This is a genomic window from uncultured Lactobacillus sp. (genome assembly GCF_947367085.1).
Taxonomy (GTDB): Bacteria; Bacillota; Bacilli; order Lactobacillales; family Lactobacillaceae; genus Lactobacillus.
In genome coordinates this window covers 1-57,671 of the sequence record NZ_CANBCP010000003.1, presented here as the reverse complement: position 1 = coordinate 57,671, position 57,671 = coordinate 1, and the positions used below count along the sequence as shown (strand labels likewise).

52 protein-coding genes, 1 rRNA gene and 1 other annotated feature (1 of these 54 running past the window's edge) are annotated in these 57,671 nt (G+C 35.2%); of the genes, 28 read left to right on the top strand and 25 right to left on the bottom strand.

The window, feature by feature from the left end; translation table 11 throughout:
• Together Q0Y70_RS01075 and Q0Y70_RS01070 are read right to left on the bottom strand one after the other, a co-directional pair.
• Nucleotides 1-437, bottom strand: partial view of a deoxynucleoside kinase gene (locus Q0Y70_RS01075; RefSeq protein ID WP_297815479.1) — the 5' portion only. The gene continues 250 nt to the left of window position 1, outside the view; the window shows 437 of its 687 coding nt (coding positions 1-437); it begins with the start codon at nt 435-437; the stop codon falls past the left edge of the window.
• 23 nt (nt 438-460) lie between these two features.
• Entirely contained in the window at nt 461-1,108 is a 648-nt protein-coding gene (locus Q0Y70_RS01070; protein WP_297815477.1) for a deoxynucleoside kinase, read from the bottom strand.
• Nucleotides 1,109-1,342: 234 nt separating this feature from the next.
• Between Q0Y70_RS01070 and Q0Y70_RS01065 the strand changes: the two genes are divergently transcribed.
• The 8 genes from Q0Y70_RS01065 to murQ are packed head-to-tail and all read left to right on the top strand — an operon-like array spanning nt 1,343 to nt 8,135.
• Nucleotides 1,343-2,212, top strand: a complete 870-nt coding sequence (locus Q0Y70_RS01065) for a PTS sugar transporter subunit IIC (protein WP_297815475.1) — start codon at nt 1,343-1,345, stop codon at nt 2,210-2,212.
• The gene (locus Q0Y70_RS01060; protein ID WP_297815473.1) at nt 2,205-3,056 is read left to right on the top strand and encodes a PTS system mannose/fructose/sorbose family transporter subunit IID; all 852 of its coding nucleotides are present in this window, start codon (nt 2,205-2,207) and stop codon (nt 3,054-3,056) included. The genes Q0Y70_RS01065 and Q0Y70_RS01060 overlap by 8 nt, the downstream gene beginning before the upstream one ends.
• An 18-nt stretch (nt 3,057-3,074) precedes the next feature.
• Nucleotides 3,075-3,554 carry a PTS sugar transporter subunit IIB gene (locus tag Q0Y70_RS01055; RefSeq protein ID WP_297815471.1) on the top strand — a complete coding sequence of 160 codons (480 nt, stop codon included), beginning with the start codon at nt 3,075-3,077 and terminating at the stop codon, nt 3,552-3,554.
• Between the two features lie 8 nt (nt 3,555-3,562).
• Complete coding sequence (locus Q0Y70_RS01050; RefSeq protein ID WP_297815469.1) at nt 3,563-4,582, top strand: serine hydrolase; 1,020 nt, start codon at nt 3,563-3,565, stop codon at nt 4,580-4,582.
• Nucleotides 4,579-5,634 (top strand): dipeptide epimerase, encoded by a 1,056-nt coding sequence (locus Q0Y70_RS01045; protein ID WP_297815467.1) that lies wholly within the window; start codon nt 4,579-4,581, stop codon nt 5,632-5,634. The genes Q0Y70_RS01050 and Q0Y70_RS01045 overlap by 4 nt, the downstream gene beginning before the upstream one ends.
• Before the next feature lie 2 nt (nt 5,635-5,636).
• The gene (locus tag Q0Y70_RS01040; protein ID WP_297815465.1) at nt 5,637-6,368 is read left to right on the top strand and encodes a serine hydrolase; all 732 of its coding nucleotides are present in this window, start codon (nt 5,637-5,639) and stop codon (nt 6,366-6,368) included.
• Nucleotides 6,369-6,381: 13 nt separating this feature from the next.
• On the top strand, nt 6,382-7,224 hold the full coding sequence (locus tag Q0Y70_RS01035) for a MurR/RpiR family transcriptional regulator (RefSeq protein ID WP_297815463.1): 843 nt from the start codon (nt 6,382-6,384) through the stop codon (nt 7,222-7,224).
• Nucleotides 7,225-7,241: 17 nt separating this feature from the next.
• Nucleotides 7,242-8,135, top strand: a complete 894-nt coding sequence (gene murQ / locus Q0Y70_RS01030; RefSeq protein ID WP_297815461.1) for an N-acetylmuramic acid 6-phosphate etherase — start codon at nt 7,242-7,244, stop codon at nt 8,133-8,135.
• A gap of 87 nt (nt 8,136-8,222) precedes the next feature.
• On the opposite strand, the gene nagB is transcribed toward murQ, so the two are convergent.
• A complete protein-coding gene (nagB, locus tag Q0Y70_RS01025) occupies nt 8,223-8,942 on the bottom strand; it encodes a glucosamine-6-phosphate deaminase (RefSeq protein WP_297815459.1) in 720 nt (239 codons plus the stop codon).
• A gap of 125 nt (nt 8,943-9,067) precedes the next feature.
• Between nagB and Q0Y70_RS01020 the strand changes: the two genes are divergently transcribed.
• Complete coding sequence (locus tag Q0Y70_RS01020) at nt 9,068-9,907, top strand: aldo/keto reductase (protein ID WP_297815457.1); 840 nt, start codon at nt 9,068-9,070, stop codon at nt 9,905-9,907.
• A 23-nt stretch (nt 9,908-9,930) separates the two neighbouring features.
• A complete protein-coding gene (locus Q0Y70_RS01015) occupies nt 9,931-10,287 on the top strand; it encodes a hypothetical protein (protein ID WP_297815455.1) in 357 nt (118 codons plus the stop codon).
• Between the two features lie 90 nt (nt 10,288-10,377).
• Here Q0Y70_RS01015 and Q0Y70_RS01010 read toward each other — a convergent pair whose 3' ends face one another.
• The 13 genes from Q0Y70_RS01010 to Q0Y70_RS00950 form a co-directional block, all read right to left on the bottom strand.
• Nucleotides 10,378-11,571: an MFS transporter gene (locus Q0Y70_RS01010; protein WP_297815454.1), complete on the bottom strand. Its 1,194-nt coding sequence runs from the start codon at nt 11,569-11,571 to the stop codon at nt 10,378-10,380.
• 22 nt (nt 11,572-11,593) lie between these two features.
• The gene (locus tag Q0Y70_RS01005) at nt 11,594-12,490 is read right to left on the bottom strand and encodes an alpha/beta hydrolase (RefSeq protein ID WP_297815452.1); all 897 of its coding nucleotides are present in this window, start codon (nt 12,488-12,490) and stop codon (nt 11,594-11,596) included.
• A gap of 113 nt (nt 12,491-12,603) precedes the next feature.
• Nucleotides 12,604-13,464, bottom strand: coding sequence for an AraC family transcriptional regulator (locus Q0Y70_RS01000; protein WP_297815450.1), 861 nt, complete (start codon nt 13,462-13,464; stop codon nt 12,604-12,606).
• Between the two features lie 2 nt (nt 13,465-13,466).
• Nucleotides 13,467-14,372, bottom strand: coding sequence for an ROK family protein (locus tag Q0Y70_RS00995; RefSeq protein ID WP_297815448.1), 906 nt, complete (start codon nt 14,370-14,372; stop codon nt 13,467-13,469).
• 136 nt (nt 14,373-14,508) lie between these two features.
• The gene (locus Q0Y70_RS00990) at nt 14,509-15,579 is read right to left on the bottom strand and encodes a BMP family protein (protein WP_297815446.1); all 1,071 of its coding nucleotides are present in this window, start codon (nt 15,577-15,579) and stop codon (nt 14,509-14,511) included.
• Between the two features lie 160 nt (nt 15,580-15,739).
• Entirely contained in the window at nt 15,740-16,684 is a 945-nt protein-coding gene (locus Q0Y70_RS00985) for a phosphate/phosphite/phosphonate ABC transporter substrate-binding protein (RefSeq protein ID WP_297815444.1), read from the bottom strand.
• A gap of 230 nt (nt 16,685-16,914) precedes the next feature.
• Complete coding sequence (locus tag Q0Y70_RS00980; RefSeq protein WP_297815442.1) at nt 16,915-17,832, bottom strand: prenyltransferase; 918 nt, start codon at nt 17,830-17,832, stop codon at nt 16,915-16,917.
• Between the two features lie 22 nt (nt 17,833-17,854).
• On the bottom strand, nt 17,855-19,600 hold the full coding sequence (gene cydC / locus Q0Y70_RS00975) for a thiol reductant ABC exporter subunit CydC (RefSeq protein ID WP_297815440.1): 1,746 nt from the start codon (nt 19,598-19,600) through the stop codon (nt 17,855-17,857).
• Complete coding sequence (gene cydD, locus Q0Y70_RS00970; protein WP_297815437.1) at nt 19,597-21,408, bottom strand: thiol reductant ABC exporter subunit CydD; 1,812 nt, start codon at nt 21,406-21,408, stop codon at nt 19,597-19,599. The genes cydC and cydD overlap by 4 nt, the downstream gene beginning before the upstream one ends.
• 20 nt (nt 21,409-21,428) lie before the next feature.
• Nucleotides 21,429-22,451: a cytochrome d ubiquinol oxidase subunit II gene (cydB, locus tag Q0Y70_RS00965; protein ID WP_297815435.1), complete on the bottom strand. Its 1,023-nt coding sequence runs from the start codon at nt 22,449-22,451 to the stop codon at nt 21,429-21,431.
• The gene (locus Q0Y70_RS00960; RefSeq protein WP_297815432.1) at nt 22,451-23,842 is read right to left on the bottom strand and encodes a cytochrome ubiquinol oxidase subunit I; all 1,392 of its coding nucleotides are present in this window, start codon (nt 23,840-23,842) and stop codon (nt 22,451-22,453) included. The genes cydB and Q0Y70_RS00960 overlap by 1 nt, the downstream gene beginning before the upstream one ends.
• Before the next feature lie 258 nt (nt 23,843-24,100).
• On the bottom strand, nt 24,101-26,437 hold the full coding sequence (locus tag Q0Y70_RS00955) for an ABC transporter ATP-binding protein/permease (RefSeq protein WP_297815429.1): 2,337 nt from the start codon (nt 26,435-26,437) through the stop codon (nt 24,101-24,103).
• A 23-nt stretch (nt 26,438-26,460) separates the two neighbouring features.
• Nucleotides 26,461-27,579, bottom strand: a complete 1,119-nt coding sequence (locus Q0Y70_RS00950) for a YdcF family protein (RefSeq protein ID WP_297815426.1) — start codon at nt 27,577-27,579, stop codon at nt 26,461-26,463.
• A gap of 97 nt (nt 27,580-27,676) precedes the next feature.
• On the opposite strand from Q0Y70_RS00950, the gene Q0Y70_RS00945 reads away from it, so the two are divergent.
• Nucleotides 27,677-28,333: a type II CAAX endopeptidase family protein gene (locus tag Q0Y70_RS00945; RefSeq protein WP_297815423.1), complete on the top strand. Its 657-nt coding sequence runs from the start codon at nt 27,677-27,679 to the stop codon at nt 28,331-28,333.
• A gap of 45 nt (nt 28,334-28,378) precedes the next feature.
• On the opposite strand, the gene Q0Y70_RS00940 is transcribed toward Q0Y70_RS00945, so the two are convergent.
• Complete coding sequence (locus Q0Y70_RS00940; RefSeq protein WP_297815420.1) at nt 28,379-28,879, bottom strand: DUF1440 domain-containing protein; 501 nt, start codon at nt 28,877-28,879, stop codon at nt 28,379-28,381.
• A 173-nt stretch (nt 28,880-29,052) separates the two neighbouring features.
• Here Q0Y70_RS00940 and Q0Y70_RS00935 point away from each other — a divergent pair, with 173 nt between their 5' ends.
• From Q0Y70_RS00935 to Q0Y70_RS00920, 4 genes are all read left to right on the top strand, one after another.
• Nucleotides 29,053-29,544: a DUF805 domain-containing protein gene (locus Q0Y70_RS00935; RefSeq protein WP_297815417.1), complete on the top strand. Its 492-nt coding sequence runs from the start codon at nt 29,053-29,055 to the stop codon at nt 29,542-29,544.
• A 113-nt stretch (nt 29,545-29,657) separates the two neighbouring features.
• Complete coding sequence (gene pcp / locus Q0Y70_RS00930; RefSeq protein WP_297815414.1) at nt 29,658-30,305, top strand: pyroglutamyl-peptidase I; 648 nt, start codon at nt 29,658-29,660, stop codon at nt 30,303-30,305.
• A 258-nt stretch (nt 30,306-30,563) separates the two neighbouring features.
• Nucleotides 30,564-31,565 carry a type II CAAX prenyl endopeptidase Rce1 family protein gene (locus Q0Y70_RS00925; RefSeq protein WP_297815411.1) on the top strand — a complete coding sequence of 334 codons (1,002 nt, stop codon included), beginning with the start codon at nt 30,564-30,566 and terminating at the stop codon, nt 31,563-31,565.
• Nucleotides 31,566-31,692: 127 nt separating this feature from the next.
• Nucleotides 31,693-32,751: a Fic family protein gene (locus Q0Y70_RS00920; RefSeq protein WP_297815408.1), complete on the top strand. Its 1,059-nt coding sequence runs from the start codon at nt 31,693-31,695 to the stop codon at nt 32,749-32,751.
• A gap of 61 nt (nt 32,752-32,812) precedes the next feature.
• Here the strand turns inward: Q0Y70_RS00920 and Q0Y70_RS00915 are convergent, their stop codons facing one another.
• Both Q0Y70_RS00915 and Q0Y70_RS00910 read right to left on the bottom strand, forming a co-directional pair.
• On the bottom strand, nt 32,813-33,205 hold the full coding sequence (locus tag Q0Y70_RS00915; protein ID WP_297815406.1) for a type II toxin-antitoxin system HicB family antitoxin: 393 nt from the start codon (nt 33,203-33,205) through the stop codon (nt 32,813-32,815).
• A 101-nt stretch (nt 33,206-33,306) separates the two neighbouring features.
• Nucleotides 33,307-34,158, bottom strand: coding sequence for an Rgg/GadR/MutR family transcriptional regulator (locus Q0Y70_RS00910; RefSeq protein WP_297815405.1), 852 nt, complete (start codon nt 34,156-34,158; stop codon nt 33,307-33,309).
• Nucleotides 34,159-34,266: 108 nt separating this feature from the next.
• Here Q0Y70_RS00910 and Q0Y70_RS00905 point away from each other — a divergent pair, with 108 nt between their 5' ends.
• The gene (locus Q0Y70_RS00905; RefSeq protein WP_297815403.1) at nt 34,267-35,832 is read left to right on the top strand and encodes an ABC transporter ATP-binding protein; all 1,566 of its coding nucleotides are present in this window, start codon (nt 34,267-34,269) and stop codon (nt 35,830-35,832) included.
• Between the two features lie 69 nt (nt 35,833-35,901).
• On the top strand, nt 35,902-36,504 hold the full coding sequence (locus Q0Y70_RS00900; protein WP_297815400.1) for a DUF4097 family beta strand repeat-containing protein: 603 nt from the start codon (nt 35,902-35,904) through the stop codon (nt 36,502-36,504).
• A gap of 48 nt (nt 36,505-36,552) precedes the next feature.
• Here the strand turns inward: Q0Y70_RS00900 and Q0Y70_RS00895 are convergent, their stop codons facing one another.
• The 3 genes from Q0Y70_RS00895 to cbpB form a co-directional block, all read right to left on the bottom strand.
• Nucleotides 36,553-37,713 carry a cation:proton antiporter gene (locus Q0Y70_RS00895; protein ID WP_297815398.1) on the bottom strand — a complete coding sequence of 387 codons (1,161 nt, stop codon included), beginning with the start codon at nt 37,711-37,713 and terminating at the stop codon, nt 36,553-36,555.
• A gap of 52 nt (nt 37,714-37,765) precedes the next feature.
• Nucleotides 37,766-37,815, bottom strand: a sequence feature (sodium ion sensor (DUF1646 type); this cis-regulatory element may regulate processes involved in with the transportation of sodium ions).
• 41 nt (nt 37,816-37,856) lie between these two features.
• Nucleotides 37,857-39,737: a heavy metal translocating P-type ATPase gene (locus tag Q0Y70_RS00890; RefSeq protein WP_297815538.1), complete on the bottom strand. Its 1,881-nt coding sequence runs from the start codon at nt 39,735-39,737 to the stop codon at nt 37,857-37,859.
• 92 nt (nt 39,738-39,829) lie between these two features.
• Complete coding sequence (gene cbpB / locus Q0Y70_RS00885) at nt 39,830-40,315, bottom strand: cyclic-di-AMP-binding protein CbpB (RefSeq protein WP_297815397.1); 486 nt, start codon at nt 40,313-40,315, stop codon at nt 39,830-39,832.
• Nucleotides 40,316-40,998: 683 nt separating this feature from the next.
• Between cbpB and Q0Y70_RS00880 the strand changes: the two genes are divergently transcribed.
• The 6 genes from Q0Y70_RS00880 (at nt 40,999) to dltD (ending at nt 48,046) form a co-directional block, all read left to right on the top strand.
• Nucleotides 40,999-42,147, top strand: a complete 1,149-nt coding sequence (locus Q0Y70_RS00880) for a YncE family protein (protein ID WP_297815395.1) — start codon at nt 40,999-41,001, stop codon at nt 42,145-42,147.
• Nucleotides 42,148-42,588: 441 nt separating this feature from the next.
• Nucleotides 42,589-42,750 carry a teichoic acid D-Ala incorporation-associated protein DltX gene (locus tag Q0Y70_RS00875; RefSeq protein ID WP_297815393.1) on the top strand — a complete coding sequence of 54 codons (162 nt, stop codon included), beginning with the start codon at nt 42,589-42,591 and terminating at the stop codon, nt 42,748-42,750.
• Nucleotides 42,751-42,772: 22 nt separating this feature from the next.
• Nucleotides 42,773-44,287, top strand: coding sequence for a D-alanine--poly(phosphoribitol) ligase subunit DltA (dltA, locus tag Q0Y70_RS00870; protein ID WP_297815391.1), 1,515 nt, complete (start codon nt 42,773-42,775; stop codon nt 44,285-44,287).
• Nucleotides 44,284-45,501, top strand: coding sequence for a D-alanyl-lipoteichoic acid biosynthesis protein DltB (gene dltB, locus Q0Y70_RS00865; protein WP_297815389.1), 1,218 nt, complete (start codon nt 44,284-44,286; stop codon nt 45,499-45,501). Before dltA ends, dltB begins: the two co-directional genes overlap by 4 nt.
• A 39-nt stretch (nt 45,502-45,540) precedes the next feature.
• Complete coding sequence (gene dltC, locus Q0Y70_RS00860) at nt 45,541-45,780, top strand: D-alanine--poly(phosphoribitol) ligase subunit DltC (protein WP_008471549.1); 240 nt, start codon at nt 45,541-45,543, stop codon at nt 45,778-45,780.
• Nucleotides 45,773-48,046 (top strand): D-alanyl-lipoteichoic acid biosynthesis protein DltD, encoded by a 2,274-nt coding sequence (dltD, locus tag Q0Y70_RS00855; protein WP_297815387.1) that lies wholly within the window; start codon nt 45,773-45,775, stop codon nt 48,044-48,046. The genes dltC and dltD overlap by 8 nt, the downstream gene beginning before the upstream one ends.
• Nucleotides 48,047-48,079: 33 nt before the next feature.
• Here dltD and Q0Y70_RS00850 read toward each other — a convergent pair whose 3' ends face one another.
• From Q0Y70_RS00850 to Q0Y70_RS00840, 3 genes are all read right to left on the bottom strand, one after another.
• A complete protein-coding gene (locus Q0Y70_RS00850; protein WP_297815385.1) occupies nt 48,080-48,730 on the bottom strand; it encodes an endonuclease III domain-containing protein in 651 nt (216 codons plus the stop codon).
• 257 nt (nt 48,731-48,987) lie between these two features.
• Complete coding sequence (locus tag Q0Y70_RS00845; protein ID WP_297815383.1) at nt 48,988-50,187, bottom strand: MFS transporter; 1,200 nt, start codon at nt 50,185-50,187, stop codon at nt 48,988-48,990.
• A 98-nt stretch (nt 50,188-50,285) separates the two neighbouring features.
• Nucleotides 50,286-50,516: a hypothetical protein gene (locus Q0Y70_RS00840; RefSeq protein ID WP_297815381.1), complete on the bottom strand. Its 231-nt coding sequence runs from the start codon at nt 50,514-50,516 to the stop codon at nt 50,286-50,288.
• 133 nt (nt 50,517-50,649) lie between these two features.
• Between Q0Y70_RS00840 and Q0Y70_RS00835 the strand changes: the two genes are divergently transcribed.
• The 5 genes from Q0Y70_RS00835 to Q0Y70_RS00815 form a co-directional block, all read left to right on the top strand.
• Nucleotides 50,650-51,978, top strand: a complete 1,329-nt coding sequence (locus tag Q0Y70_RS00835; protein ID WP_297815379.1) for a PTS transporter subunit EIIC — start codon at nt 50,650-50,652, stop codon at nt 51,976-51,978.
• The gene (locus tag Q0Y70_RS00830) at nt 51,968-52,870 is read left to right on the top strand and encodes an alpha/beta hydrolase (protein ID WP_297815377.1); all 903 of its coding nucleotides are present in this window, start codon (nt 51,968-51,970) and stop codon (nt 52,868-52,870) included. The genes Q0Y70_RS00835 and Q0Y70_RS00830 overlap by 11 nt, the downstream gene beginning before the upstream one ends.
• A 251-nt stretch (nt 52,871-53,121) precedes the next feature.
• A complete protein-coding gene (locus Q0Y70_RS00825) occupies nt 53,122-55,242 on the top strand; it encodes an ATP-dependent Clp protease ATP-binding subunit (RefSeq protein WP_297815375.1) in 2,121 nt (706 codons plus the stop codon).
• A gap of 130 nt (nt 55,243-55,372) precedes the next feature.
• Complete coding sequence (locus Q0Y70_RS00820; protein WP_297815372.1) at nt 55,373-56,776, top strand: APC family permease; 1,404 nt, start codon at nt 55,373-55,375, stop codon at nt 56,774-56,776.
• A 555-nt stretch (nt 56,777-57,331) separates the two neighbouring features.
• Nucleotides 57,332-57,671, top strand: a 16S ribosomal RNA gene (locus Q0Y70_RS00815); the annotation flags it as partial.

Here is a 57,671-nt window from a genome sequence, read left to right as displayed (position 1 = left end):
CGGCCACGTTTTTGAATACGTTTGATCATGGTGTCATATGAAACATCAATATGCACTAACAAGTCTGGACTCTTTTTTGGCATGCGCTCTAATTCTGCCATCATGTTGTGAAGTAGCTCATAATAAGTATCAACTTCTTCACTTGTAGCGCGGCCAATGTCAGCGTTCATTTGGAAAAATAGCGCATCTTCATAGATTGAACGATCTAAGACATTGTTTCCTTCACTAAGAGCAGCCTTTATGCTGTGAAAACGCGTATTTAAGAAATATACCTGAAGTAAAAATGCGTATTTTTTAGGATCCGCATAAAATAGTGGCAAAACTGGGTTGTCATCAACACTTTCATAGAAAGGATCAGTGCCTAAATATTTTGATAATATACCTGTTAAACTGGATTTACCGGCTCCAATTGGCCCGCTTAAAACAATAACTGTCATCACGTTCCTTCTAACTTTTTATTTTATAAATTTCCAATTTGATGTAGTTTACGATCAATTTCGCTTAAAACTTCTTTTTTTGCATCTTCATCAACTACGAAGTCCAGGTCATCCCCATTAATCTCCATCTTAGGGGATGCATCGTATTTTTCATACCAAGGCTCATAGTAGCTAAGAAGCCGCTTATAGTAATCCTTTAAACCTGGATCAGTACTAATTTGTTCGAAAGAACGACCACGCTTTTTAATGCGAGAAAGCATTGTATCTAATGAAACGTGAATATAAATTAGTAAATCAGGCTTTTTGCTTGGACTACCTGGAGTATCTTCCATCATGTTATCAAGTAAGTCGTCGTAAATCTTAAATTCAGTCGGATCTGCAACTTTACTATCAGCGTTCATTTTGAAAAATAGTGCATCTTCATAAATGGAACGGTCGGAAACACTGTTTTTTTCTTGAACTGCTTGGTTAATTTGTGCTAAACGATGGTTGAGCAAGTAAGTATTCAATAAAAATGTATAGCGCTTCATATCCTTGTAATATAAAGGCAATACTGGATTATTGTCTACTCCTTCATAAAATGCTTGGGTACCTAAATGTTCAGCCAAAATACTGGTTAAACTGGATTTACCGGCTCCAATTGGCCCACTCAATACAATAACTTTAATCACGTTCTTTCTACAATATGTTGTTTGCTTTATAAGTTTAAAACAATATCTTGTATGTAAGCAAGCAATTTTTGAATTATGTTCCACACGCACTTGTCAAGTAAATTTGAGGAAAAGTCCGATTTTATTTTTTGAAATATAATTACAAATGTGCGAATAATATTCTTTATTTTTGAAATAACATTTCAAATAAGTGCTAAAATATACATGTAAACGTTTACCAAAGGAGGTAAAATTATGAAAGTTTCGGCGATTGCAATTATTGTTTTAAGCTTGTATGTCGGTTTAGGACAACTAGATGCTCTATCATTAAAGACCGGTATTTACTCACCTGTATTTGGTGGAGCAGTTGCTGGTTTAGTATTAGGAGATTTAAAGACTGGCTTAATTGTTGGTGCTACCTTGCAATTAGCTACCTTGGGTGTAGCTACTTATGGTGGTGCAACAGTGCCCGACTTTTTGTCAGGAGCTGTCATGGGAACTGCTTATGCCATTATTTCAGGTAGAGGAGCTGCATACGGAATTGGATTGGCAATTCCAATTGGGTTACTTTTAACGCAAATGGATATCTTAGCGCGTTTGGCTAACACTTACTTCCAAAATCACGCAACTAGAGAAGCTGAAAAAGGTAATTACGAAGCAGTAGAAAGAAATAACCTTTACGGTATTATTCCTTGGGTATTGTCACGTGCAATTCCAGTATTTATTGGTTTGACTTTTGGTGCGGCAGTTGTAAAAGCTATTAATAATTGGATTCCTCAATGGTTAATGAACGGCTTAAAGACTGCGGGTATTATCTTACCTGCTATGGGTATTGCTATTTTAATGAGATATTTACCTTTGAAGAGATATTATCCTTACTTTATTTTAGGTTTTGCATTAATGGCTTACTTTGCAAAGCAATTCTCATTATTGGGTCTAGCTTTAATCGGTTTTGCCTTAGCTGCAATTTATGTCATGAACAGACGTAAAGATCATCAAAAAGCCAATTCAGTAGAAACTAAACAATCTACTAGTCAGCCAAAGCATATAGAAAATATTCAAAATCCAAATGATGCGATTGAGGCCAATCGTGTAGATGAAGAGGAGGTTGAGTTCGATGCCTAAGAAGAATAAAGAGCAACTAAAGATGAACAATTTAACTAAAGGTGACTTAAATAAAATCTTTTGGCGTAACACCTTAGGCTTGCAGTTAGGCTGGAACTATCCAAGAATGCAAGGCTTAGGCTATGCCTATACTGTAATGCCAGCTTTGAAGCGCTTATATAAGAATAAAAAAGATAAAATGAAACAAGCACTCAAGCTTGAGATGGAATTCTTTAATACCACTCCTCAAATGTCACACTTAATTGTTGGTGCTGATATTGCCTTACAAGATGAATTGGGCATGAATGATGACAATGAAAAAGCTATTGCTGGTTTAAAGACCGGTTTAATGGGGCCATTTGCCGGTGTTGGTGATACGGTCTTTGTAGCTATTTATAATGCTATTATTTACTCAATCACTGCTTATCTATGTATGTCAGGTCAAGCGTTAGGTTTATTAATTCCCGTAATTGGGTGTGCAGTGATTACCTGGATTAGATGGAAGTTCTTTAACATTGGATTGAGTCAAGGTAAGAAATTGGCTTTTGCATTTTCAGATAAGATGAACTTGCTAACAGAAGGGGCTTCTGTTTTAGGTTTGACTGTAGTCGGAGGGATGATCCCTGCATTAATTAACTACAAGATCGATTTAACCTATAAAGTTGGGAAAGTTACGATGTCTGTTCAAGGGATGCTTGATAAGATCATGCCAGCTCTGGTTCCATTAGCTATTGCTCTGTTTTCATACTGGATTTTAGGTAAGAAACATATGAATTCTACTAGGTTAATCTTTGTATTGATTGGCTTAGGAATGATTCTAGGTAATCTTCAACCAATTTGTAATTGGATTGGTAGCTTGTTTTAAAGTCGAGAGGTGTGAAAAATGAGTATTTGTGCAGCAAGAGTAGATGAACGAATGATTCATGGCCAAGTTGCAATGGTATGGACAAATGTTGTCGGTGCTAACCGAATTCTGGTAGCAAATGACGAAGTGGTTCGTGATGACATGCGAATTGAAGGATTAAAGCTTGCTAAACCCGCTGGAATTAAACTAAGTATTTGTTCAGTTAATCGCGCAATTGAAAATTTGAAAAATAATAAGTATGGCGAAGATCACGTTTTTGTTATTACTCGTAATATTCAAGATATGGGCAAGATTGCAGAAGCTGTAGGGATGAAAGAATTTAACGTAGGCAATATTTCTGCTCACGATAATTCGCATGCTGTTAAAAAGTCGGTTAATTTAAATGATCAAGATATTGCTACAATCAAAGATTTGATTAATAAAGGTATTAAGATTACAGCTCAAATGATACCGAATGAACCGGATGTTTCAATCATGGATTACATAAATAAAAAGTAGTGAGTCAGATGATTTATCCAAATACTAAAAAAGCTATTGAGGTTATTGAACAAGCAATTTCAAATCAAGATATCTATGGTGCATCATATAGTTTTATTGGTTTAGATGAAAACTTGTATGCTTATAACGGCTTTCAAGATGATCATAAAAACCCACTACTACCAGAAATGATGTATGATTTAGCCTCAGTAACTAAGGTAGTAGCAACTACGACACGAATTTTTCAATTGATGGCAGCTAAAAAAGTAAATTTAGATGATACTATTGGTGATTTTATTAAGGATAGTGCTAGCCCGGAAATTACGATTAAAGAGCTTTTGATGCATACGAGTGGCTTTATAGCTGATTTTGAAAATGTGCATGAGATGAGTCGTACTGAGTTGATTCAAAAAGTTAAATCTGCTAAGCCAATTGAAAAAGATAAGGCGATTTATTCAGATTTAAACTATATTTATTTGGGCTGGATTATCGAAAAAATCGATCAGGAAAATCTAGCTAATACTTTAAGAAAACACGTCTTTTTACCCTTAAAGATGCTGCATACAACCTATAATCCGCCGTCAGAGTTAAAAAAGATATGTCTTCCCACGGAATATCAGTCAGATCGCAGTGGAATAGTGCGAGGACAGGTTCATGATTATAAGGCATATTTGCTAGATGGAGTTAGCGGTCATGCCGGTTTGTTTTCGACTTTATCTGATCTAACGCAATTTTTGAGAATCTTACTTACGGGTGGAAAATTTGAAGATAAGCAAGTCTTTCCTAAAGTTTTTTATGATTATTTGAGAAATCCCGTTTTTCGTCAAAATGATCGTGCTTTAGGCTGGCAGCTTTGGGACCAGAATAAGAATATGTTCTGGCATAGCGGCTTTACAGGAACTTCAATTGCATTTGATCTGGATAAAAAGCAAGGCTTCGTTTGTTTGACCAATAGGATTTATCCTACCCGAGAAAATAAAAAATGGATTGCAGATCGACGAGCGGCTCTAGGAGAGTTTTTTGGGCAAAAAGAGCAGGTGAACAAATGAGTTTGATAATAGAAAAAATAGATTGTGATATTAAAAAAGTACCGCTAAAGCATCCCTTTATCACTGCACTTCATGAAGTTGATGAAATTGAAAGTGTCCGTGTAAAAGTGACTTTGAGCGATGGAACTTGTAGTATAGGTACTGCTACGCCGAATGAAAAAGTGACAGGTGATAGTCTCCAAACGGCACAAGATGTAATTAAAAATGTGATTACGCCGGTCTTAGTTGGAAAAGATTTTGATAATTGGAATGAATGTTTATCCCTTTTGAAAAATAGTATCGTTCACAATACTCCTGCTAAAGCAGCTGTTGAAATTGCCTTATATAATGCGCGAGCTAAAGAAAGCAAGCAATCTTTAGTTAATTTATTAGGTAGCTCAGCAGGTAGCACAAAGACTGACTATACTATCAGCATTGGCAGTCAAGATCATATGGTTAATGAAGCCAAAGATCTAGTGGGACAAGGCTTTTCAGCATTAAAAATTAAGCTTGGCGCTAATTCCTTATTGGAAGATATCGATACTGTAAAAAAGATTGGTCAAGCAGTTGGAGACAAGATTTCATTGCGAATTGACTGCAATCAAGCTTGGAATTGTAAGCAAACTCTACAGGCAAGTCGAGCTTGGCAGTCAGCAGGCACTAATGTCGCATTTATTGAACAACCTGTAAAAAAAGATGCGATAGAAGACATGGTATATTTAACAGCTCATTCGCTGATTCCGATTATGGCTGATGAAAGTGTAGCTTCTTATGAAGATGCAATTAATTTGCTGGAAAATCGTGCATGTGACTATATCAATATCAAACTCATGAAAACAGGCGGCTTGAGTGAGGCAATTAAAATCAATGATTTAGCCCAAGCCCATAATGTCAATACGATGGTGGGATGCATGATTGAACCTGTTGAAAGTATTGCAGCAGCAGTTGCTTTTGCGGTAGCAAACAAAAATGTACAGTTTATTGATTTAGACTCGATTTTTATGGCAACAGGCGATCCGGACTTAGAGAAATATTTATCTTTAAAGGGTAATGTCATTACTTTAAAGGGCTAATCATGATTGATAAAATTGAAAGAATCAAGAGCTTAATTAAGCAAGCATCTTGGAAGCAGGCTATAATTATTCGCCAAGATCAAAAAACTATATTTGAAGAAAATTCTCACGTAGAATTTAAGTCAGCGTCACTAATCAAGTTAGGAATTGCACTTTATATTAAATGCCAAAGACCCGATACATTAGATGATGTTGTTATCTTAAAGCCTAACCAAATTGTCGGTGGCGCAGGTGTCATTAATCGTTTGAGCATTAAGCGATATAAGATCCGAGACTTAATTGATCTGATGCTTTGTCTTTCTGATAATACAGCAACTAACGCTTTACTTGATTATTATGGCTTAGAAAAAATTAATGCTTTTTTGCAAGAAAATTTTGATCAGGTCCAATTAGGTCGCTATTTGATGAAGTTAGGTCCGGAAAATTTGGTTTCATGTGTAACTATTATGGACATCTTTGAGCAATTATTAGCAGGTGATGATTGTGTTACTGCTTTAGTTAAAAATGCTCTTAAGTACCAGCAAGTTCGTAATAAATTAGTTGCCTATGTGAATCCCAAATACACTAGTTTTAATAAAACTGGCGAATTAATCGATATTCAACACGATATAGCGCGTTTTGAAAATAAAGATGACTTGATAGATTGCTGCGTGATGAACAGCTATGATGATATCGCAAATTATGAACAGATTATTGAAATGATGGCCCAAATTGGTAAGATTTTGACGAATTAAAGGAAATGATTAGATGAACTTTTTTGAAGAAGCTATAAATTCAAAAAAATTGACAGTAACCTCACATAAGATTGCAGACTGTTTTTTGCAAAATCCTACTGTTTTTCTGGAAAATGATGCAAATAAGTTGGGTCAATTAACTAAAACAAGTGCTGCTGCGATTATTCGCTTTTGTCAGCAGCTGGGCTTTAAAGGATTAAATGATTTTAAGATTAAGCTAGCCCAAGTGAGAGTGAAGCCAGAAGAAAAGATCGATCCCTTAGTTAAGCAAACCGATACACCGGATATGATCTTGAAAAAGCTACTTGTTAATTCTAGACAAAATACAGAGTTGACGGCTGATTCGATTGATCTTGAATCTTTAAATCAGGCAGTAAAATATCTGCGCCAAGCAGATCATATAATTGTAGATGGAATTGCAGCATCAGGATTAGCAGCAACTGATTTTTACTACAAGTTAATTCGTGCTGGTAAGTCTGCGTTTTATAGTCAAGATGCCCATATTAGCTTGGAACGAATTTATTTTTCAACTCCTAGTGATGTCGTAGTTTTATTTTCTTATAGTGGGTTAACTAAGGAAATGATCGTTGCAGCCCAGCGCGCACGTGAAAATAAAACCAAGATTATTGCAATTACACGTAGTACTCAGTCACTGCTAGCTAAGCTTGCAGATGTTGTGATCAACTTACCTACTAAGGAAAAGCTACTACGAGTTGGAGCAATTGATTCTCTTTTTTCTGAAATATTTGTTTCAAGCTTATTGTATTTATCAACTATTAATAAGGATCTACCTCGTTTAGAAAAAGAAATGACTAAGACTGAGGAGCTAACAAATAAATTAAAAAGTATAGAGTAGTTAGGAAAGAAATTATTATGTCAATAAAAGATTTGACTACGGAGCAAAGAAACCCCGCTAGTATGCACATTGATACAATGTCGACACTCGATATTGTCAAAACGATTAATAATGAGGATAAAAAAATTGCGGATGCCGTTGGTAAGCAAAGTTCGCAAATTGCCAAGGCAATTGATTTGGCTGCTGAAAATTATCACAAAGGAGGTCGCTTAATTTATATTGGAGCAGGAACCAGCGGACGATTAGGCGTCTTAGATGCTGTTGAATTAGTTCCAACTTATGGTATAAAACCTGAGCGGGCAGTTGGTTTAATTGCAGGTGGTGAGCATGCAATATATAAGGCTGTTGAAGGAGCGGAAGATTCGCAAGAGTTAGCCCAGGAAGATTTAAAAAAGCTTAATTTAAATTCCAATGATATCGTTATTGGCTTAGCTGCTAGTGGACGCACTCCTTATGTAATAGGCGGTTTAAAATATGCACAGGAAATAGGAAGTGTGACGATTTCAGTTGCTTGTGTGGCAGAAAGTGAAATTGGCAAATTTGCACAGGCTCCAATTGAAGCTGTTGTAGGACCTGAAGTTGTCACGGGGTCTACGCGTATGAAGGCGGGGACTGCGCAAAAGATGATTTTAAACATGATTTCCACAGGTGTAATGATTAAGCAAGGTAAAGTATATGAAAATGTCATGATTGATGTTCAACCGACCAATGAAAAACTTGTGGATAGGAGCGAAAGAATAATTGTAAGTTGTACACATGTGGATAAAGCTGGAGCTAGTGAAATCCTGAAAAAAGCGCACATGAATGTACCACTGGCAATTGTCATGGCAAAAACTGGCTTTGGTGTGGATAAAGCTGCGCGTGTTTTAGATGAACATGATGGCAATGTGAGCCAGGTTTTAAGTGAGTAAAAATTAAAGGACCAAAAAAGACTGACATAACGTTTCTTACTAGAAAAAGCGTTGATGTCAGTCTTTTTATGTATGGAGTTTATTTTATTATTTTCTATATTTATCACTTAATTTTGCGGCAGCTTCTTCGTCGCAAATGATAGTTACATCTGGGTGATCTTGCAAAATGGAAGCTGGAACTTCTTCAGTTACAGGACCCTCTACTAAAGCTTTGATTGCATCTTGTTTACTTTCGCCAAAGGCAAGTAAAACGATCTTTTTACTTTGCATAATAGATTTAATACCCATACAGATTGCTTGACGAGGCACTTCATCTTCATTATCGAAAAAGCGTGAGTTGGCCTTAATTGTGCTCTCAGTTAAGTTAACTTTGTGAGTTAAGCTGCCAAAAGGAGTACCTGGTTCGTTGAAGGCAATATGACCGTTGCGTCCAATTCCTAAGATTTGAATATCAATAGGATTGTCAGCGATAATTTCATTATAGCGATCTACTTCTTCATCAATGTCTTTAGCCATTCCATTAGGTATATAAGAATTCTTGAATGGTTTTTTATCAAATAAATGCTTTTGCATGAAGTAATGATAACTTTGATCATTGTCTGGATTTAATCCGTAATATTCATCTAAGTTGATGCTAGTCATATTTGAAAAATCAAGATCGCTATCGCACATATCATCATACATTGGAATTGGGGAAGAACCAGTTGCTAAGCCTAGAACCTTAGCTCCGTTTCCCATCCCTTTTTTAATGATTTCAAAAGCTTTAGTGCCGCCTTCAATGTTGTCTTTTGTAATAATTACCTTCATGATAGTACCTCCTTATTTACTGGTCTAGTCCATTATATAATGATAAATTGGTCTAGTCAACTTAACCGCTTACATTTTTTTGAAAAAATAGTTTTTGCGTTAAAATTTAAATGAGGTGACGGACAATGAGCAATCAGTTTTTAGACTTAAATTTAGCTGGTATTGGCATGGGAACTTGGGCCATGGGAGAAGATAAAAATAAGCGTAAAGACGAAATTGCAGCTTTGCGTTATGGACTTGATAATGGCTTAAAAGTTATTGATACCGCTGAAATGTATGGTGAAGGCAAAAGTGAGTCTTTAATTGGTGAAGCTTTAAAAGGTTATGATCGCAGTAAAGTATTTTTGATTTCTAAATTTTATCCCTATCATGCGACTGCAGAATTAGAGCGGCGTAGCTTAGAAAATAGCTTGCGACGTTTAAAAACCGATTATTTAGACCTTTACCTACTTCACTGGCGTGGAAATAAGCGTTTATCAGAAACAGTTGCTGGTTTAAAGCAGCTTCAAAAAGAAGGTCTTATTCGCTATTGGGGTGTGTCGAATTTTGACGTAAGCGATATGGAGGAACTCTTCGGCGTTGAAAGCGGCAGTGAATGTTTTGCTAACGAAGATTTATATAATATTGAAAAACGTGGCGTCGAATATGACTTACTGGATTGGCAAAAACAAAAAGGAATAGGCTTTATCGGCTATTCACCGTTTAATTCAGGTAATGGTAATTCAATTAGGGTAACTAATAACTTGAAAATTGTAGCCCGTGATCATCATGCTAGCGTACATCAAATAATGCTTGCCTGGACGCTGAGAAATGGGCAGATTTTGACGATTCCTAAGGCAGGCAAGATTAGCCATGTTAAGGATAATCTGGCAGCACAAGCCATTAAATTGACTCAAGATGAGCTGGAGTTAATCAATGCTGATTTTCCTCAGCCAACAAGTAAACAGCCGCTGGCAATGATATAGAAATAGATTAGTGGTGGTAGAGGATGGCCAAGATAGATCATGACGATGTTAAACAAGCATATGCATTATTAAATAATTTAAAATATGAATTGAAAAATGAGCCATATGGAAAAAATAATCAGTTTTTAGCGTTCGATGAATTATACCAAGTGATCGATAAAACCTTATATGATTTAAAACATCAATCCTATGAGGGAATAACTTTATCTATTCGTCTTGGTAAAACTATGAGCTATATTAATGACGCTCTTGCTTTTAGAGGTTTGCGCTTATCAGAAAAACAAGCACAAGCTTGGGATTTATTTATTCATCCCACTGATAAATCATTGCAAAAAAATGAGGTCATTTTTAAGTTGATCAATCAATTTGGAGTTTGGTAATTACTTTAACTTAAATAATTTTGCAAATATGCAAAAAAGTAGAATTCTCGTTTTGAGATTCTACTTTTTTATATACTATGATTAAATTTTCTATGCTTTTTGAGTTTTAGCACTAACTTGTTTTTTATGAACACGTAGATAGTGGATGAATGCATAAGCAGTAAAGCAGGCAAAGAAGATTGACACAAGAATAAATGCCATTTTAGCGTTTGGTGCAATAGCGTTGATAAACATTGGTGAAATAGCACATCCCACGTTAACTAAAACCAAAACAATTGTCGTAGCTAAGTTAACTGAGTTTTCCGGAGCTGACCAATCAAGCCAGTTATACATGTAAGGTACGGCCAAGCCAAAGCCAATACCTAAAATTAAGTTCCCAAGTGCTAAGATTGCAAAGTTATTGGCAAAAGTAATTAGTAACATCCCAATCGTTACAATTGAAAAGCCAACCGGGAAGATCTTATCGTGTAACTTCTTAAAGAAGAAGCCAAATGATGCCCCAACGGGGATGTTGACTAAGTTCAAAATACCAGTAAGTAGTGATAATTCACTGATCGTACCTAATTTTTCTTGAACGACTAAAGCAGGTAACTTAAATGAAACAGGCATGTAGAACATAAAGATGAAGAACATCAAGACAGCAATTAAAATCACTTTACCATTTACTGTTTGCTTTGGTTTAGCGTGTTTTTGTTCATTCGATAGGCGTTTTGGTTTTGGAAGTGGAACAAAGAGTGTAAATAAAATTAATACAGGGATTACTAAAAAGTAAATTGCAAATGCAGCATGCCAAGAAATTGTTACTAACCAGCTAATTAGAAATGACGCAATCGCTGCACCAAGTCCGCCCATTACATTTTGAAAACCGACCATCGTAGCTAGTTTTTCTTCATTATCACCATAAAATTGTGGAATCAAACTAACTGCAAGTGAGTTGAATAATCCAATCCCAAAGCCAATCAAGAAGCGTGAAGCTAAAATCAAACTATAAGCTGTCGCATACATTGGAAAGGTACCTGCAAGTAAGGTGATGATTAAACCAGCTAAGATCGTGATTTTTTCTCCTAAAAATCTAATCAAAAATGGGCTGATCAATAAACCAATTACGATTCCGATATTTGGAATTGTTGCTAAAGTTTCAACGCCTGCGCGATCAACACCAGCAAAAGCGTGATACATCAATGGCAGAGCCGGTGAAATAGCCGGTGCCATCATCAAAAAGATTGAAATCGATAGTAATGAAATCTTAAAGATCAGATGATCCTGCGTTCTTTTTCCTTTCATTTTGAATTCCTCCCATCAAAACCTACTTAACCATATGCTTTTTGAAGAATTCCGCCTCTTCATCATTAGCTTGCTTAGCTAATTCGTCTTTTTGATTAATTAAGAAAACGTGTGGTTCGGGATGATCGTCATCGCCCCAAGATTTTTGGATAACTTCAATTCCTTTAGCTCTTAAAAAGCCATCCAATCTTACACTGCAATCATGAATAAAGTCTTGGTTAGCAGTTGAAATAAAGGTTGGTAAGAAGTCTGAAGTAATGTATTTTTCAACGTTTAAGAGATCGCGAACTTTTTCATCTTTTAGTAGATCTTCAGTAAAGTAAGCTTGTGTAGCTCCACTGATCATGCCTTTATCCAGCATAAAAGTAGCTGGGCTGTTCAGGGCTACTGCTCTAAAAGCTAAGTCAGGAAGTTGATAGCCAAACTTTTTACGGTAGTCTGGATTAGTTAAAATCGTCGTATATTGTTCCGCCATTTGACCACCAGCAGAATCGCCAATCAAGAAAACATTATTTTTGTCTAAATTATATTCATCAGCATGTTGTGCAACCCAGTGAATATATGCATTTACTTGATCTAATTCCTTAGGAAATTGAACTTCGGGGCCTAATTTATAGTTAGGATTTACAAAAGCAAAGCCACGTTTAGCCATTCCTAAACCATAAAATTGATAGGTTTCTTTTGTCCCATAAACCCAGCCACCACCGTGAATGTTGATAATGATAGGTATTTTACCATTTATGTTTTTGGGCAAGTACAAGTCAAGTAAGTTCCATTTCGGATCGTCACCGTATTGAATATCATCAATTCTTTTAACTTCAGGTATATCGTGTGCCAGGCCTTCGTCACGTTTGTCATCGCTAGCTTTCCAGCTAGTGCGTATTTCTTTTACTGCTTCTAAAACTTTTTCATCAGCCATTTTGAATCCCCCTCAAGATAAGTTGTTTTACTGAATTCGCTTACATTATAAGGAAAATAGGATAAGAAAAAACAGACCAATCTTAACCATTAATTGGCGCTGATTGATCTGTTTTATATATTTTCTTGCTTCAGTTCGGAAGCACTTTTGCCATATAGGCGCTTAAAAGCACGATTCATTGTCCGTACTCCTGAAAAACCGTTATTGATTGCAGTAGTAGTTAGATTAGTTTTTTTGGTAGTTAAGTCATAATGAGCATGTTGGGCACGGACATTTCCAATATAAGTATCTACCGTCATATCCATTTGTTTTTTGAAAAAGCGGGCAAGATATTCTTGTGAAATATTTGCTTTGTGAGCGATATCGGCCAAATTAATTGGTTCTTGATAATGGTTGTTAACGTATTGGGTAATAAACTGAAGGCGATTAATTACGTAGACTTTGCGCTCGTTGAGATTTTCTTTGGGCTTTTTGATGGTGAAATCACGCAACAAAATTGTTAGAGCTTGGAGGATAATGTTTTGCTCGGCCAAGTATTTAAAGTCAGAATCGGTGAAATATAGACTGACAAATTGACCAAGTAACCCTTGTAGCTTGCTATAGCTAAGTTTTTGCTGGCTGGTAAAGTAGGTGGAATCATTGATTTGGATAATTTGCTTATCAATTGATGGATAAAGATGAGACACATACTCATATGGAAAAATAATCGATAAAGCCAAATCGTCAGGATGAGAAAAATTGCGAATACTGTGAATTTCCTGGCTGTTGACTACTAAGATTTTGCCAGACTTAGATGAATAATGTGTTTTATTAATTAAAAAATCGTTGATCTTACCCTGTATTACGTAACTTAATTCAATTCCGCGATGCCAGTGAGGTGCAATGTATTGATCGCCTTGTCGATGGTGAAAAACATAATACCAGACAGGTAATGGGTCGACGGGGATGACTACCTCATGCAATTGCTTGGTCATAGTTATAGTTTTTCTCCGTTAACATGCAGTAATAAGTTATATAGAGCTCCGTATAAGTTAGCATCATTTTTGAATTTTGCTTCGAGAATTTGCGGACGGGTGAAGGTGACACGGATAATTTCATTTTCATTCAAGATTTTATCGTATGCACGATTAATACCTTTGATGACAGCGCTTTGAGCAGAAATACCGCCGCCAATTGCAATCGCATCTAAATCAACTACAGCTTGAATATCAATAATAATTGCGGCCACGCGTTTGCAAAATGTGTTAAAGATTTCAACAGCTTCTTTGTTATTATCGTTGATAGCCTTAAAAGCTGCTAGGCCATCAGTTAAATCAGCATTTGCTAGCTTAGTATTAATTTCTTTGATCATTTGAACAGCTGAAGCATAACCTCCGGCAAATCCGCCAAAACTAGGAGCATTTAAGTCTAATTGAAGAAAGCTTAATTCACCAGCTTGAAAGTGTGCACCGTTAAGCAGTTGACCATTAACGATGATTCCACCGCCAACGCCAGTACCTAAAGTAATCGCAGCACAGTTTTGCATATCTTTAAGGCTGCCTAGCCAATTTTCCGCTAAAACACTAGCTTTTCCATCATTGATAACTGCAATGGGTACATTATATTTTTGATAGCGTGTAGCAAAGTCAATTCCGTCCAAAAATGGGAGAGCTCCACCGAAATGGATTTTAGTATGGGCAATTTTGCCAGGTGCACAAAAGGCAATGCCTTTAATATCTTTTTTGACATATTTTTTTACAATTTGGTCAATATTATCCAAAAATTGATCTTTTTCGTGTGAGGTTTTGATTTTGCCTTGTTCGATAATTTGACCAGCATTATTTAGTTCAGCATATTTAACGTTTGTACCACCAATATCAATACTTAAATAATTATTTTTCATGGTTAGTATCTCCTTTATTAGCGCTTTCATTAATCATTTTATGGAAAAGAACCCTTGATAACAAGTCAAATATTGATCTTTGGTAAGCTTTAAAATGACAAAAAAGAAGATTCCGCTTTGAGAATCTTCTTCAATGCTATAATTTGATTTTTTTATCAATAATATCTTGCTTAGCTTTTTGAGAGGTGATCCAGACGTGGGTTGGAATATCGGAATTATGTACTAAATAAACACCATCATTAGCTAAGTTATATTGGAGATTTCTACCTTTCGGAAAGCTTTTTTGATAAGTTTGAGAAGCAATATCGTTAATTGCTAGATCAATGCGGCTAACTACACTAGTTAAAGTAAAGTTCGCTTCTTGGCCGCCTTTGGCTTGGTAATTGCCCAGATTAGACTGGTTGGGGTCGACGCCGATAACCCAGACTTTTTTATTTACAGCATTAGCTTGGTTAATTTGACGAGCAGCTTTGAAGACGCCGCTGCCTGCTTTCCCAGCCGCATGAAAAATGATATCAGCTTTTTTATTATACATATCTTGAGCTAGATCTTGAGTTTTATTGATATTAGAAAAGCTGTTACTATATTGAGTTAAAATTTGAATATTTCGATGGTGTTTTTTTGCAGTATCTTTGATGCCTTTTTTAAAGCCTTGTTCAAACTGAATCACGCTCTTAGTCCGCATCCCGCCAATAAAGCCAATTGTTTTAGTTTTAGTCATTTCGCAAGCTATTACACCGGCTAAATAAGCGCCTTGCTTAGTATTGAAGTTAGCAGTGGCGACATTTTTAAGGTGATGGGTGGAAGAATTGATTAAAACATAATTTTTCTTAGGATATTTTTTCGCAGCTGTTAAGATAGGAGATTGCAGATTTGATCCCACACCAAAAATCGTATTAAATGGTGAGCGGCTAACTTTGTCGACTAAGGAAGTTATTTGATTATTATTGTCCGCTGAAAAGAGTTCATAACCTTGAGGACCTTCACTTAGGCTGTGATTATGAGCATATTTTTTAATTCCTTGCCAGGCTGACTCATTAAAAGAATCATCGTCAACGCCAGAATTATCAGTAATTAAGGCAACTGTTTTTTGACTTGTTTGAGAGTTAGTACTAGGGGCAGCTGACTTAGCAGAACATGCAGTAAGGCCGCTAACAACGAGGGTAATAAGAGTAATTTTTGAAAAAAGATGCATGAATTTTACCATGCTACATCCTCCATGAAAGTAATGATTATAGATTAACCTAGCAATCTAAATTATTTTTGTCAATTAAAGTAAAGAAAAGAGGCCTAATTTGGCCTCTTTATGTTATATGTTGGATTATTTTGTAGTGGAGAATAGTAAAAAATAAAAATTGAGAATTTAATTATTTCTTGTCTTGGACCTTGTTGAGGACTTTTTGGTATTTTCTAATTGTGTTGAAATCGGAATCGGTAGCATCAGTGTAACCGTAGTGGTTGTAGATGTTTTCGATAATCTTATTACCTTCTTTTGACTTAGCAATGTTCTTAAATGCTTTTGCAACTTTCTTTCTGAAAGCTGGACTCATATCACTTCTAACGGAAATGGTATCGTTTGGAATCCATTGAGTGAAGTAGATAGGAACCACATCTTTCATAACTTTAGGTTCATCTTTGGCGGCAATTGGACGAGCATCAGCAAATACAAATGCGGCATCAACATCGCCATTATAGACAGACAATACTGCTTGGTCAGCACCCTTGATTTGAGTTATTTTACAATCTTTTAAGACGTTAAGGCCTTTTTGGTAAAGTTCGACAATTGGAAAGACATATCCAGATGAAGAAGTTGGATCCATTACGCCGATTGACTTACCTTTTAGATCTTTCCAGGATTTGATACCGGAACCTTTTTTAACGATAACCATAGCACGGTATTCGTGCATTAATTTTTTGTTTACCTTGCCGCTTGGTTCATCATAACCATAACGTTCGGCTTGAAGTAAAACATCAGCAACTTTGCGCTTGTGGGCTAGCACATATGCATCAGGCGGTAAGAAGCCGACATCAACTTTTTTTGAAGCCATTCCTTCAACTAAGCCATTGTAGTCAGTAGAAACTGTTACATGAACTGGCATGTGGAGTTGCTTTTTGAGCAACCCTTCAAGTGGCTTGGCCTTGGCTTCAATTTTGTTAGCTTGCGAACTTGGGACAAATTGAACGTTCAATTCTTTTGGTGTAAATGATTTTGAATTAGAACTACTTGACTTAGATGCTCCATTGGAACAAGCTGCCGCAAGTCCAGCTGTGAGGACTAATAAGGCACTAACGAGAACTTTTTTGATCTTCATCTTTAGTATTCAAACTCCTTGTAAAAAACTCTAATGATGTTGACTCTTTAGTTATACTAAAAAACAACTGATTAATCAATAAAAAATATGAACAATTTTTAGTTAATTAGTAAAAATTGTACGTATAAAGCATAAGAATTCAAATGATATTTGATATATAAAACAAAAAAGCACATGATTTAAGAACAATAATCATGTGCCTTTAAAAACATTATTTTAAATTTTTGTATTTAATGAAGATTAAAAATAATCCCAATTAAGAATCCGAGCGCTTCGCTAATAAATAGAGCCTGGGTATTTTGGACAACTCTAGGAAACGAAGTGCGTTTATTTTGGACTTTCCAAAGAAAGCGCATATTTTTAATGATCAGCGGGATGCAGAATAAGATCAATAAAACTGACCAAGGCAAAACCCGGATTAAAACTGCCCAGATAGTTAAGCCGTATCCCAAACAATAGTTAAAGACGAACAAGTAAACTCCACCTTTAATGCCAATATAAGAAACTAAGGTATGACGACCATTAGCGATATCTGCCTTGTAATCACATAAATTATTACCTAAGAGCAATGTATAATTGCAGATTTCGGGAATTCCGGCTGCTAGAATAATTGGACCGACAAAGCCCCAAGTAAATGGCATCGGATAGACATTGATATAAACCATAACTAACATAATTCCTAAGCCCATCGCAAATTCAGCAGCTAATTCGCCAAAGGGACCAGATGAGATTGTGTGGTCACCGGTTGAATAAAAAATTGCAATAGCATAGCAAATAATTCCAATGATCCAAATCCAGTAATTAGTTTGATAGCCAATAAGAAACGCACAGACGGCTGAAATGGTAAATAAAACGATTGAGAACCATTTAACGCTGTTAGGAGATAAATTATACTTACCGATCGGATTCTTCTTATGATCGCCAGTTTTTGCAGCTTTTTCGCGCTTATAATCCCAATAGCCATCATTTACATTCATGAAAATTTGTAAAACGATAGTCGCAATTACCATTTCAATTAAAGGTGCAACTCTAAAAGTTTGGTAATTGTACCAGGTGTACATAATTCCTAATAAAACAGGAATAATTGAATTAAAAAGAGTTCGTGGTTCAACTAGCTCATAGTAACCTTGCTTAGCTGATGTTGACATTAATTAATACTTCTTTCTGTTATTAAAGTGATCCTTGATCCATTAGATACAAGTTATGGAAATGCTGATTAGTTTTAAATAATTCATGAGGATTGCCGCTCATTTCAACAACTCCGTCTTTGAAAAACAAGACTTGATCAATATATTTCATCCCTTGTAAATGGTGGGTAATCCATATAACAGTTTTATCCTTTAAGACATTAAAAACAAGTTTTAATAATTTTTGTTCAGTTAAAGGATCTAATCCTACTGTAGGTTCATCAAGTAGCACAATTGGAGCATCTTGTAATAAGACTCTTGCTAATGCTAAGCGCTGCTTTTGTCCTCCTGAAAATCTTGCTCCTGCTTCAGCAACTTGAGTGTCTAGCTTATCTGGGAGATTTTTAACAAAATCAGCTAACTGAACCTTTTCTAAAGCAGCCATCATATCGTCAGCAGTCGCCTTCTTATTAGCCATTTTTAGGTTCTCGTAGATACTTGTGTTGAACAAAAATGGTTCTTGATTAAGCACTGAAAATAGTTTTGCCCGTTCATCTTGAAGCATGCGGACATCAATATTATTTAATTCCACGCTACCTTTTTGTGGAGCTAAATCACCTAGTACTAGTTGTAAAATAGTACTTTTGCCGGCTCCTGAAGGTCCGACTAAAGCAGCTTTTTGACCTTTTTTAAGCTTTAAAGAAAAATCTTTAATGATTGGCTGATCTTCACCAGGATAAGTAAAGCCAACATTGCTAACAGTTAGATCGTCAAAATCAGCAGGATTCAGGCTGACTTGTTTTGACAAGACTTCTTTTTTGGGATGCATTTCATTTAGTCGCTTAACTGAATCGCTATAAGTATGCCATTCCTCAGTTCCTTGTGCGACAGGAATAAAAGCATCTGATAAAGGAAATAGTGCTAATACTACAGCACCAACATAGTTAGCTGCTTCTTGGTTGTAAGTTAGTGACTTATTAGTAAAGTAAAGCAAGGCTACAGCCATCAAACCAAAGATAAATTCCAAAAAGAAATCGCGGGCCCAGTCGAATTCGCCAGATTTTTTCTGATTTTTACCTAGATCGGTAACAGTATGCCTGGTTTGATCATGAAAAGCTTGTTGTCTACCAGAAATTTGCCAATCACCTGCACCTAAAACTTGATCAGTATATTCAGCATAAAGACTTGCCTTTTCGGCTTTTTCTTTACTACGGATAGCAGCTTGTTTAAGTAAAGAAAAGAGGGGAACGAGGAATAATTCTACTAGCAGTAAGATAAATATTACGCCAGCTAAGGGCCAGCTGAATAATCCTAATAAAATTACTGCAAAAAATCCTACCAAGTAGCCTACAATAGCAGGAAAAATAGTTCTTAAGTATAAGTTTTGTAAGTGGCCAATATCTTCAGTTAACAAAGATAATAAGCTGCCTGTTTGGTAGTTAGAACCAACTGCTGAGCTATTTTCTTCAACTATGTTATATAGTCTACGGCGTAGATCACTAGTTACTCTTAAAACCCAGTTATGAGAAACTAGTCGTTCTAAGTAGCGAAAAAGTGGTCGTCCAATCCCAACGGCACGCATTAAAACAATCGGCACATAAATCATAAAAATATTTTCTGGACGAGTTGCGGCTTTATCAATCGTGTAGCCAGCATAAAACATTAAAGCGCCACCGCAGAAAAACATTATTATTCCTAAAAATATTGCTAATAGTAAGACCCACTTATACTTGGCTAAATAGGGCTTAATCCAGCGATCATTTTTCCAAGTTAATTTTTCGTCGTTCATAAAGCACCCTCCTTTAGCGGCTGTGTAAGTTTTCTAAATTGAGTTCCATTTTTAGCTAAGTCAGCTGGCGTACCTTGTTCTACGATTTTGCCATCTTCGATGACTAAGCACCAATCCATATCTTTTAACCAGTGCAATCTGTGGGTGGCAAATAAAACCAAGTGATCTTGCATCAATGGCTGCATTGTTTTTTTAAGTTCATATTCAGTTTCAATGTCAAGGTGGGCAGTTGGTTCATCAAAAAAGAGAATTTTACGCTCTTTAGCTAAAAATGCACGAGCTAATGCAATACGTTGCTTTTGTCCACCCGATATTCCGCGTCCATGTTCACCAACAGGAGTTTCAAGACCTTTTTTCAGACTAGAAATAAAGTTATCAAGGCCTGCTTCATGAACAGCTTGTCTAATTTCTTCATCACTAGCATCAGGTTTATAGAAAGTAATGTTGTTTTTGATTGTGTCAGCAAACATAAAGGGCTCTTGTGGGATATAGGTAAACTGTTTTTGCCAATTCTTTTGATCTAATTGCTCTAACTGAGTGCCGTTGATGGTGAAATTATCTGGCTTTGGATTTGGACTTAAGAATCCGCCGAGCATTCGCATTAGAGTTGTTTTACCAGCTCCAGTTGGACCAATAATTCCTACTTTTTGATAGCCTGTTAGGGATAAATTAATATGACTTAATTCATCAGCATAATGCTTAGTATCTTCTTGTTTTTGCTTGGCAATACCAGTCATTTTGGCATTTTTGTTTACTTTGAATTTATCTTGATTTTCATGGCTGTAAGCAAAAGAAACATCGTTAACTGTTAATTTGCTATCTTGATTCCAAGTAAAATCGGGTAGTTTGTCTTCTTGGGTGGGAGTTTCAAATGATAAAACATCAAACATTTGAGCCATCGCATTTTTGCCGTTTAATGTGGCATGGAAATCATTTCCGAAGTCTCTAATTGGTAAAAAATATTCTGGAGATAAAATCAAGATGATTAAAGAAGGATAGAGGATAAGATTACCATTAATTAAGCCAATTCCTAAAAACATGGCAATCATGGCAATTGATAAAGTGGTAAAAAAGTCCAGAGTAAAAGTTGATAAAATCGCAACTTTTAATACTTTCATCGTTTGCTTACGATAACTCTCACTATTTTTATAAACTACCTGGCTATATTTTTTAGCTAAGCCCAAAACCTTTAAAGTGCCAAGACCTCGCAGAGCATCTACAAAATGATTTTGCAGTTTTACATAGCCAGCATATTGCTTGCTTGCACGAGCTTGAGCGGCCGTTCCTAAAATAATCATAAATAAAATTAATAAAGGAAAGACAAGCAATAAAATCCATCCAGAAAGAGCATTAAGGGTGAAGATATAAACTAATAAAATCCAAGGAATAATCGCTAAAGCAATAATCTTAGGGAAAATAAGTGACAAATAATTAGATACTTCATCCATCCCGTCTAAAAGCATCGCAACTAAGTTACCAGTTCCAACGCGAGAACTTAAGGCAATTCCGCCATGATAAATCTTATCTAATAATTGACTGCGCAATAAGTTAGTTGTGTGGTGAGCATAATGGTTCATATACCATTTTTGAAACCAGGCAATTGCTTGACGCAATAAATACATTAGAAAAAATATTAAGACGTTATAAGCAATGGATGAAAAAGGGTGTCTATGCCAAGAACCAACAATGGCTCGAGCAAGAAAAATACCTTGCCCTAAAATAGCAAATGCTTGCAAGACAGTAAGTCCTGCAAGCATTACTAACATGATCTTGGCTTTTGGTAATTTAAAAAGTCTTTTATCGATCATTAAATATTTACCTCAAAAAATTATTTTTCAGCTTGAACCTTTAAACGACGTCTAAAGACAACGTAAGACCAAATAATGTAAGCTAAGGCAATTGGCAAGCAGATAATCAAAACGATTGTCATTACTTGCAAAGTTAATTGCCCATTAGCAGCATTCTTGATTAATAGTGAGTTAGCTGGATTTTGTGCGATAAGTACGCGAGGGAATAGTCCGTTGAATAATAAAACAACGACGCTGCCCAAAGTTAAGCCACTAGTAATAAATGCCCAAGCTTGGTGGTTAGTTTTGTTGAAGATTTGAGACAAAACAGTAAATACTACAACAGCTAAAGTAATAACTATTGATGAAATAGGACGCTTTTGGAAGAAATCTGTTTGGAAGATTACTAATAAAGCAAAGACGACTTCACCAATGTAAGCAATAATATATAGTTTGTTGTTCAAATCTTGTGCACGTCTACTTAAATCAGGATCGTCAATTCTTAATCTTAAGAAGTTTAAACCATGAATTAAGCAAAGCAATACACCAGCAACACCGGCCACGATTGAGAGCCAGTTTACAATATTCCAAAAGCCTAAACTCATATTTCCAGCAGCATTCATTGGAACACCTTGAATTAGACTACCAAACATCATAGTCAATAAAAATGGTGCAAACAAGCTTCCGAAAAATAAAGCCCAAACCCAGAATCTAAAGCCTTTTACTGTATCAGCGTGTGCGGAAAATTCAAATGAAACTCCACGAATGATTAAAGCAAATAAAGTGAAGAACAATAAAATGTAATATCCACTAAATAAACTTGCATACCAACTTGCAAATGAAGCAAACATCGCACCACCCGCAGTAATTAACCAAACTTCGTTACCGTCCCAGTGAGGCCCAATAGTTTGAATCATTAAACGACGTTCATTATCGTTTCTAGCCAAAATATGGGTAGCCATGCCGACACCATAGTCGAATCCTTCTAGGAAATAGAAGATCACGAACAATAAGCCGATGAGGCCAAACCATAATAATTGTAAAGGTTGAATACCATCAATCATTAGTAGACACCTCCCTCAAGAGCTTTATCGACACCTTTATCAAGCTGCTTCTTGCAGTAGTAAACCATCACTCCACCTAGAGTAGAGAATATCAAGAAGTACATGATATTAGTGAACCATAATTCACCTGTTGTGGTACTTGCAGATACTGAATCAGCAATTGTGAATAGACCATAAACAGTCCATGGGAAACGACCTAATTCAGTAATGAACCAACCACAAGTGTTTGCGATGAATGGGAAGTAGGTAGTAACACCCAATACCCATAAGAACCAACGCTTGTTTTCGATAGTATCTTTTGAAGGACGAGTCCAAATTAGTCCTAAAATTGATACGATAATAAACCAGAGATCAAATCCGGCCATGATACGGAAGGAATAGAATAAAGTCTTAACTGGAACATAGTAGTCCATTCCCTTACCGAATTTACTATCGTATTTCTTATGTAATTCTTTGTTAATTTCATTCATACCCTTAATCGAACCAGTTGTCTTGTGGTAAGTAAGGATAGTTAGAACATCAGGAATTGACCAAGCACCTTTATTTTCATGGTTCTTAGTGTCTAAATCCGCAACGATGTCCCATGGAGCTTTGTCACCAGTAGTTGTGTAAACACCTTCGGTAGCAGCAAACTTCATTGGTTGTTCATGAATTTCAACTTGAGTTTGGTAGTCACCAGCACCTGCTTCGCAGATTGCGGCAATCATACCAATCCATAAAGCCACTCTCATAGACTTCTTGTGGAAGTTAACATCACGCTTTGCAAGTAAGCCAAATGCGGCCATACCAGCGACAACAAATGATGCAGTTACAATCGCACCAATTACTACGTGAGGGAAACAAGCCCATAATTGTGGGTTTGAAACAAGTGCTCCAAAGCTAGCCATTTGAGCTTTGCCACCTTTGATGACAAAGCCAACTGGGTGCTGCATAAATGCATTAGCGGTTAAGATCCAAATAGCACTAAGCATTGAACCTAAAAATGAAATCCAAACTAATGCACAGTGTGCAGCTGGCTTAAATTTATTCCAAGTAAATGTCCAAAGTCCGATGAAAGTAGATTCCATAAAGAAGGCAAGTAAAGCTTCGATTGCCAAAGGAGCACCGAAAATATCACCCATGAATCTAGAATAGTCAGACCAGTTCATTCCGAATTGGAATTCCTGAATCAAACCTGTAACAACACCGACAGCAAAACTGAGGAGATAAATTTTACCCCAGAATTGCGCCATCTTCTTGTAAACTTCGTCCTTCTTAACAACATACATGGTTTCCATGATTGAAACAACTAAGCCCATTCCGATTGAGAATGGTACAAAGAAGAAGTGGAAAACAGTTGTCATTGCAAATTGGAAGCGAGCAAGATCTAACATACTTACGCCCAATAGCATTATTTTCACCCTTTTTCTAAAATATCCAAGTATATAACGCCTGTTACTATTATAATAGTCTTATGTGGAAAGGTTTTCAATTGATTGTATACATATACTAATAAAAAAACACGCCTCGATGATTTTTAGAGGCGTGTCTTTGAAAGTTTGTTATTAATTAAAATGAAAAGTGACATGATGTTACTCGACTTTGAAGTAACACTTTAAGTTTAAAGAAGCATTTAAAAATTTTTTTGTTATTTTGAAAAAAGTCTCCTTCTATTCGCTTCTTAAAGCAATTGCAGCATCTTTTTTCGCTGCCATTTTAGCTGGTAAGTGACCACCAATCATTGTCAAAATAGTAGAAATGATTACTAAAATTATTGCTTGAACCGGATCCAGTTCGGCCACATTATTCATGTCAGTAATATGATATAAGATAACATTAATTGGAAAAGTACATAAGTAGGCAATTATAATGCCCAAAATACCTGAAAAAACACCTAAAATAAATGTTTCTGCATCAAAAACACGGGTAATATCGCGTCTTCTTGCACCTAATGCTTTTAAGACACCAATTTCTTTGGTTCGCTCTAAAACTGATGTGTAAGTTAAAATGCCGATCATAATCATTGAAGTAACTAATGAAATTCCAGCAAATGCCACTAAAACGTAGGTAATACCATTTAATAAACCACCAGTTAATTTAGTAACTGTACCAGACATATCAGTATAAATAATCTGGTCCTTTTTGGCTTTGCCTCTATTCCATTTGTCTAAGTAGTCAAGTACCTTATCTTTAGAATTAAAAGAATTTGGATAAATTAAGATTCCAGTTGGAATGCTTGAGCCGCCCAGGGAAGCTATGAATTGTTGTTTTTGATCTGTATTCATTTCTTGGTTGGTTAAAACATTGGTTGAGCTAGCATTTTGTGCTTGAACAATTTCAGAATTCTTATTTTGGTTGATTACTTCTTTACTTAATTGATCACTATAAGCAATACCGTTATCAAGAAGTGCCATGCGAGTATTGTTTTTAGCGCGAATTACTGCAACTAATTTGATGTTCTTACCGCTATCATACATTGCTTGATCCGGTCTTTTTGGTACAAAGTTACCTGTAGGGAGTTTTTGGTAGTAAGAATTGTTTGGAATCACTTTGAAAGTCTTATTAACAAGCTTATTAAAGTTGATCTTTTGACCGTCTTTGACTTTTAGGCCTATATTTTTAAGAGCATTTAAATTAGCTTCGTTTTTGTTATTTAAGACTAATACTACGTCATTTTTATTACTTGGCCACTTGCCAGCTAAGAGTTGATAGTTATCTTTTAAAAATGAACCTTGCTTTTTATCTAATGAATTAGGAAAAGTATTGGTATTAATACCCACGCTTGCCATTCCTTGAGCTTGTGCTTGAGCCATTGAGTTTGTGTCACTAGCTGAATTTGAGAACTGAACTCGAGAAATCTTGCCATTATTATTAGCTAAAAGATTAAGCTGGGTGCCGCGAATAAAGGAAATATTATTGGCATATTTGGGATTAATCTTTTTAACGTAATTGACATAGCTTTGACTAATTTTATTTTGGTGGGTATTTTTCTCATTGTCTGGAATTGCCGCTGTGAGATAGCCACGATTTTTAACATTCTTATCTGACTCTTTGCGAGAACTTGCACTGCTAATATCAGTTGCTGTTTGGGAAATTGATATTGGAAACTTAGCTAGTGTTTTGCTTTGAGTGGCATTGATTTGCTTTTGAAAACCGTGCGATAAGGCTAAGACAATGGCAATTCCAATGATCCCAATACTAGAAGCAAACGCGGTTAAAAACGTCCGACCTTTTTTAGTCATAATATTGGTAAAGCTGAGTTTAAGCGCATTCCAATAAGACATCTTGGTCTTAATTAATTTGAAGCTGTCTTTGGGCTCTTTTTCTGGGGCATAAGGGTCTGAATCAGTCAAAATTTTCCCGTCTTGGAAGTGGACAATTCTTGTGGCATACTCTTTAGCTAACTCCGGATTATGAGTAACCATGATAACGAGCTTATCTTTGCTCAGCTGCTTGATAAGTTGCATGATATCTTCGCTAGTTTTTGTATCTAAAGCACCCGTTGGTTCATCACAAAGTAAAATATCCGGATCATTAGCGATGGCACGAGCAATAGCTACTCTTTGCATTTGACCACCTGATAATTGATTAGGCTTTTTATTAATATGATCGCCTAAACCAACTTTTTTAAGAGCTTCAATTGCTTTTTGATGACGTAATGTAGAGTTAACTCCAGAAAGCGTCATCCCTAATTCAACGTTTTCAATAATTGAAAGATGAGAAATTAAGTTATAGCTTTGGAAAATAAACCCAACAGTATTATTACGGTAAGCATCCCAATCAGTTTGGGTGAAATTCTTAGTAGACTTACCGTTAATGATGATGTCACCTGAGTCATAATGATCTAATCCTCCGATGACATTCAACAGTGTTGTCTTGCCTGAACCACTAGGGCCTAAAATAGCGACAAATTCGTGATTACGAAAGTTTATCGAAACGTCATTCAAAGCATGAGTGACCGTATCACCAACGTGGTAGGTTTTCATTAAATGTTTTAACTGTAACATAGCTATTTCCTTATTTTAAAAAATTAGATCATCCGCCATTTGGCGTTGCCTAATAAAATGATAACTGCTTGGACAATGAAGAACACTGCAATTAGACCAATGATAATAAAATGTCGTTTTTTGTGCATCACGAATACTCCAGCAAATTCACGAATAATTGCATTTGGCAAAAAGTATAAACGTGTTGTTGCACCAACTCCGTTTGCTTTAAGGCCTGCTATTTTGGCATATAACCCAGCCCTAAGTAAATGATAGTTATTTGTAAAAAATTTGGCTTTAAATTTATCACTGCCGAAATCTTCAATGGCGATTCTCTTTGAAAACGCCATATTTTGCTGGGTATTGCGTGATTTATCTTCTAATAAAATAAATTCACTAGGCATACCGTGTTCAATTGCATATTCTTTCATGGCATAAGCTTCAGATACTTTTTCATCTGAGCCTTGACCGCCAGACATGATGATTTTAGGACGTTTTTTTCCTTTATCATATTGCTTATTACTAAAGGCAATCGCCCGATCAATTCGTGCCCCTAACAGACGTGAAACCTTTCTTCCTTGAATTAAACCTGCTCCTAAAACAATTAGATAGTCTTGCTTGTAATGACGCGGAACAAATTGATATAAGAGGAGGTTTATTAAAAAATTATACATGACAATCGCCAAATAAATCGCGATAAAGATTGAAGCTGATAAGATTAAATTCAGCCATTCGGGCATATGGCTGAGTAAACCAATTCTTTCAATAATCCAAATAAAAATCATGCCTAATCCAATAAAAAGAGTCAAAAGATTAGGCAAGGTATGACTTTCATATTTCCACACAAAATAGGCATTCCATAAAAAGAAGACCCAGGAAAAAAGCACCAAAAAGATAATGCCGAACATAATGGCAATTGCAATACTGCCAAAAATATAAGTGAGGGTCGGATTTTTTTGAGAGAAAATTAAAACTGCAAACCAGGCTAAAAAGGTGAGACCAAAAATGGTAAATAAAATTCCATTAATTAACCTTCTCGGCTCAAGTAGCCAAGAAAAGAGGAAAATTGTTAAACTAACAAATAAAAAGATCGATAAGAGGCTTAATTCATTGTGTAAGAAATAAGAAAAAGCACGATCCAGGTGTTGCGAAAAATTGTTCATGGTTATATAGTGTCCTTAAATTCTGTTTCTTTCCATTATAATTTATATACTGAGATTTTAAGAAATGAATTTGAAATTCATGGAAGTGAGGGAATGTATGCGACGTTTTTTACGCCTACTGGGAAATTTAGGAATCATGATCCTGGCTTTTATAGCTTATGCGCTTGTTCAAGGTCTATATGTGGTTCCTGCAAAAATGAAAATTACGCCTTGGCATGGATTAATTATTGCCTTAATTACAGTTTTAGTAATTTGGGGGATGTTTTGGGTTTATAAATATCAATTATCTAAGGAAAACGATTGGTTCTTCAATGCTAAGCCGCACTGGAGTGGACGCCGGATTTTAATAGCTTTTGGAGCGTTTTTCTTAATCATGATTGCTCAAGTTTGCTTCATTAAATTATGGGGAACCCATGTTACTTCAGATAATCAAGCAGCACTTGAAGCAATTCAATCAAAAGCTAATCCAATTTTTGATCTACTAATTGTGATAGTTGCGCCAATCTGTGAGGAAATCATCTTTAGAGGGATGTTTTTTAACACATTCTTCCCTAATGAAAATAAAACCGCTAAGATTGCTGGGATTATTTCAAGTGGCTTTATTTTTGCCTTATGTCATGATCCTAACTTAAGTAAGTTTATCTTTCTTTACTGGGTGATGGGGTCAGTACTAGCATGGACTTATGTAACTACTAAAGATTTACGATATTCGATTTTAGCACACATGTTAAATAACTTAATGGGTGTATTATAAGAATAAAAGGGCAGTTGCAAATATGCAATTGTCCTTTTTGATAGCCTATTTTTTGTGGTTGAGCTGTTTTAAAACAATCTCTGCAATTTCATTATTAGTCCACATCCAAACAATGTGACCGAGAGCTTCTGATAAGTGTTCTTGCCAAGGTTGATCTTTAACACTTGGCACAGTTTTCATTGTAGGCATAATAACTAAGTGAAATGCGATCCAAACGGCGATTCCAAATGGCACCCCTTGACCTAAGGTTAACCACTTTACTTTCTTTTCTAAAGCTGCTGCATAGGCAGTGGCAAAGGCAATAGAAAAGCCAAAGTGTACTAGATAAGAAACCCAAGGTAATTTTTCACCAGAATAAGTATAAGTGGCATGAGTCAGCTTCTTAGGTATGCCCATTTGCTGGAGCAGTTTTTGAGGTGGATTAGTTTCATTTCTTGCTGCGGTTCTAGGTGGTAAAATGTTTTCCCAGCCTAGTTTTACTAATCCCGAAATAACGCCAGCTGCAGTGCCGGCAAGAGCAATATTCTTCCAATTTAATTTTGTCATAATGACCACATCGCTTTCTTAACAAATACAACTTTATTTTAGCAAATTAACAAGTCCGACTAACTAGTTAAAATCTCTATAATTGATATTTCCCGGGTAATTCTTTTTGCATAGCGATAAGATTAATGCTTTAATTTGGGTAAAGAATGAATTATTTAACAGAAGGTGTAAATATGTCGGATAAACCATATTATGAACAAGAATATCATGAACCAGCAAGCGATATTCCTGATCCAAGTTTTGGCGAAATCTTTAAAGGGTTGTTTTTATACCCGTTTACTTGGGCTGCTAGAAGTACGCGCAAGGCCTTTTGGGTGAGTTACGCTATCCAATTTGTGATTACTTTGATTATCGGGATCGTAATGACTCTTATTTTATTTTTAACAACTAACTATAGTTACGTGGGTAATGATACGTGGACAGCAGTGATACATGGAATGAACTTTTTCACTTGGCTGATTGCATTGATTTTATTAATTTTAGAGATTTGGATTAAATTAGGTCTGCTGGGTTATGCAGTCAGAAGATTACATGATGCCGACTATAGCGGTTGGTGGCTGTGGCTGATGCTTATTCCACTAGGTTGGATTGTCGTTTTGATTTTCTTATTACTGCCGACAGTGGAAAAGCCAGTAAGATGGGGGACGTATTTATTTACCCACTAAATATTAGCTTAAGTAAGTTATAGAGAGTCTGACAAACGTTGGACTCTTATTTTTTATGATAAAATTTAGCTAATTCAGCTTTATTAATTTTTTAAGGAAAAAGAGATAACAATATGAAAATTTTAGTTACAGGTTTTGATCCATTTGGCGCAGATAAAATTAATCCAGCTATTGAAGCGGTGAAAAGATTGTCAGATGAAATAAATGGGGCGCAGATCATTAAATTAGAAATTCCTACTGTTTTTAATAAGTCGGCAGAAGTAGTTAAAAAAGCTATTGAAAAAGAAAATCCAGATTATGTTTTAAATGTGGGACAAGCTGGCGGCCGCTCCAGCTTAACACCGGAACGGGTAGCGATTAATATTAATGACGGCCGCATTCCTGATAATGAAGGTTATCAGCCGCTTGGTGAGACAATTCATGAAGATGGTCCAACTGCTTACTTTACACAGCTTCCAATTAAGGCTGAAGCAAAAGCAATTAGGGATGCAGGTTTGCCTGCTAGTGTTTCAAATACTGCAGGAACTTACGTATGTAACCACATTATGTACCAGGTGCAATATATGAGAGATAAGGAATTTCCAAATATTAAAGCGGGATTTATTCATATTCCATTTTTGCCTGAACAAGTTATAAATCGTCCTAACACTCCATCAATGGCATTAGCTGATATTGTTAAGGGACTGACTGCTGCATTAGGTGCAATTGTAGAGCGCGATGGAAAAGGCGATATAGCAGCTGTTGAAGGCCATAATCATTAATAAAAAGCTCGATGACAATATGATATTATAATGATAAAATTGTAAAAAAGTTTTTAAATATCATATTGAGGGGAAGCATGAAATTATGGCTAGCAAAAAAATAACTGGTTCACAATTTTAGATGTGCAACTATTCTTAAACATCCTACTTAGCATTTATTTTCTGGTTTTTGATCATACATCAAATGTTGCCATTTTAGTAATTTTAGTTTTAAGTCTGTTTCTAAATATTTTTAGAAAGAACAAGATTATTGGACATTTGAACCAATTAGTTGGTGTGGTTGCCTTATCTTATGTTTTCCAGTTTAATTTATTTCAATTAGCAGAAATGTTAATGAAAGTAAAGATAAGTGAAACATTAGTATTACTACTTTATGTTCTCACTTCTTTAGTAGTTTTGCTTCCAGTCACTTTTGTTTCGTGTGGAACAATTAAAAATAATTGGTTACGGATACTGGCATTAATTACTGTTATTTTGACTAATTGTATTATTCCCATCCCCAATTTTGAGAATCTACCACAATTTAATCGCGTAATTGGCAGTGGTTTAATAACGTCAATTGCTCTTGTCATAGCAATGATTTTGTTGATCAAGCAGTGGGGTTTTTCTATTAGGCCAAGTATCAAATTTAAAAAATCTCCTAACCTTAAGTGGTGGGTTTTAATTAGTGTATTAGTATTTACAACTTGGTTTGTCTTTTTTAGTCAATTTGTAGATATAGCACAAAATTGGGCTGGAGCTTTATGGAATTGGGATATGAGGTTGCTTGATCCAAATCCGTTTGCGATTTCTTCAGCAATTAGTGCAGCTATAAGTGAAGAATTTGAACGCTATGTTTTAATTTTGCTCTTGCTCGTTATATTTAAAAAATCTAAGTATCAATTAACTTTTACAATTTGTTTGAGTTCTTTCTTCTGGGCTATCGGGCATTATTTACAATTGATGAATCCCAATTCTAGCTTTTACATCATAACGCTAAAAAATATTATGATCTGGGGGATGGGATGTTTGTTTGCTGCAGTATATCTTTATTGCGGAAGGTTAGAAGTGTTGATTATTCTCCATTTTATTTTAGATTTTATTGCTTACTCAACTCCTGAGTTTGTGCGTTCGTCTTCATGGAATATTTTAGGAAGATATGCCAATGGATTAGTTGAAACTGCAGTATTAACACTCATCCCCTTGCTAGTTACCTTTATTTTGCTAAAAGGTAAGAATAAGAAAGTATTAGAAGAAAATGCCATGCAACTAATTTCATAAGTATCATTAAAAAGAGCCGATTGGCTCTTTTTTCTTGATCAAATTCGTAGTCAACAGTAGTTATTCTTAGTCAAATGAGCTAAAATGACTAAGAATAATTATAAGTGACGAAGAAAGAGGCGAAGACGTGAAGAACTTTGATTATAAAACTTTAAATGGTTTAAAACTGAATAATGATATTGTCAGCAAACTAACAACAATTTACCAGCTACGTGGAGAAACTAGTAGTTATCAAATTGATTATCATGAGGAATTGCAAAAACTTGTAGCAGTTGCCAAGGTTCAGAGTACTGACGCTTCAAATAGAATAGAGGGTATTTTTACTTCTGATTCACGTTTAAATAAAATTATGTCTAATAAGGTTGAACCACATGATCGGGATGAAAAAGAAATTGCAGGTTATCGTGATGTTTTATCGTTAATACATGAGAATTATCGTTATATGCCAATTACTAAAAATACAATTCTAAGTATGCATAATATGCTGTTTAAATTTGCAGGTGATTCTTGGGGTGGCCAGTTTAAAGATATTAACAATAAAATTGTGGCCAAGTATGCGGATGGCCATGAAGAAGTAAGATTTAATCCACCTGATGCTTTTTTAGTTCCAGATTTGATAGATCAATTGACTCAAAATTACAATGATGCTGTAAACAATGAAAGTTTTTCTCCTTTGATTTTATCAGCAGCTTTTGTCTTTGATTTTGTTTCAATTCATCCATTTAGAGATGGTAACGGTAGAATGTCACGTCTTTTAATGCTCTTAACTCTATATCAATTAGGATTTGAAGTGGGAAAGTATATCAGTTTAGAAAAAATTATTGAAGATAGTAAAGAAAGCTATTATGAAGTCTTAGCACAAAGTTCCCAGGGCTGGAATGAGAATACTAATTCTTATGCACCTTTTATTAATTATTATCTAGGTATTATCATTAAGGCATATCGTGAATTGATCGAAAGAATGGGATTGGTTCATAACTCTAAAGAACTTAGTGCTGATAAATTAATTATTAAGACGTTGCAGCAGCAATTACGTCCGCTTTCAAAGATGCAATTAGTTGAAATGATCCCTCGATACAGCCAGACGACAATTCAGCGAAACTTGAAAAAACTAAAAGATGACGGAAAGATTATAACAACTGGACGTGGTAAAAATACCAAGTACGTTCTTAGTCAAATGAGCTAAAATGACTAAGAATAATTATAAGTGACGAAGAAAAGCCTCCGATTTTGTCGGAGGCTTTGTTTTAGTTTTGATAATTCAATTTCTCTTTTAAAGCATCAGTAAGAACTTTTGAAAAGTTTAAGTGCATATCTTCAGCTTTTTTAGCGATATTATAAGGAACTGTTACGTTTTTGCGAATGGTTTTTTCAAAATTATCAGCTGCTTGGGTTAAATCTGCTGTAACAAGTGCTACGAAACTACCTTTTTCTACTTTTAAATCTGCGGGATTTGTCATAGTTGGCAATCGTTTTTCATCATAAAGCATGGTAGCTAATGCATCGGAAGCCATTTTGAATGCATCTTCTAAACCATGACCTTCAGTGACGGCTGATTTTACATCTGGAAAGCTAACAAAATAAACATCATCATGTAATGGTTTGAAAATTGCTGGATAAGTTACGTACTTATGTTTCATTTGAATTCACTCCTCTTATCTTTTTAAGGTATTGGGAATTTCTAAGCCCAATTCTTTATAAATTGACTTAGCTGTAAAAAATTTAGTATCAATTAACGAGATTACTCTTGCTTACAATGTTGAATATATTTGAGCATATCAAGGTAAGTTGCGGCTTGTGTGCTACAGTTTAAATTTAACAAAGTATCAATCAAACTCAGAATTGGCTGTTCGTCGTCAGTTTTGACATAGTTTATCAGCTCTTTTAAGAAAGTTAGAGTAAGTTTGAAAAACATCATGTATATGGGAAGTTCCACCTTAGAAAGTGCAGTGATTAATTTTTGCGCATGTTCAAGATCATTTTGAGAAATTAGCTTAGTAACTGCATCTTCTAACGATCCCATTACAACTTGTACATCAAAGCTCGTATTAGCTTGTCTAATATGATCAATATCTTTCAAAATTTGCATGGAAATGCCATAGATTTGTTTAGAGTTCAATATAAATAGGCAACTACCAAATAAAGAAATATAATATTCACTCCAGACTGTTACTTTTGAAAATTCTTTTGCTAAAGTGTTGAGGTCTACGTCTGATAAGTATTTTTTGTGATCAAGGATGATTAATTGACTGCATAAGGGTGCTGCGATAAATAGGTCTCGCTTATCATGGGTCTGATGGTATTTAGCGATTTGTTTTTTGGCTACGCGCCTAAGAAGAGGAATATTATCTGAGTTTAAAGCATCTTGAATTTCCTCATCTATTTCGGGATCAGGTGCAAATTTTGACCAACCCATAAATTCATGACTTGTAATGTGGATTCGGTCGAGTAGTTTCATCGCTGTACTAAACTCAACTTCGATTAAGTCGTTTTCCCAACGAGATAATTTAGATTCAGAACAAATACCTTGGCAAACAGGTTTTTGACTGATTCCTTGGGCTTTGCGAAGTTTTTTAAATTCATGACCATACATAATAATTACCTACTTTTTAAAATATAATTGCAGATCTGCAAGAAAACATATTTTTATTTTATACTCACTGTATACTCATTTCAATTAATAAAGAAGTGAGGAGAAAAAATGCTATTTAAATATTCGAATAAGATGAAATTTGTAGTCATGATCATATGCGGACTGATTGCTAGTTTCCAAAATATCATTATGGCTGCGGTTGTCCAGCAATTGACAAATATGGCGACTAAGAAGCAGTGGGATAAAATTAGTATTTTTTTATTAGTGGTTACTACAGCTTTTATTACTACGCTAATTGCTTCATTGCTGTTCAATAGCTTAAAAACACAAGCTATTGCTGAAGTTAATATGTATTTGAGAACTAATATTTTTGCTGGGATGCTTGAAAATTCTAAAGAAGATAATAGTGACAGCTTAAGCTTTTTGACTACTGACTTTAAGTTACTTGAAACTAATCGTTTTGATGCACAAATCCAAATTATCATGCAAGCTTTTAGTTTAGTTTTAGCTCTCGGCTATGCTTTGCTGGTCAACTGGTTGATTACCTTGATGTTTTTAGTTGCGTCTATGGTTCCAATGTTTGTGTCTAATCTTTTCCAAAAACCAGTTCAAAATGCAGCTGAAAAATGGACCCAAGAAAATGGAAACTATGTCAATCAAACCAAAAATTTCCTAGCAGGTGCAGATACTTTACGTTTATATGGTGGGAATCAAAGTGCAGTCAGTAAAAATGCTCAAACTGTCGGTAATTTAGAAAAAGCATTAAGAAAAATGAACTTGCTTAATCTAAACGCTAGTAGCTGGATCAACTTTTTAGCAGCGCTTTTAACATTTGTAGTGCCATTTGCAATGGGAATTTATTTGGTTATCCAAGGGCAGACAACTTTAGGAGGATTATTTGCGATAGTACAATTAGCCAACTCTTTTGTTAATCCTGTACTTAATATTTTGGATGATCGAAATAAACTTGCTACTACTAAGAAAATTATGGAAAAAGTACAAATATTCTTAGCAAATAAGAAAAAGGATAAGGCTAAAAAGATCGATGTTCACGATCTTAAAGTGAAAGATCTCGACTTGTTTAGAAAAGATGACAGACTTGCTAATGGTATTAATTTTAAATTGGAAAAAGGTAAAAAAATGGCTGTGATTGGGCCTTCAGGTGCTGGAAAATCCACCTTGCTTCAGTTTTTAATGTATGGCGGCTTCGGAAAAGCCCGTGAAATATTGCTCAATGGGCAAGTTGAGCAAGCAGGTGATTTTAGTGAAGCATTTGCTTATGCAAGTCAAGCACCGATTATTTTTGCGGATAGTTTATGGTTTAATTTAACCTTGGGAGAAGATATTTCAAAAAGTGAGGTTATGCGAGTTTGTGAAAAGTTAGGATTAGATGCAATTGTTAAAGAAAAAGGCTTTGATTACTCATTAGGAGTGAATGCGGATCAATTATCTGGTGGTCAGTTAGCACGTATTGAACTAGCCCGTGCTATTTTAGCTAAGCGTTCGATTTTATTACTTGATGAGATTAATGCTTCTTTAGATAAAACAACTGCAGATGAAATTCATGATTTTTTGCGCAAGTCAGATTTAACTTTTATTGAAGTAATTCACCACTATGAACCAGACGAATTAAAGACTTACGATCAAGTACTCGATTTAAAGGATTATATTTAAAAAATGAATACAAAAAAGAAATTAATAGCAATAAGCTTTACGATTTTACTAGTAATTGGAGGGATTTTGATGTTCAATTTTTTCAACGATAACAATAAAGATGCAGTCAAAAAAGATTATGCAGTTGGAAGCTTTGATAAAGTCAATATTGATGTTCCAAGTTGTAATGTGGAATTCAAGGTCGCAGAAAAATATGCTGTACATTACTTGGGAGCTGAAAAACTCATTCCAGAAGTTAAAGTGGAAAATAAGAGATTGAACATTACTTATAAAACGCATGATCAACACATTGTCGTGAACGTGTTTAATTTAAAAAAGCTTGCGCCTAAGCTAGTGATTGAGATACCAAAAAAAGAATTGGAAAGTTTAGATATTGATTTAGCTAACGGCAATGTTCATGCAGATTATTTAGCCGTGAAAAGCGGCAGTTTAGATTTATCTAATGGTAATGTCACAATAGATGAGTTATATACCCAAAAAGGAATGGATGTAGATCTAGCAAATGGTAATGTTGCAATTAAGAAGACAAATGCGACAGGTTATGATCTAAGTACTTCTTTGGGAAAAGTTGTTTATAAGGGCCAAAAGCAGGGACACGATTTTGAATTAAATAGCGATAACAAAAATGTAATTGAAGTAGATACTGCTAAGGGCAACATTTCAATAAAATAGTTACAAAAAATGGAAGTAAAACTGAAATAGTCTTGCTTCCATTTTTGTTTAATTTGCTTGAGTTTGCTTTTTAATAAAGTGATTAAGAATAAATGGTGAAAGCACAGTCGTGACAATGATCACTAGAATCAAACTTGAATAAATATCTTCTGGGAAAAGATGGTGATTGATTCCAATTTGAGCCACAATTAATGCAACTTCACCACGAGATATCATTCCGGCACCGACGATATTGCCTTCATTTTTACTAAAACCAAACGCCTCACTAGAATATTTTCCAGCCCAGAATTTGGACAGTAATGCTAAAACTGTCATCGCGAGTATGAACCAAATATCTTTAACTAGGCTTGCAAAGGTCATTGATAAGCCGATATCTGCGAAAAAGACGGGGATGAAAATTGAATATCCAATAATACTAATGGAAGATTCAACTTCATGATATTGCGGTGTTTGTCTGATTGCTAGGCCGCCGAAAAAGGCACCTACAACTGCTGATAAGCCAACAAAGTCAGCAGCCCAGGCCATAGCTAGGGCTAAGACAAGTGATCCAATGACAACAGAATAATTAACTTCGATTTTTTCAGCTGCCTTCATAAAGTAAGGAGCGACAAATTTAAAAATTAACCAGACAGCTACAAAGTAAACTGCTTCAATGATTAAGTTCACAAAGAAATTATTTGTCAGGCCGCTTTTTCCACCTTCATGACTGAACGTAGTAAACAAACTTAAAACTACAACCGCCAAAATATCATCAACTACCGCAGCTCCTAAAATGGCACTCCCAGCTCTAGTGTGCAGCTGATTTGCTTCTTGCAGTACTACAACAGAGATTGAAACACTAGTTGCTGCAAAAACAATCCCAATAAAAAGCGCTTCTAAAAACTTCATTCCAAATGCCATTGAGGCAAGTCCCATAAATACTACGGGTAAAATCACACCCACAGTTGCAACAGTGAAGCTTAGCTTAAAGTATTTTTTTAGTAAATTGAGATCACTCTCTAATCCTGCCAAAAACATTAACAAAATTACGCCAAATTCAGAAAACAAACTGACAATTTCATTTGGTTTAACTAAGCCTAAAATCGCAGGTCCTAAGACGATTCCAGATAATAATTGGCCGATAACTGCTGGCATATTGAAGCGAGCAAAGAGCTGACCTAATAGCGTTGTCACTAACAAAATTAAGATTAATTGACCTAAAAAGTGCATAGCATCATCTTTCTAAATGTATTTTCCTGGGTAAAATAAAAAACTTTCAAGTGCTTATTGACCCAAATAAGCTAATCTTGAAAGTTCTTTATAAACCCAACCACTAAACAAAATATTTAACTTCTTTTAATTCTACTTGTTTTTTATTGTTTAGGCAATCCAGTTTGGCTTGGATTGGTTGGTTTAGTTTTTGCAAGTAAAGCAAGCAAGATAGTAATTAAGTCAACTACTTCTTGTAAAATTGCTCCCCAAAAGGCCGGGATGATGCCAGTAAAGGCAATGATTTCGATGATAATAACGATTGCAATAGCAGTTAAAACGTCAATATTAGCCACTTTCATAGTATGTTTAGAAATTGCTACAGCATCGTTAACTTTGGACAAGTCATTAACCATGATAACGGCATCGGCGCTTTCACTAGCAGCGGTAGCTCCTTTAGCTCCCATGGCAATACCGACATCGGCTGCCATCAAACTTGGGGCATCGTTAACCCCATCACCAACCATAGCAACAGGTCTTAAGTCTGGTTTAACATCTTTGATTTCTTGAATCTTTTGAGCTGGAAGTAGATCTGCATGAACTTCAGATTCTTTAATACCAGCTTGCTTAGCAATTTTATCAGCTACACCTTTGTGGTCACCAGTAAGCATCATGATCTGCTTAACGCCTTGTCTACGCAAGCGAGCAATCGTTTCGGGGGTATTTTTTCTAATTTCATCTTGGAAGGTAATATAACCAGCAAATTTACCATCTACTGAAATATAGATAGCAGTTGAATCTACATTTATTTTTTCGTGACTAGGATCAACAAAGCTGAGTTTACCAACTTTAACATCCTTACCATTTACTGAGCCGCTAACACCCTTACCGGTAGTTTCTTGTAAGTTGTCAACTGATTGCAAGTCCTTTTTATCTGTTCCATTAACTAGTGAAGTAGCAATAATATGACTTGATTGTTGTTCAACACTTGCAGCTAAGCTTTGAAGTTCTTGTTTTGATAAATCACTGTCCTTGGCTGGAACTACGTCTTCAATTACTAATTGATTTTCAGTTAAGGTACCAGTTTTATCGAAGGCAAAAGTTAATGTTCTAGAAAGTTTTTCTAGCGTAGTACCAGACTTTACAATAATATGACTCCGCGACATAGAGCTCATTCCAGAAACCATGGCTACTGGAGCTGCAATTAATAGGGGACATGGTGAAGCTACAACCATAACTTGGGCAAAGCGCATGAAGTGAGTTTGCCAGTCAGCACCAGGATTGGTTACAGCGGAGGTAATCCAAGCAGCAATACCAATAATTAAAGAAATAATTGTAAATGGCACAGCATAGCGGTCAGCCATTTTAACGAATTTAGCAGGTTTTGCTTCAGAAGACTTAACTAAGGCAACGATTGACTGGTATTCGGAGTTCTTGGCTTCTTTAGTAACTTCCATTTCAACGGCAGAGTTACCATTAATTGAACCAGACATCAATTCATCGCCCACAGTCTTATCAACTGGTAAAGATTCACCAGTTAATGATGATTGGTCAAAACTTGAAGTTCCTTTAATGATTTTTCCGTCAACTGGAACTTGGTTACCGGGCTTAATTAAAACTGTATCGCCAATTTTTAATTGATCAACGTTTACGTCCTCAATTTTTCCATTAACAATTTGATGGGCAATTCGAGGGGTATTGTTTAACAAAGAACGCAGCTCTTTGTCTGCTTGTCCAGTAGCGTAATCTTCCAGAGAATCACCACCGGTTAACATAATCAAAATCATCCAAGCTGCCCAGTAGTCTCCAACTACCATCGTTGAAACAACGGCAATTATAGCCAAAATATCAACGCCCCAATTTCCTTTTTCTAAGGTATGGAACATTTCAATCAGCATTGAGATGGACATGCAAATCCCAAAAATATCAATTAAAATTTCTGAAATTGGAAATCCAATAATCTTAGGATTATGAAGACCAAAATCTAAGATTGCACTAACGATACCAATACCAAGGATGGTAAAGAATTTCCATTGGTGCTTCATATTCATATAGATACCTCCAATATTAATATATAAATTCACTTTACGTATTCATAGTTTAACACTAAAAAATAAAAGTGAAATTACTTTCTTACTCAAGATAAGTGATGCTTATTTTTAGGAATAAGTTGATACTCATGATCGATGTTGTGAACGACATAATTAAAAGCTTTGATCCATTCACGGCGAGTTAATAATCCTTGAAAAACTCCCTCATCATCAACAACAGGCAAGAATGCATTATCGACTAATAAATGAAGCTGAGTTTCAAGTTCAGTTTGGACCATATTAATAGTATCAAATTTTACTTGCATCACATCTTTAACTTTTAACTCAGATAATGCATCAATCGTGATATCATCTGGTGTCAGCATTTTATCGGTAATCATAGCTAAACTGAGTAGGCCGACAACACGCTGTTTACTGTCTAAGACAGGGATTTTTGCATATTTCACCTTGGTTAAAATTAAGAATGCGTGATAAAGAGGATTATCTTCTTGAACAAAAGCAATCCGCGAAGCTGGAATTAGAAAAGCACCAGATTTTTCTTCAATGAGGTGCTGAATAGCGGGTGAGAACATTTTCCCTCCAAAAATAAAAACGACTAAAATAATTTATTTGTATATGTATATTATAGGAAAAAAGCAATGTTATTAAAATAATAGTGCACAAAAAAGACCTATGCAGTGCATAGGTCTAAAACGGGATAATTTAGGTCAGTAATTAAACTGACAAAATGTTCAATCTACTTGGAGGAGTAAGAATGAAAATAAAAAGTTGGATGTTAATGCTAAATAGCTTCAGGATTGTTTCCCTCTTGCTATGGTTTATATACTAGAGTCTAAATGTGAATAAATTGTGACCAAATTTCTTAAAAAGCTTAAATATTATAAAGATAGCTTAATAAATCAAAAATTGGACAAAGAGAAACCGCGCAAGGTGCGCGGCTTAAAAATGGGATAATTTTTTGGTCAGTAACAAACTGACAAATTTCAATCTACTTGGAGGAGTAAGAATGAAAATAAAAAGTTGGATGTTAATGCTAAATAGCTTCAGGAAGTTATCCATCTGCTATGCTTTATATATTATAGATTAAATGTGAACAAATTGTGACCAAAATTAATAAAATTTCTTAAGTGATAAGATTTTGATTTAAAAAGTATTACTAAAAGTGGTGGAATAACTTGGATTGACAGCGCTTTTCAAGATACTATTAATTTATATATCAAAAAACAAACATAAAATAAACATAGAGGGAGGAAAAATGAAAAAATCAAAGATATTACTGAAACTCTTTTTCGTCCTTTTATTGCTAGGGGGACTTACAGCAGGCGCTTATTATTTATATGAAAGATATCAAAATAACCGTCAGGCTCAAGCCAGCTTTTATTCCAAGCCAATTTTAGTTAAAGCTAAAGACGGCACCAGTATTAGCGCCGGCCACTATAGTTTTCCAGCATTCAAGAAAAAACTTTCAGACAAATATCCTGCAGTTTATGAAGCAGCCTTTGAAAGTCCATTGACAAGCAAAGTTGGAGCTAATTATATAATTCCCGGACAAAGAGTTACACGATCGTTTAATTTTCAAACAAATAAAGTAAATTCAACCGATTCTATGGTTCCGCAAGGCTTAACAATTGCTGGCAAGTATTTATTGATTACAGCTTACGATAGTCAGCACCAGCACCGCTCGGTAATTTATGTTTTAAACAAAAAAACAGGCAAATATATTAAAACTGTTCAAGTTAGTGGGAGCCCTCACTTAGGTGGAATAGCTTACGATCCAGTAGCTAAAAATATTTGGATTACTGGTAGTCAACAAGATCAGTCAGCTTTGATGTCATTTTCTTTAAAGAAGCTTGAAAAATATGATTTTGCGAAGAATAAAAAACCAATAGCTTATGATCATGTGATTGGCTTGCCGACAATTCAAAGAGCATCTTGTGTGACATATTACGATGATCAGTTATTTGTTGGATTTTTTAATCAATCTGAAAATGGTCAAATTGCATCCTATCCTATTGCAAGGCAAAAGCCATTTAAAGGTACAATTACTAGTGATCAAATTAAGGCTGTCACCGGCCAAGTATCTTGGGCTTTAGGGTCAGGAAGCGCAGCGATGGATCAACAGATTCAAGGAATAGCTTTTTATCAAAACTACGTAATTTTGAGTCAATCATATGGAAGCAAAGATTCAAAACTTTTCTTCTTTCCAATCACCGCTTTAGATAGTTTAGATGAAAAGAATGCCGAAAAAGTAGTAGTGATGCCACCTTATTTGGAACAAATTTATGTAAATGACGGTCAGCTATTAATGTTATTTGAATCAGGTGCTAAGCCTTATGCGAAAAATAATATTATGAAAATGGACCGCATCTTGTCAGCTAATATTAATGCTTTATTAGGGAGTTGATTATGAGGAAAGATAGAATTGAATTTTGGGTTAAAGTGGCGGGCTGGAGTGGCTTATTATCGGCTTTTGGTGTTTTAATGTTTTACCAATTGACAGGTATGAGAATATTTTTAGTCCATCTGATTATTATTATTTTATTTTCTGCTTATACTTTAACAACGAGCAAAGAACCTTTTTGGCATAATTCGAACCGAGTTTTGTGGATCTTGTTGTTTTCCTTTTTCTTCACGTCCATTTTTCAGGCTATTTTTGTGGCGATAGTTTATTTCAAGAGTAAAAAAGCTTCAAAATGACGTGAGAAATATATAATAAGGCTAGTTTTTGTTATAATTAGTCCAATGCGACTTCCTATATAAAAGAATTTTGCAAAAATTTTCTAAAGAATTGTCGATTTTTGTAAAATTGTTGTAAAATTTAGAAAAAGAGTTCTGAGGTGAAAAGATGACTCAAAAACCTAAAGTTGAAATCAAAGATTCAACAGCAAAAAGAATCGGTTGGTTCATTGCTAAAACAATTTTTTATTTCGCCATACTTTTAGTGCTCGTCTATCTCTATTCATACAGTGGAATTGGCGGAGCTAAATTTATTTATAAGGATTTCTAAGTTAAAGAGGTAGCTAAAAATAATGATTAAAGATGTAATCAAGGCAATCGATCAAATTGCTAGTGATGATCCTAATAGAATTGCTTATGAGTATTTAGGAAAGACGAATACTTATGGTGATTTGAAAAAACGTTCTGATGCATATGCAGCTAAAATCAAAGAATTGAACTTAGCAGACAAAGCCCCAATTATGATTTGGGGTGGCCAAACTTTTGAGATGGTTGCAAGCTTTTTAGGTGCTGTCAAAGCAGGCCATGCTTATATTCCGATTGCTTCATATTCAAATAGTGAACGTTTAACTATGATTCAAGAAGTTTCTCAATCTCCTGCTGTAATTGCAATTGATAAGCTTCCAATCGAAATGAAAGATATTAAAATTTTAGAGCCTGAGCAAGTAGTTGATGGTGATTTTGAAATAGATCCAGCTAATTTTGTAGAAGGTGACGATAATTTTTATATCATCTTTACTTCAGGAACTACTGGTAAACCTAAGGGTGTCCAAATTAGTCACGATAACTTACTTAGCTTTGTCAACTGGGAAGCTAGTGATTTTAAATTACCTGAAAATCCAAGCTTTTTAGCTCAAGCACCATATTCTTTTGACTTGTCAGTGATGAGTTTGTATCCAGCTTTAACTGCTGGAGGTAAATTAGTTGTATTACCACATGAAGTGACTGAAAATATTGGTCAGCTTTTTCAAACTTTACCAAAATTGCACTTTAATGTGTGGGTATCAACACCTTCATTTGCAGAAATGTGCTTCTTAGATCCAACTTTTGATCAAAAGCACCATCCTGAATTGACACATTTTCTTTTCTGTGGGGAAGAATTAAGTCATAAGACTGCTCAGATGCTCAAAAAGAAATTCCCAGACAGTCATATTTACAACACTTACGGTCCAACTGAAACCACAGTTGCCGTCACTCAAGTAGAAATTACTGATGATATTTTAAACAAGTATGACCGTTTGCCAATTGGTGTAGCAAAAGAAGATACGAAAATTTCAATTGATACTTCTAAAGGTGAAGTTGAAAACCAAGGTGAAGTTGTCATCAGCGGCCCTAGCGTATCTAAAGGATATTTGAACAATCCTGATAAAACTAAAGCTGCCTTTTATCAAAATGACGCTGATAATTACCCTAGTTATCGCGCAGGTGACTTAGGCTTTTTAGATGGTGATATGCTCTTTTATCGTGGTCGAATCGATTTTCAGGTTAAATTTAATGGATATCGTATCGAACTTGAAGAAATTAACTTCTATTTAGCTAAGAATCCACTTGTTCGCTACGGAGTAGTTGCTCCTAAATATAATAAAGATCACAAAGTGCAACAATTAGTTGCAGTAGTTGAATTAGCTTCTGGAGTTCGTAGAAAGTATTCTGATGGCGAACTCAGTAAAAAATTGCGTGAAGATTTATCAAAAGACATCATGCCTTACATGCTTCCGCAAAGATTTATTTTCCGTGAAGAGATGCCAATTTCTCAAAACGGTAAAGTGGACATTAAACAAGTGATTAAGGAGGTAAATAACGCGTGATTAACTTACAGCCTTATACCAATCCGCGTTACTTTATAATTATCCTTGTAGCCTTATTACCATTAATTATCGGATTATATTACGGTAAGAGATTTAAGACTTATGAAGCATTGTTTTCTTTAGTCTTTTTATTCTTGATGTTTGATGGTAAGGATTGGATCCAGGGTGTGCAACTGATCGCTTATATTGTTTTTCAATTTGTGCTCACCTTTGCTTATCAAAAATATATTAAATCTGGGCGAAATAAAACTTGGGTCTTCTGTCTAGCGGTAATTTTAGCAATTGCGCCATTGACTTTGGTAAAAATTGCACCGCACATGCATGGAAAAGTAGCTAGTTTAATTGGATTTATGGGAGTTTCTTATTTAACTTTCAAAACAGTTGAAGTGTTAATGGAGCTTCGAGATAAGACAATTCAGACAGTCAATCCAATTACTTATATTAGATTTTTGCTATTTTATCCAACATTATCATCTGGTCCTATTGATAGATATCGTCGATTTGAAAAAGATTGTGACAAAGCTCCAGAACGAGAAGAATATATAGAAAATTTACGTTTAGGAACACGTTACATTTTCCAAGGATTTTTATACAAATTTATTATTGGATATGTATTTGGGACTTTGTGGTTGCCACAAGTCGCAAAAGCAGCAATACTTTATGGCCATGCTAATGGAGGATTACGTTTATCCTGGGCATTAGTTGGTTATATGTATTGCTACAGTATGTATTTATTCTTTGACTTTGCCGGATATTCATTATTTGCTGTGGGAACTTCCTACTTTATGGGAATTAGAACCCCAATGAACTTCAATAAGCCATTTATTTCCAAAAACATCAAAGATTTCTGGAATCGTTGGCATATGACTTTATCATTCTGGTTCCGTGATTTTATATTTATGCGTTTCACATTCTTTGCAATGAAGCATAAATTAATTAAAAATAGAATCAGACTGTCACAAGCTGCATATTTAGTAGATTTCTTAATTATGGGCTTTTGGCATGGTTTAACGTGGTATTATATCGTATATGGTATTTACCATGCCTTAGCAATTATTATTAATGATATTTGGTTAAGGTTTAAACGTAAGCATCGCAAACAAATCCCGCATAATAAATTTACGGAAGCTTTTGCGATATTCTTAACGTTTAATGTTGTTTGTCTCAGTTTCTTGCTATTCTCAGGATTCTTGGACACATTATGGTTCCACTAGGAATTAAGATTTAGTTTTATTTGAGAGGTATTAATTATTATGGATACAAAAGAAGCAGTTTTAGATATTTTAAATGAATTAACTGGGGAAGATTTAAGCGATCAAATGGACGATAACTTATTTGATAGTGGTTTATTGGATTCAATGGCAACTGTTCAAATGCTGCTTGAATTACAAGAAAAAACCGGTATTACTGCACCAGTTTCAGAATTCAACCGTGACGAATGGTCTACTCCTAATAAGATTATTGAAAAGGTAGAAAGTTTAAGAAATGAGTAATAAACGCAAGCTGTGGCAAATTTTTGGCCCAGTTATATGTGCTTTTATTTTGCTTGCCTTGCTATTTTTAATACCATGGCATCGCAACGTGAAATCCGATAAGCTACTTTTTAAAGCATCGGTTTCACAGTCTCAAAACGTTTTTAAAGGTCAAGAAATTAAACAGGCTGCATTTTCAAAACAATATGTCCCATTTTACGGATCCAGTGAATTATCACGTATGGACCCTATGCACCCAAGTGTCTTGGCTTATAAATATAAAAGAGATTATCGCCCTTTCTTATTAGGTGGGCCTGGTAGTCAATCTTTGACACACTTTTTTAGTATGCAAGAAACAGTAAACCAGCTAGCTAATAAAAAGGCTGTGTTTATAATTTCTCCACAATGGTTTACTAAACAAGGCCAAAATGCAGCTGCTTTTGGGATGTACTTTTCACAACTTCAAGCAGTTAATTGGATTTTAAATGCCAAAGATAGTGTTGCAACGCGTTATGCGGCAAGACGGCTTTTGGATATGCCTTCAGGTAACTCTAGTGAGTCAACCAAGTATGCGCTAATGACACTAGCATCAGGTAAGAAGCTTTCAGAAGAGCAGGTATTGTGGCTCAAAGCTCGCAGAAGAATTTTAACTAACGAAGATAGTTTCTTTTCTTCTATGGAATTGACGAATAATGTTCCTAAAATTCAAAATGCAGCTCACAAATTACCAGGTACTTATGCTTACGATAATTTGCGTCAAGAAGCTAATGCCCAAGGTAAGGCCGCTACTTCCAGCAATCCATTTGGAATTTCGAATAGTTTCTTCAAGAATCGATTGAATAAAAAGGAACTTGGCCGCTTAAAGGGATCACAAAAGGACTTTGACTATACTCAATCTCCAGAATGTGCTGATTTCGAGCTCGTCTTAAACGAATTTGCAAAAGAACACGTTAATGTGCTATTTGTTATTCCACCAGTTAACGAAAAGTGGGCAAAATACACTGGTCTTTCGCAAAAGATGTATCAAACTTCTGTTTCTAAGATTAAACAGCAATTAACAAGTCAAGGTTTTGATAATATTGCTGACTTATCTAGAGATGGTGGTAAGAAATTCTTTATGGAAGATACCATTCACTTAGGCTGGAATGGTTGGTTGGCTGTCGATCAGTATGTTCGTCCTTTTATGAAAGAACCAAATATTCCAATTGATTATCACTTAAATAATTATTATTACACTAAAGCTTGGGGCAATAAGACGAATGTCAAGCAAGCTAAAGTGCTATCTGCTAAACAACAAGAAAATAATCAAATTAGAAAAGCATTAGCTGACAATAATTTTGAAGGTTCTGTTTTAGTAGTTAAAAATAATAAAACTACGCTGCAATATGCTAATGGTTGGGCAAATGCAGAAAATAAGGTGCCAAATCGCGCTAATACAAGTTACTTGATTGATTCAGTTCAAAAACCAATGACTGGTGTTATGCTCATGCGTGAGGTCCAAAAAGGCAACGTAAAACTTTCTGATAAATTATCTAAGTTTTACCCACAAGTCCCGCATGCCGATGAAATCACCTTGCGTCAGTTGACTCAGATGACTTCTGGTCTGGCTGTGAAGCCAAAGACTGTTTTAGGAATATCCCCATATAAGGATAATCAAGCAGGTATCAAACACGATATTAAAAATATTGTTTTCTTACCTAAGCTTTATAATAAGCGGACCTATTCTCCAATTAACTATGCTTTAATAGCTGGAGTTTTAGAAAAAGTCACAGGTCGTTCTTATGAAGACCTATTTACTGATACCTTTATTAAGAAGCTTGATTTAAAAGAAACTGCTTTTGTTTGGAGTAACCCAAAGAAATTAAAGCAAATTCATTTTGCTACTTCTTACCAATACACTCCGGATGATAAGACTACCTTAGTTCCAGTTTCTCTTAATGTTGATGAATTGCACGGAGAATTTGGTACTGGTAGTGTAGTTATGAGTAATCATGACTTGTATAAAGCTTTAAAGGCAATGGTTGATGGAAAACTTTTAACCAAACACAGCCGTGATGAATTATTCCAAGGCTCAAGTGACACCGTTAAGGGTGGCAATTACGGCGGCGGATTTTACAACTTCTCAACGTTCCATTCAACTAATGGAATGGGGTATGGATATACTTGTTATGCACGTATTTCTAACGATGGTAAATCGGCATTAATTGTTCAATCTAACCATCCAATCAAGAGTTATTATGGCTTACGAAACATTACTAACCAGTTAATGGCTGGATTAGTTCGTTAAAATAAAGGCTTATATCACAGTGATATAAGCCTTTTAGTGTGGGATGATTAATTGATAAGGGGCAAGAAAAGAATCCTTAAATTGGCTGGGTAATTTGTATTCTTGGTTAAACATATCAATCATTGCATGAAAATTTTGATATTGTCGTAAAGTGAAATTATCTAGATGCGATTCAATAAGTTTTTTTGCTTGATCATAGCTAGCTAATTCAACTCCTAAGCAGCTAAAAAGCCGCCGGCAATACTTATCTACGACGAATTCCCCTTTTTGTAGAGCATACATTAAGATGACGTCAGAAGTTTCAGGTCCGATGCCATGAAGCTTTAGCAGCTGATTTCGTAATTCGTCTTTTGGCATACAAGTAACTTGTTCAAGATCAAAGTTATATTGTTTGAAAAAATTAGCCAAGATTTTGATTGTTTTTACCTTACGAGTATAAAATCCAGTACTTTTGATAACATCAGCCAATTCTTGATCGGTTAGTTTTAAAATGTTTTGTGGTAAAAATTGTGTTTTCTTAAATAAGGATATATTAACTTTTGCAACGTTTTTCCAATTCGTATTTTGAATTAAAACAGTGCTCCAAATGACCTCCCAGTCGCTTCTACCAGGCCACCAGCCATTGGGGTCCATGTGATCATACATGATATTATAAAGAGTATTTAAAGATATTTTTTGTTTCATAGTTTATTTTAATTACTAAATAACTGTAAAAAGAGTATGTAAAAAGTTGTTAAACTTGATTTTATGTGCTAATATTTTCTCGTACCGCCATGTAGGTAGTCATTTTCTCCGGTAGCGAAAATGTGTTATCTTTTTATATATGTGGTCAGAATGACGGTACTAACACTGTGTGAGCCTGATTCCGATGTTGGTGGAATTAGGCTTTTTTGGTACAGATTATACTTAAATATAAAGCAAAAAAGTTGATTGGCACAAGGCTAATCAACTTTTTTATTTCGGTTAATTTTATTAACTAGGGCAAAGCAAAGTACTGAAATGATAACAATACTGCTACAGAAAACAAACAGTACTCGATAAGAACTATGATCGATAATCAAGGCCCCAATTAAAGGACCGAAAGCTCGTCCAGCAGAAGTAATTGATTGCACGATGCCTTGATATTTGCCCTTGTCGCGATCACTAGCTCGGTCATTAACAAATGTTGAAACTGCTGGGAATGACAGAATTTCTCCAATTGTTAAAGTTGCCATCGAAATGGCAAAGAAAGCATAGTGTTTGGCTCCAATTAGAACTAAAAAAGCTAAGCCAAATAAACTAAATCCAAGATACAATCTGCCATGTAAATGCTGAGTCAACCAATCATCAAAATGAGTTAAAAATGGCTGTAAGGTCACAATTAAGACGGCATTTAATGTCCAAAGTAAGCTATATGAACGCACTGACATATGAAGAGACAGCATGTAAGAGGAAATATTAGAATTCCATTGTTCATAGGCAATCCAAGCTGCAAAGACGCAGAATAAAATAGCTGTAATTGCTTGAGTAGATCCTTTGGGGATCACTTGAGTATCTTCTGAATTGAATGACTGCTCACGCTTTCCTTCGTGTGCTTCATTAAGCTTGCGGTACTCAAATAAGACTACGACATTGAAAAAAGCAAACATGATAAAAGCGAGAAGGAAAATGTAAGTAATTCCGTAAGGTAAGATAAATCCAACCATTAATGATCCAAAGACTAGGCCTAAATTTTGAGTAAAGTACAAAACATTAAAGATATAAGAGGCATTTCGACTTTTGATCAAAGTTGCAATTGAATTTAAGCCAGTTACTACTATTCCGTTTCCTAACCCTAGAGTTACTAAGAGGATAGGATAAGCTGGCCAGCCATGGAAAAAGACTAACAGTAAAGTAGATATAGTTGCAATACTGACGCCTGTTAGAATTGTTTGATAGGGATGCCAACGATCAAATAACCAGCCACCTGTGGCATTTCCAACCATAGTAAAAGCGGAGTTAATGAATAAGACAACGCCAGCTACTGTTAAAGTTTCGTGTAAATAATTGTGAATATAAATTGTAGTTAAAGGCCAAATAAAGCTAATCCCGGTATTAATGATTAAAGAACCAGCAAAAAGCCAAATTAAGCGAATTGGATCTTGGGGACGTTTTTTAAGCATAAATTCCTCCTTTGATTTTTGATGTAGAAAAAAAGCCGACTATTTAGGCCAGCTTGGTTTTACTCATAATGTACATTAAATTATCATACTAATCAATATTAATCTTGCATCCAATTATCACCAAAATTTCGTAAGACATCTTCTGCAGGAAATGCGTCTTTTCCTGTATGTTGGAGAGCATCTTTAACTTGTTGACTATTTAATTGGTCACAAATATATTTTTTTATTGCGATATTAATAACTTCATCCCAATTTCCTTGAGAGCGTTTTAAATAGTAGTTGAGTAAGTGAGCAGTATCATCATTTAGTTCAAAATTCTTTTTAGCCATCGTTTTCTCCTTTTTTTCAGCATAATTATAACATGGGCTTAATAATTAAAATAATAAAAAAATTAATAACTGACTTAACATATTACCGTATAATGGAGAGTAATTAATTTAAGCGTACAGAAAGAGTATTGATATGGTAGATAGACTTATATTTAAAATGGTGGTTTGGGTTAAAAGACGATCTTTCTTTAGAATCGCTGAAAGAACACTGACAATTCTGATGCCATTAGCCATTATTGGGAGTATTTTTCAATTTATGTGGCGGAGCGTTTTTTCACCTGATAGTTTAATTTCAAATATTTTTTATTTCGATAATTGGCTACCAGATCCGGTTTTTGATGCAGCATGGTATGCAAGCCAAGGTTTATCAAGTGTGATTTTTAATAGTTTTGGCTTATTGGTCGCTTATTTTGGCGCTCAGTATACTGCACGCTACTACCATAAAGATGCTCAAATGGCTGGAATCGCGGGGATGCTCAGCTTGTTATTATGTGCATATCGCTTTCAAGATACGTCCAATTTTAATATTACGATGAATTTTAACTGGCGTTTTTTAGGTATCCATAGTTTTTTATTTGCTTTAGTAATTGGATATATAGTAGGGCTAATCTTTAGATTTTGGGGTGTGGATTTTCATCATCAACATACAGAAAATTCAGATCGAATAGAGTGGCGCGCGTTTGCATCATTTAGACCAACTGCGATCGCTTTGCTTGTCGGCTTAGTAATTGGGATTTTCACTAGTATAATTCAGGTACGAATGATTGCATCAAATGTGTATCAATTCTTTCAAAACGAAGGTCAAAACAATCTGAATCTGTGGACGTTTATTCCACTTTTGGCATTAGCTTTATTTTTAAACTGGTTTGGAATTGGAGAACCGCTTAACTCATTAACTGCTAATATGGGCAGTGGAACGAATGTAGCTAACTTGAATTACGCCTTAGAACATGGCTCAAGTTGGAATATTCCAAATAAGTTTGTGGGAAATGCTTTGTATCAATCTTATGGAAAATTTGGTGGCAGCGGTGTTTTACTTGCCTTATTAATCGTTATTTTGCTGGTTTATAAGCACGATAACACCAATAAAGTAGCACGTTGGTCCTTTATTCCAACTTTCTTTGGCTCTAATCAAGGGGCCCTAGTAGGTGTACCCATTATTTTGAATCCAATGTACCTGTTTTCGTATGTATTAATTCCTGTCTTAAATATGCTAATAGCCGCTTTATTTATTCAGCTTCATTTGATTCCTGCTTCAGCATATCAAGTTTTGTCAGGAACACCAGGCCCGATTGTTTCGTTTATGGCAACTAACGGTAATTGGAGTGCCCTTATTTTTAGTATGCTTTTATTTGCTGGGGACATTTTGCTTTATTGGCCAGTAGTAAAAATAGCAGCTAAAGTTCAAACCGAAATAGAGAATTTGAATGCTGAGGAAGCAGGTTTTGAATATGTTCACTAATCGTCGAAAAAACATTCTAATTATTATTGGTACATTTGTATTTTTAATGATAATTGCGATCCCGACATTTTTTTGGATGAAAAATGTTAATAAAGATATGGCTGAACGCCGTAAATCACAAATGTCTCCCGTCATCATGATTCCGGGCTCAAGTGCGACAACGGAAAGATTCAATGAATTGGTGGAACTTTTAAACAAAGATACTTATAAAAAGCATAGTTTGCTCAAAGTTCAAGTGAAAACCGACGGAAAATTAAAGTATACCGGTAGAATCAATAAAAATGATAATGAACCCTTTATTGTTGTTGGATTTGAAAATAATCATGATGGTTATAGTAATATCAAAAAGCAAGCGGATTGGTTTGATTTAGCTTTTAGTAGATTATCGCAGCAATATAAGTTTAATAACTTTAAAGCTTTTGGACACTCTAACGGGGGACTGATTTGGACTTATTGGATTGAACATTACTATAGTGATTATTCATCAGACATTACTATCAAAAAACTTATGACAGTAGGGACACCTTTTAACTTCAACGAAAAAAATATTAATAATAAAACTGAAATGTTGAGTGATTTAATTAAAAATCGTAAAAAAATTCCTACTAATCTAGATGTGTATTCTGTCTCCGGCGGTCAAAATTATGAATCTGATGGATTAGTTCCAGAAAGTAGTGTGGCTGCAGGGAAATATATCTTCCAAAATCAAGTTAAGCACTATACTACGATGACTGTGACAGGCGAAGATGCCCAACACTCATCGCTACCCCAGAATAAGCAGGTTGTTCAATTAATTGAACAATACTTATTGGACAGTGATAAACAAAATCCTGCTAAAAATAATCCAGGCAACTTCAAAATAAAACAGTTTCATAAAAAGACAAAAAAGTAAAAATAACTAGATCAAAGTAAATTCATATGTATATTAAAAGATTGTGATACATAATTCACAATCTTTTTTTGTGCAATTTATTAATAAAACAGCAATTTCTTGAAAGTGTTCACAAGCTTGATTCTTCGGTAAAAATAAAAATCATAACAGTTGGATTTAATAGATGATGGAGTTATAATTAGATTTGTGAGAGTTAGCACTTAAATTTAGCAAGTGCTAAAATTTTTAAGACTGAGGAGTGTGTAGAGAACATGGCATACTTTGACGATGGAAACTACAATTTTGACGATTTATTTAATGAATTAAATAGCGGTTTCTTTAACGATGGAGCAAGAATGTCTGGTAATCAACCAAGAAATTTAGGTGGTCAAATGCCACAACAAGGTGCCCAAAATGGCAAACAAAAAGAAAAGCCAATTGGTGTTGATTTAACCGAACAAGCAAAAAAGGGTAAATATGACCCAGTTATTGGTCGTACAGCAATTATTGACCAAGTTATTGAAATCTTGAGTAGACGTAAGAAGAATAACCCAGTTTTAACTGGACCTGCTGGTGTTGGTAAGACTTCAGTTGTTGAAGGTTTGGCTCAAAGAATTGTTGATGGTGATGTTCCTGAAAAATTAAAGAAGGCACACATCATTGAATTAAACATTAACGAATTAGTTGCTGGTACTTCACTACGTGGTAGTTTTGAAGAAAAATTAAAGAAGATTATTGATAAAGCTAAGGGCGACAAGAATGTTATCCTCTTTATCGATGAATTGCACAACATTGTAGGTGCAGGCTCAACTGATTCAGAAAACAATTCTGGGGATGCTGCTAATATCTTAAAGCCAGCTTTAGCTAGTGGTGAAATTCGTGTGATTGGTGCTACTACTACTAGTGAATACCAACAAATTGAAAAAGATCCAGCTTTAGCTAGAAGATTCCAACCAGTTCAAGTACCTGAACCAACTATTAAGGATGCTATTCAAATCTTAAAGGGCTTGGCTCCAAGATATGAAAAGTATCACAATGTTAAATACGATCCAGAAGCTTTAAAGCTTGCTGCTGAACTTTCTGATCGTTATATCAATGACCGTCACTTACCTGATAAGGCCATTGACTTAATGGATGAAGCTGGTGCTAAGAAGTCTTTAGGTATGGATCAAAAAGACGAAACTTCAATTAAGAATAAGATCCGTGCTTTAGAAGACAAGAAGAAAGAAGCAGCTAAAGACGAAAAATACGATGAAGCTTCTAAGATCAAGAAACAAATCGAAGATTTGAAGAAAGACCTTAAGACTGCAGGTAAAGCAAGTGAACTTAAGGTTACTCCTGAAGATATGTATTCTTTAATTCAAACTAAGACTGGTATTCCAATGAGCGAAATCAACACTAACGAAGCTCAAAAGAACGCTAACTTGGCTGCAGACTTAAAGAAGGTTGTTATTGACCAAGATAAGGCAATTGATATCATTACTGATGCAATTGCTCGTAAGCAAGTCTTCAAAGACTCTAACCGTCCAACTGGTTCATTCTTACTTACTGGTCCTACTGGTGTTGGTAAGACAGAATTAGCTAAGCAATTGGCAATTAAGCTATTTGGTAAGGCAGATGCATTAGTACGTTTGGACATGTCTGAATATCAAGACCAAATGGCTGTTAACAAGTTAATTGGTTCAGCACCTGGTTATGTTGGTTATGGTGAAGGTGGACAATTAACTGAAAAGATTCGTCACCAACCATATTCATTGATTTTGCTTGATGAAATTGAAAAGGCAAATCCACAAGTCTTTAATGCATTGCTTCAAATTATGGATGATGGTCGTTTAACTGATGCTCAAGGCAGAACCATTTCCTTCAAGGATACAATCATTATTATGACTTCAAATGCTGGATATTCTGATAAGTTACTAAAGGGTGACGATCAAGATGCTTTACGTAAGGCTCTTGAAGTTTACTTCAGACCAGAATTTTTGAACCGTTTGGATGCAATTGTTCCATTCAACTCATTAACTAGCGATGATATGCTTAAGATCTTAGATCTTTACTTAGCTAAGATGGAAAAATCACTTGCTAAGAGAAACATCAAACTTGAAGTTACTCCTGATGCTAAGAAGTACTTGGCTAAGAAGGGTTACGATAAAGAATTTGGTGCTCGTCCATTAAGAAGAGTTGTAGAACAAGATCTTGAAACTCCAGCTGCTAAGTTGATTGTTTCTAAGCCTGATACTAAAGAAGTTAAATTCAGCATCGATGATAAGCACTTGTACTTAAATGGTGAAATTTTGGAAGACATTTTGTTTGATAAAGACACCCGTGAACAAGAAAAGAAAGATATCAAAGAAGCTGAAAAAGAAGAAAAAGCTGATAAAAAAGAAGATAAGTAGTTTGAAATAGCTGCTTTGAAAGATCTCCGCAAATTTAGCGGGGGTCTTTTTTTGACTTTGGTTATAATTTTTAATGGCAAAATAAAAGAAATCATGTATAATAATTAAAAATAAATTAAGGAGAGTACGCATGAGAGACTTTTTTAAGAAAGTTCCCGTCAGTTCATTTTTAAGCGCAGATTCTAGATTAACTAGGCATTTAAATGCGCGTGACTTAGTTGCCCTAGGAATTGGGGCGGTTATCGGTACAGGTATTTTTATTTTGCCAGGACATGAAGCAGCGCAGCATGCTGGTCCGGCTGTGGCGATCGCCTTTTTATTAGCAGCCGTAGTATCAGGAATGGTTGGTATGGCTTATGCTGAATTTTCATCCGCTATGCCTGTTGCTGGTTCTGCTTATTCGTTTGGTTCCGTCATATATGGTGAAGTTATCGGCTGGATAATCGGTTGGGGATTATTACTTGAATACTTCTTAGCTGTCTCAGCAGAAGCAACCGGTTTTGCTTCGTATTTTAATAACAATATTTTAGACGCTATCGGCATCCACTTGCCTAAAGCCGTTCAAGCGGGTCCTTTAGAAGGCGGCATGATTAATATATCTGCTGTCTGCATTGTTTTAATTGTTGCTTTGATTTTGTATCAAGGAGCTAACTTATCTAAGAGAATTGAAAACTTTGCAGTTATCTTAAAAGTAGCAATTATTGTTGTCTTCATTGTAATTGGGGCTTTTTATATCAAAACAGAAAACTATGTGCCATTTTATCCACAAAAATTCCACTCTGCTCCTTGGGGAATAGGAGGAATTTCAACAGCAGCAGCAACAGTCTTTTTTGCCTTTATTGGATTCGATGCTTTAGCTGCAAACTCAGCAGAAACTGTTAATCCGGGTAAAAATGTTGTCAAAGGCATTATTGGAACGGTAGTAATTGCTGTAATTTTGTATGTAAGTTTTTCTTTAGTTTTGACAGGGATGGTCAATTACAAATACTTAAATGTTGATGATCCAGCTGCTTATGCTTTAAAAGTAGTAGGATTGAATGCTTGGAATAAACTGATTACTTTAGGAGCATTAGTGGGAATTTTTACAGCAATGATTACCATGTTATTAGGTGGTTCACGCTTACTTTATGCATTAGGCCGAGATGGATTACTGCCTGATGCAATGGGAAGCGTGCATGCTAAAAAGATGATTCCAGACAAAGCTATAATTATTTCTACTATAGTAGCTGCATTTTTTGCTGGCTTGATTCCGTTAATGGAACTTGCATCATTGATTAATGCGGGAACATTGATAGCTTTTGCATTTATCTCTTTTGGAATTATTCCCTTGAGAAAGAGAAAAGATATAGTAAATGATGGATTTAAAATGCCACTTTATCCCGTTTTACCGATTTTATCAGGAGTATTAAGTATTTACTTTATTGTCATGCTTCCAACTAATACAAAAATAATGGTAAGTATTTGGATAGTTATTGGGATTTTGGTTTACAGTTTTTATGGGATTAAACATTCCAAGTTGCAACAAAATGATTAATTTAAGAAAAGAGACGCACTTGTGTCTCTTTTTTTGATATAAAAATTGCCGAACAATATATTTGGGAAGATCGTGCTTTTAAACTGTAAAAAGCAAATAATATGAATGAATTAAAGCAATTAGCACTCGATAGTTCGGAGTGATAAAAAAGTCGAAAAAAGTTGAAAAAAAAGCTTGACGAAAGTGTGGTTTCCCTGTAAAGTATTAATTGCTGTTTGGGACGGCAACGAAAAAGAACATCAAAACGAAAAAAGATGAAAAAATAAGTTGACAAGTCAAACACAAGATGATATATTTATAAAGCCGCTTTTGAGAACAAGAACTTGAAAAAATAATTTGAAAAAGTTCTTGCAAAGATCAAAAGAGTGTGATAAAATATAAAAGCTGACTCGCATTGCGAGCTCAGGTAGTACCTTGAAAACTGAACAAAGTTTCGCTGAAAGTGTGCGGGATTTAAAAATCCCAAACAAAAGCGAAGTCAATTCGCAAGCAATAAATTTGAGATAACTCAAATAAAGTTTTAGAGCTAAACGATAAACAGCTCATTTTCAAAAGGAAAATGAGAGTTTGATCCTGGCTCAGGACGAACGCTGGCGGCGTGCCTAATACATGCAAGTCGAGCGAGCTTGCCTAGATGATTTTGGTGCTTGCACCAAATGAAACTAGATACAAGCGAGCGGCGGACGGGTGAGTAACACGTGGGTAACCTGCCCAAGAGACTGGGATAACACCTGGAAACAGATGCTAATACCGGATAACAACTTGAAACGCATGTTTCGAGTTTGAAAGATGGATTTCTATCACTCTTGGATGGACCTGCGGTGCATTAGCTAGTTGGTAAGGTAACGGCTTACCAAGGCAATGATGCATAGCCGAGTTGAGAGACTGATCGGCC

Coding starts and splice junctions, on each gene's coding strand:
- Q0Y70_RS01065 (WP_297815475.1), top strand. CDS start 1,343: ATGAAAGTTTCGGCGATTGCAATTATTGTTTTAAGCTTGTATGTCGGT.
- Q0Y70_RS01060 (WP_297815473.1), top strand. CDS start 2,205: ATGCCTAAGAAGAATAAAGAGCAACTAAAGATGAACAATTTAACTAAA.
- Q0Y70_RS01055 (WP_297815471.1), top strand. CDS start 3,075: ATGAGTATTTGTGCAGCAAGAGTAGATGAACGAATGATTCATGGCCAA.
- Q0Y70_RS01050 (WP_297815469.1), top strand. CDS start 3,563: ATGATTTATCCAAATACTAAAAAAGCTATTGAGGTTATTGAACAAGCA.
- Q0Y70_RS01045 (WP_297815467.1), top strand. CDS start 4,579: ATGAGTTTGATAATAGAAAAAATAGATTGTGATATTAAAAAAGTACCG.
- Q0Y70_RS01040 (WP_297815465.1), top strand. CDS start 5,637: ATGATTGATAAAATTGAAAGAATCAAGAGCTTAATTAAGCAAGCATCT.
- Q0Y70_RS01035 (WP_297815463.1), top strand. CDS start 6,382: ATGAACTTTTTTGAAGAAGCTATAAATTCAAAAAAATTGACAGTAACC.
- murQ (WP_297815461.1), top strand. CDS start 7,242: ATGTCAATAAAAGATTTGACTACGGAGCAAAGAAACCCCGCTAGTATG.
- nagB (WP_297815459.1), bottom strand. CDS start 8,942: ATGAAGGTAATTATTACAAAAGACAACATTGAAGGCGGCACTAAAGCT.
- Q0Y70_RS01020 (WP_297815457.1), top strand. CDS start 9,068: ATGAGCAATCAGTTTTTAGACTTAAATTTAGCTGGTATTGGCATGGGA.
- Q0Y70_RS01015 (WP_297815455.1), top strand. CDS start 9,931: ATGGCCAAGATAGATCATGACGATGTTAAACAAGCATATGCATTATTA.
- Q0Y70_RS01010 (WP_297815454.1), bottom strand. CDS start 11,571: ATGAAAGGAAAAAGAACGCAGGATCATCTGATCTTTAAGATTTCATTA.
- Q0Y70_RS01005 (WP_297815452.1), bottom strand. CDS start 12,490: ATGGCTGATGAAAAAGTTTTAGAAGCAGTAAAAGAAATACGCACTAGC.
- Q0Y70_RS01000 (WP_297815450.1), bottom strand. CDS start 13,464: ATGACCAAGCAATTGCATGAGGTAGTCATCCCCGTCGACCCATTACCT.
- Q0Y70_RS00995 (WP_297815448.1), bottom strand. CDS start 14,372: ATGAAAAATAATTATTTAAGTATTGATATTGGTGGTACAAACGTTAAA.
- Q0Y70_RS00990 (WP_297815446.1), bottom strand. CDS start 15,579: ATGGTAAAATTCATGCATCTTTTTTCAAAAATTACTCTTATTACCCTC.
- Q0Y70_RS00985 (WP_297815444.1), bottom strand. CDS start 16,684: ATGAAGATCAAAAAAGTTCTCGTTAGTGCCTTATTAGTCCTCACAGCT.
- Q0Y70_RS00980 (WP_297815442.1), bottom strand. CDS start 17,832: ATGTCAACATCAGCTAAGCAAGGTTACTATGAGCTAGTTGAACCACGA.
- cydC (WP_297815440.1), bottom strand. CDS start 19,600: ATGAACGACGAAAAATTAACTTGGAAAAATGATCGCTGGATTAAGCCC.
- cydD (WP_297815437.1), bottom strand. CDS start 21,408: ATGATCGATAAAAGACTTTTTAAATTACCAAAAGCCAAGATCATGTTA.
- cydB (WP_297815435.1), bottom strand. CDS start 22,451: ATGATTGATGGTATTCAACCTTTACAATTATTATGGTTTGGCCTCATC.
- Q0Y70_RS00960 (WP_297815432.1), bottom strand. CDS start 23,842: ATGCTATTGGGCGTAAGTATGTTAGATCTTGCTCGCTTCCAATTTGCA.
- Q0Y70_RS00955 (WP_297815429.1), bottom strand. CDS start 26,437: ATGTTACAGTTAAAACATTTAATGAAAACCTACCACGTTGGTGATACG.
- Q0Y70_RS00950 (WP_297815426.1), bottom strand. CDS start 27,579: ATGAACAATTTTTCGCAACACCTGGATCGTGCTTTTTCTTATTTCTTA.
- Q0Y70_RS00945 (WP_297815423.1), top strand. CDS start 27,677: ATGCGACGTTTTTTACGCCTACTGGGAAATTTAGGAATCATGATCCTG.
- Q0Y70_RS00940 (WP_297815420.1), bottom strand. CDS start 28,879: ATGACAAAATTAAATTGGAAGAATATTGCTCTTGCCGGCACTGCAGCT.
- Q0Y70_RS00935 (WP_297815417.1), top strand. CDS start 29,053: ATGTCGGATAAACCATATTATGAACAAGAATATCATGAACCAGCAAGC.
- pcp (WP_297815414.1), top strand. CDS start 29,658: ATGAAAATTTTAGTTACAGGTTTTGATCCATTTGGCGCAGATAAAATT.
- Q0Y70_RS00915 (WP_297815406.1), bottom strand. CDS start 33,205: ATGAAACATAAGTACGTAACTTATCCAGCAATTTTCAAACCATTACAT.
- Q0Y70_RS00910 (WP_297815405.1), bottom strand. CDS start 34,158: ATGTATGGTCATGAATTTAAAAAACTTCGCAAAGCCCAAGGAATCAGT.
- Q0Y70_RS00905 (WP_297815403.1), top strand. CDS start 34,267: ATGCTATTTAAATATTCGAATAAGATGAAATTTGTAGTCATGATCATA.
- Q0Y70_RS00900 (WP_297815400.1), top strand. CDS start 35,902: ATGTTCAATTTTTTCAACGATAACAATAAAGATGCAGTCAAAAAAGAT.
- Q0Y70_RS00895 (WP_297815398.1), bottom strand. CDS start 37,713: ATGCACTTTTTAGGTCAATTAATCTTAATTTTGTTAGTGACAACGCTA.
- Q0Y70_RS00890 (WP_297815538.1), bottom strand. CDS start 39,737: ATGAAGCACCAATGGAAATTCTTTACCATCCTTGGTATTGGTATCGTT.
- cbpB (WP_297815397.1), bottom strand. CDS start 40,315: ATGTTCTCACCCGCTATTCAGCACCTCATTGAAGAAAAATCTGGTGCT.
- Q0Y70_RS00880 (WP_297815395.1), top strand. CDS start 40,999: ATGAAAAAATCAAAGATATTACTGAAACTCTTTTTCGTCCTTTTATTG.
- Q0Y70_RS00875 (WP_297815393.1), top strand. CDS start 42,589: ATGACTCAAAAACCTAAAGTTGAAATCAAAGATTCAACAGCAAAAAGA.
- dltA (WP_297815391.1), top strand. CDS start 42,773: ATGATTAAAGATGTAATCAAGGCAATCGATCAAATTGCTAGTGATGAT.
- dltC (WP_008471549.1), top strand. CDS start 45,541: ATGGATACAAAAGAAGCAGTTTTAGATATTTTAAATGAATTAACTGGG.
- dltD (WP_297815387.1), top strand. CDS start 45,773: ATGAGTAATAAACGCAAGCTGTGGCAAATTTTTGGCCCAGTTATATGT.
- Q0Y70_RS00850 (WP_297815385.1), bottom strand. CDS start 48,730: ATGAAACAAAAAATATCTTTAAATACTCTTTATAATATCATGTATGAT.
- Q0Y70_RS00845 (WP_297815383.1), bottom strand. CDS start 50,187: ATGCTTAAAAAACGTCCCCAAGATCCAATTCGCTTAATTTGGCTTTTT.
- Q0Y70_RS00840 (WP_297815381.1), bottom strand. CDS start 50,516: ATGGCTAAAAAGAATTTTGAACTAAATGATGATACTGCTCACTTACTC.
- Q0Y70_RS00835 (WP_297815379.1), top strand. CDS start 50,650: ATGGTAGATAGACTTATATTTAAAATGGTGGTTTGGGTTAAAAGACGA.
- Q0Y70_RS00830 (WP_297815377.1), top strand. CDS start 51,968: ATGTTCACTAATCGTCGAAAAAACATTCTAATTATTATTGGTACATTT.
- Q0Y70_RS00825 (WP_297815375.1), top strand. CDS start 53,122: ATGGCATACTTTGACGATGGAAACTACAATTTTGACGATTTATTTAAT.
- Q0Y70_RS00820 (WP_297815372.1), top strand. CDS start 55,373: ATGAGAGACTTTTTTAAGAAAGTTCCCGTCAGTTCATTTTTAAGCGCA.